Annotated in this window: 53 protein-coding genes and 1 riboswitch (1 of these 54 only partly in view); of the genes, 30 read left to right on the top strand and 23 right to left on the bottom strand. The window is 68.5% G+C overall.

Annotated features, from left to right (window positions below; genetic code table 11):
- On the bottom strand, positions 1 to 403 hold the 5' portion of the coding sequence (locus BME24068_RS30775) for a hypothetical protein (protein WP_174928312.1). Its footprint begins 110 nt before the window's first position; only the first 403 of its 513 coding nucleotides appear in the window; the start codon lies at positions 401 to 403; the stop codon falls past the left edge of the window.
- 210 nt (positions 404 to 613) lie between these two features.
- Between BME24068_RS30775 and BME24068_RS30770 the strand changes: the two genes are divergently transcribed.
- Entirely contained in the window at positions 614 to 769 is a 156-nt protein-coding gene (locus BME24068_RS30770) for a hypothetical protein (RefSeq protein WP_174928311.1), read from the top strand.
- Positions 770 to 861: 92 nt separating this feature from the next.
- Here BME24068_RS30770 and BME24068_RS30765 read toward each other — a convergent pair whose 3' ends face one another.
- Genes BME24068_RS30765 through BME24068_RS30755 form a run of 3 tightly spaced genes read right to left on the bottom strand, consistent with a single transcriptional unit; the run spans position 862 to position 5677 of the window.
- A complete protein-coding gene (locus BME24068_RS30765) occupies positions 862 to 2121 on the bottom strand; it encodes a cytochrome c (protein WP_174928310.1) in 1260 nt (419 codons plus the stop codon).
- Positions 2118 to 2804, bottom strand: a complete 687-nt coding sequence (locus BME24068_RS30760; protein WP_174928309.1) for a (2Fe-2S)-binding protein — start codon at positions 2802 to 2804, stop codon at positions 2118 to 2120. The genes BME24068_RS30765 and BME24068_RS30760 overlap by 4 nt, the downstream gene beginning before the upstream one ends.
- Positions 2801 to 5677 carry a xanthine dehydrogenase family protein molybdopterin-binding subunit gene (locus BME24068_RS30755; protein WP_174928308.1) on the bottom strand — a complete coding sequence of 959 codons (2877 nt, stop codon included), beginning with the start codon at positions 5675 to 5677 and terminating at the stop codon, positions 2801 to 2803. The genes BME24068_RS30760 and BME24068_RS30755 overlap by 4 nt, the downstream gene beginning before the upstream one ends.
- Before the next feature lie 513 nt (positions 5678 to 6190).
- On the opposite strand from BME24068_RS30755, the gene BME24068_RS30750 reads away from it, so the two are divergent.
- From BME24068_RS30750 to BME24068_RS30705, 10 genes are all read left to right on the top strand, one after another.
- A complete protein-coding gene (locus BME24068_RS30750) occupies positions 6191 to 7744 on the top strand; it encodes a sensor domain-containing diguanylate cyclase (RefSeq protein ID WP_174928307.1) in 1554 nt (517 codons plus the stop codon).
- Between the two features lie 251 nt (positions 7745 to 7995).
- Positions 7996 to 8283 carry a hypothetical protein gene (locus tag BME24068_RS30745; RefSeq protein ID WP_096499420.1) on the top strand — a complete coding sequence of 96 codons (288 nt, stop codon included), beginning with the start codon at positions 7996 to 7998 and terminating at the stop codon, positions 8281 to 8283.
- 230 nt (positions 8284 to 8513) lie between these two features.
- Positions 8514 to 9548: a succinylglutamate desuccinylase/aspartoacylase family protein gene (locus BME24068_RS30740; RefSeq protein WP_174928306.1), complete on the top strand. Its 1035-nt coding sequence runs from the start codon at positions 8514 to 8516 to the stop codon at positions 9546 to 9548.
- Positions 9549 to 9702: 154 nt separating this feature from the next.
- On the top strand, positions 9703 to 10623 hold the full coding sequence (locus tag BME24068_RS30735) for a recombination-associated protein RdgC (protein ID WP_096499424.1): 921 nt from the start codon (positions 9703 to 9705) through the stop codon (positions 10621 to 10623).
- Between the two features lie 357 nt (positions 10624 to 10980).
- Positions 10981 to 11541, top strand: coding sequence for a GNAT family N-acetyltransferase (locus BME24068_RS30730; RefSeq protein ID WP_174928305.1), 561 nt, complete (start codon positions 10981 to 10983; stop codon positions 11539 to 11541).
- A gap of 51 nt (positions 11542 to 11592) precedes the next feature.
- The gene (locus BME24068_RS30725) at positions 11593 to 12534 is read left to right on the top strand and encodes an ABC transporter substrate-binding protein (protein ID WP_174928304.1); all 942 of its coding nucleotides are present in this window, start codon (positions 11593 to 11595) and stop codon (positions 12532 to 12534) included.
- Positions 12535 to 12573: 39 nt separating this feature from the next.
- Positions 12574 to 12744 (top strand): hypothetical protein, encoded by a 171-nt coding sequence (locus BME24068_RS35585; protein WP_239008077.1) that lies wholly within the window; start codon positions 12574 to 12576, stop codon positions 12742 to 12744.
- Positions 12745 to 12751: 7 nt separating this feature from the next.
- Positions 12752 to 14110 carry an LLM class flavin-dependent oxidoreductase gene (locus BME24068_RS30715; protein WP_174928303.1) on the top strand — a complete coding sequence of 453 codons (1359 nt, stop codon included), beginning with the start codon at positions 12752 to 12754 and terminating at the stop codon, positions 14108 to 14110.
- A 57-nt stretch (positions 14111 to 14167) separates the two neighbouring features.
- The gene (locus BME24068_RS35345; RefSeq protein ID WP_174928302.1) at positions 14168 to 15952 is read left to right on the top strand and encodes an amino acid ABC transporter permease/ATP-binding protein; all 1785 of its coding nucleotides are present in this window, start codon (positions 14168 to 14170) and stop codon (positions 15950 to 15952) included.
- 34 nt (positions 15953 to 15986) lie between these two features.
- A complete protein-coding gene (locus BME24068_RS30705) occupies positions 15987 to 16919 on the top strand; it encodes an ABC transporter substrate-binding protein (protein ID WP_174928301.1) in 933 nt (310 codons plus the stop codon).
- A 102-nt stretch (positions 16920 to 17021) separates the two neighbouring features.
- On the opposite strand, the gene BME24068_RS30700 is transcribed toward BME24068_RS30705, so the two are convergent.
- Both BME24068_RS30700 and BME24068_RS30695 read right to left on the bottom strand, forming a co-directional pair.
- Positions 17022 to 18116 (bottom strand): LLM class flavin-dependent oxidoreductase, encoded by a 1095-nt coding sequence (locus tag BME24068_RS30700; protein ID WP_174928300.1) that lies wholly within the window; start codon positions 18114 to 18116, stop codon positions 17022 to 17024.
- A 100-nt stretch (positions 18117 to 18216) separates the two neighbouring features.
- Positions 18217 to 19182: an ABC transporter substrate-binding protein gene (locus tag BME24068_RS30695; RefSeq protein ID WP_174928299.1), complete on the bottom strand. Its 966-nt coding sequence runs from the start codon at positions 19180 to 19182 to the stop codon at positions 18217 to 18219.
- A gap of 299 nt (positions 19183 to 19481) precedes the next feature.
- Here BME24068_RS30695 and BME24068_RS30690 point away from each other — a divergent pair, with 299 nt between their 5' ends.
- The 5 genes from BME24068_RS30690 to otsA all read left to right on the top strand — a co-directional run bounded on the left by BME24068_RS30690 (position 19482) and on the right by otsA (position 25674).
- Positions 19482 to 20399: an alpha/beta hydrolase family protein gene (locus tag BME24068_RS30690; RefSeq protein ID WP_174928298.1), complete on the top strand. Its 918-nt coding sequence runs from the start codon at positions 19482 to 19484 to the stop codon at positions 20397 to 20399.
- Complete coding sequence (locus BME24068_RS30685) at positions 20396 to 20827, top strand: MarR family winged helix-turn-helix transcriptional regulator (protein WP_174928297.1); 432 nt, start codon at positions 20396 to 20398, stop codon at positions 20825 to 20827. Before BME24068_RS30690 ends, BME24068_RS30685 begins: the two co-directional genes overlap by 4 nt.
- Positions 20828 to 21327: 500 nt before the next feature.
- On the top strand, positions 21328 to 23355 hold the full coding sequence (locus BME24068_RS30680; protein ID WP_174928296.1) for a TonB-dependent receptor: 2028 nt from the start codon (positions 21328 to 21330) through the stop codon (positions 23353 to 23355).
- Positions 23356 to 23723: 368 nt separating this feature from the next.
- Entirely contained in the window at positions 23724 to 24098 is a 375-nt protein-coding gene (locus BME24068_RS30675) for a hypothetical protein (RefSeq protein ID WP_174928295.1), read from the top strand.
- Between the two features lie 169 nt (positions 24099 to 24267).
- Complete coding sequence (gene otsA / locus BME24068_RS30670; protein ID WP_096499447.1) at positions 24268 to 25674, top strand: alpha,alpha-trehalose-phosphate synthase (UDP-forming); 1407 nt, start codon at positions 24268 to 24270, stop codon at positions 25672 to 25674.
- Positions 25675 to 25720: 46 nt separating this feature from the next.
- On the opposite strand, the gene BME24068_RS30665 is transcribed toward otsA, so the two are convergent.
- Together BME24068_RS30665 and ftsH are read right to left on the bottom strand one after the other, a co-directional pair.
- Entirely contained in the window at positions 25721 to 25906 is a 186-nt protein-coding gene (locus BME24068_RS30665; protein WP_239008075.1) for a hypothetical protein, read from the bottom strand.
- A 58-nt stretch (positions 25907 to 25964) separates the two neighbouring features.
- A complete protein-coding gene (gene ftsH, locus BME24068_RS30660) occupies positions 25965 to 27935 on the bottom strand; it encodes an ATP-dependent zinc metalloprotease FtsH (RefSeq protein WP_174928294.1) in 1971 nt (656 codons plus the stop codon).
- Positions 27936 to 28363: 428 nt separating this feature from the next.
- Between ftsH and BME24068_RS30655 the strand changes: the two genes are divergently transcribed.
- A complete protein-coding gene (locus tag BME24068_RS30655; protein WP_174928293.1) occupies positions 28364 to 30028 on the top strand; it encodes an acid phosphatase in 1665 nt (554 codons plus the stop codon).
- Positions 30029 to 30125: 97 nt separating this feature from the next.
- Here BME24068_RS30655 and BME24068_RS30650 read toward each other — a convergent pair whose 3' ends face one another.
- Positions 30126 to 31622 carry an FAD-dependent oxidoreductase gene (locus BME24068_RS30650; RefSeq protein ID WP_174928292.1) on the bottom strand — a complete coding sequence of 499 codons (1497 nt, stop codon included), beginning with the start codon at positions 31620 to 31622 and terminating at the stop codon, positions 30126 to 30128.
- 310 nt (positions 31623 to 31932) lie between these two features.
- The gene (locus BME24068_RS30645) at positions 31933 to 32142 is read right to left on the bottom strand and encodes a hypothetical protein (RefSeq protein WP_096499455.1); all 210 of its coding nucleotides are present in this window, start codon (positions 32140 to 32142) and stop codon (positions 31933 to 31935) included.
- A gap of 446 nt (positions 32143 to 32588) precedes the next feature.
- Between BME24068_RS30645 and BME24068_RS30640 the strand changes: the two genes are divergently transcribed.
- Genes BME24068_RS30640 through BME24068_RS30635 form a run of 3 tightly spaced genes read left to right on the top strand, consistent with a single transcriptional unit; the run spans position 32589 to position 34078 of the window.
- Positions 32589 to 33005: a nuclear transport factor 2 family protein gene (locus BME24068_RS30640; protein ID WP_174928291.1), complete on the top strand. Its 417-nt coding sequence runs from the start codon at positions 32589 to 32591 to the stop codon at positions 33003 to 33005.
- 3 nt (positions 33006 to 33008) lie between these two features.
- Positions 33009 to 33140, top strand: a complete 132-nt coding sequence (locus BME24068_RS35340) for a hypothetical protein (RefSeq protein ID WP_275405008.1) — start codon at positions 33009 to 33011, stop codon at positions 33138 to 33140.
- 32 nt (positions 33141 to 33172) lie between these two features.
- The gene (locus BME24068_RS30635; protein WP_174928290.1) at positions 33173 to 34078 is read left to right on the top strand and encodes an NAD-dependent epimerase/dehydratase family protein; all 906 of its coding nucleotides are present in this window, start codon (positions 33173 to 33175) and stop codon (positions 34076 to 34078) included.
- Between the two features lie 133 nt (positions 34079 to 34211).
- On the opposite strand, the gene BME24068_RS30630 is transcribed toward BME24068_RS30635, so the two are convergent.
- The 5 genes from BME24068_RS30630 to BME24068_RS30610 form a co-directional block, all read right to left on the bottom strand.
- A complete protein-coding gene (locus tag BME24068_RS30630; protein WP_096499461.1) occupies positions 34212 to 36077 on the bottom strand; it encodes a phosphoenolpyruvate carboxykinase (GTP) in 1866 nt (621 codons plus the stop codon).
- 524 nt (positions 36078 to 36601) lie between these two features.
- On the bottom strand, positions 36602 to 37378 hold the full coding sequence (locus tag BME24068_RS30625; RefSeq protein WP_174928289.1) for a glucose 1-dehydrogenase: 777 nt from the start codon (positions 37376 to 37378) through the stop codon (positions 36602 to 36604).
- 126 nt (positions 37379 to 37504) lie between these two features.
- Complete coding sequence (locus BME24068_RS30620) at positions 37505 to 38260, bottom strand: SDR family NAD(P)-dependent oxidoreductase (RefSeq protein WP_174928288.1); 756 nt, start codon at positions 38258 to 38260, stop codon at positions 37505 to 37507.
- A 10-nt stretch (positions 38261 to 38270) separates the two neighbouring features.
- Positions 38271 to 39137: an SDR family NAD(P)-dependent oxidoreductase gene (locus BME24068_RS30615; protein ID WP_174928287.1), complete on the bottom strand. Its 867-nt coding sequence runs from the start codon at positions 39135 to 39137 to the stop codon at positions 38271 to 38273.
- Positions 39138 to 39187: 50 nt separating this feature from the next.
- Entirely contained in the window at positions 39188 to 39688 is a 501-nt protein-coding gene (locus tag BME24068_RS30610) for a nuclear transport factor 2 family protein (protein WP_174928286.1), read from the bottom strand.
- A gap of 209 nt (positions 39689 to 39897) precedes the next feature.
- Here BME24068_RS30610 and BME24068_RS30605 point away from each other — a divergent pair, with 209 nt between their 5' ends.
- Entirely contained in the window at positions 39898 to 40410 is a 513-nt protein-coding gene (locus tag BME24068_RS30605; protein WP_096499471.1) for a nuclear transport factor 2 family protein, read from the top strand.
- Positions 40411 to 40460: 50 nt separating this feature from the next.
- Positions 40461 to 41177: an EthD domain-containing protein gene (locus BME24068_RS30600; RefSeq protein ID WP_096499473.1), complete on the top strand. Its 717-nt coding sequence runs from the start codon at positions 40461 to 40463 to the stop codon at positions 41175 to 41177.
- Positions 41178 to 41228: 51 nt separating this feature from the next.
- Here the strand turns inward: BME24068_RS30600 and BME24068_RS30595 are convergent, their stop codons facing one another.
- Complete coding sequence (locus BME24068_RS30595; RefSeq protein ID WP_174928285.1) at positions 41229 to 42812, bottom strand: isocitrate lyase; 1584 nt, start codon at positions 42810 to 42812, stop codon at positions 41229 to 41231.
- 413 nt (positions 42813 to 43225) lie between these two features.
- On the opposite strand from BME24068_RS30595, the gene BME24068_RS30590 reads away from it, so the two are divergent.
- The 4 genes from BME24068_RS30590 (at position 43226) to BME24068_RS30575 (ending at position 45791) form a co-directional block, all read left to right on the top strand.
- The gene (locus tag BME24068_RS30590) at positions 43226 to 43747 is read left to right on the top strand and encodes a YbaK/prolyl-tRNA synthetase associated domain-containing protein (RefSeq protein WP_174928284.1); all 522 of its coding nucleotides are present in this window, start codon (positions 43226 to 43228) and stop codon (positions 43745 to 43747) included.
- Positions 43744 to 44382, top strand: a complete 639-nt coding sequence (locus BME24068_RS30585) for a helix-turn-helix transcriptional regulator (RefSeq protein WP_174928283.1) — start codon at positions 43744 to 43746, stop codon at positions 44380 to 44382. Before BME24068_RS30590 ends, BME24068_RS30585 begins: the two co-directional genes overlap by 4 nt.
- Positions 44383 to 44439: 57 nt before the next feature.
- Positions 44440 to 45414, top strand: a complete 975-nt coding sequence (locus BME24068_RS30580; RefSeq protein ID WP_174928282.1) for a threo-3-hydroxy-L-aspartate ammonia-lyase — start codon at positions 44440 to 44442, stop codon at positions 45412 to 45414.
- 128 nt (positions 45415 to 45542) lie between these two features.
- Positions 45543 to 45791, top strand: coding sequence for a hypothetical protein (locus tag BME24068_RS30575; protein ID WP_174928281.1), 249 nt, complete (start codon positions 45543 to 45545; stop codon positions 45789 to 45791).
- Positions 45792 to 45857: 66 nt separating this feature from the next.
- Here BME24068_RS30575 and BME24068_RS30570 read toward each other — a convergent pair whose 3' ends face one another.
- The 5 genes from BME24068_RS30570 to BME24068_RS30550 are packed head-to-tail and all read right to left on the bottom strand — an operon-like array spanning position 45858 to position 49621.
- Positions 45858 to 46682, bottom strand: a complete 825-nt coding sequence (locus tag BME24068_RS30570) for an SDR family NAD(P)-dependent oxidoreductase (RefSeq protein ID WP_174928280.1) — start codon at positions 46680 to 46682, stop codon at positions 45858 to 45860.
- A gap of 1 nt (position 46683) precedes the next feature.
- Positions 46684 to 47559 (bottom strand): SDR family NAD(P)-dependent oxidoreductase, encoded by an 876-nt coding sequence (locus tag BME24068_RS30565; protein ID WP_096499488.1) that lies wholly within the window; start codon positions 47557 to 47559, stop codon positions 46684 to 46686.
- A gap of 43 nt (positions 47560 to 47602) precedes the next feature.
- Entirely contained in the window at positions 47603 to 48595 is a 993-nt protein-coding gene (locus BME24068_RS30560) for an NADP-dependent oxidoreductase (protein WP_174928279.1), read from the bottom strand.
- Positions 48596 to 48648: 53 nt separating this feature from the next.
- Entirely contained in the window at positions 48649 to 49287 is a 639-nt protein-coding gene (locus BME24068_RS30555; protein WP_174928278.1) for a Dabb family protein, read from the bottom strand.
- The gene (locus BME24068_RS30550; RefSeq protein WP_174928277.1) at positions 49277 to 49621 is read right to left on the bottom strand and encodes a hypothetical protein; all 345 of its coding nucleotides are present in this window, start codon (positions 49619 to 49621) and stop codon (positions 49277 to 49279) included. The genes BME24068_RS30555 and BME24068_RS30550 overlap by 11 nt, the downstream gene beginning before the upstream one ends.
- A gap of 171 nt (positions 49622 to 49792) precedes the next feature.
- On the opposite strand from BME24068_RS30550, the gene BME24068_RS30545 reads away from it, so the two are divergent.
- Together BME24068_RS30545 and BME24068_RS30540 are read left to right on the top strand one after the other, a co-directional pair.
- The gene (locus BME24068_RS30545) at positions 49793 to 50836 is read left to right on the top strand and encodes a helix-turn-helix domain-containing protein (RefSeq protein ID WP_096499496.1); all 1044 of its coding nucleotides are present in this window, start codon (positions 49793 to 49795) and stop codon (positions 50834 to 50836) included.
- A 110-nt stretch (positions 50837 to 50946) separates the two neighbouring features.
- Positions 50947 to 51140, top strand: a riboswitch (cobalamin riboswitch).
- A 303-nt stretch (positions 51141 to 51443) separates the two neighbouring features.
- Positions 51444 to 53372: a TonB-dependent receptor domain-containing protein gene (locus BME24068_RS30540; RefSeq protein WP_174928276.1), complete on the top strand. Its 1929-nt coding sequence runs from the start codon at positions 51444 to 51446 to the stop codon at positions 53370 to 53372.
- A gap of 97 nt (positions 53373 to 53469) precedes the next feature.
- Here the strand turns inward: BME24068_RS30540 and BME24068_RS30535 are convergent, their stop codons facing one another.
- A complete protein-coding gene (locus BME24068_RS30535; protein ID WP_096499500.1) occupies positions 53470 to 54111 on the bottom strand; it encodes a LysE family translocator in 642 nt (213 codons plus the stop codon).
- 116 nt (positions 54112 to 54227) lie between these two features.
- On the opposite strand from BME24068_RS30535, the gene BME24068_RS30530 reads away from it, so the two are divergent.
- Both BME24068_RS30530 and BME24068_RS30525 read left to right on the top strand, forming a co-directional pair.
- A complete protein-coding gene (locus tag BME24068_RS30530) occupies positions 54228 to 54689 on the top strand; it encodes an Lrp/AsnC family transcriptional regulator (RefSeq protein ID WP_096499502.1) in 462 nt (153 codons plus the stop codon).
- A 62-nt stretch (positions 54690 to 54751) separates the two neighbouring features.
- Positions 54752 to 55162 carry a VOC family protein gene (locus BME24068_RS30525; protein WP_096499504.1) on the top strand — a complete coding sequence of 137 codons (411 nt, stop codon included), beginning with the start codon at positions 54752 to 54754 and terminating at the stop codon, positions 55160 to 55162.
- Between the two features lie 95 nt (positions 55163 to 55257).
- Here the strand turns inward: BME24068_RS30525 and BME24068_RS30520 are convergent.
- On the bottom strand, positions 55258 to 56277 hold a 1020-nt coding region (locus BME24068_RS30520), incomplete at its 5' end, for a collagen-like triple helix repeat-containing protein (protein WP_174928275.1).

Raw genomic sequence — 56277 nt, 5'->3', positions numbered from 1 at the left:
TGGCGACGCCGTCGATGCCGCCGATCTCGTCCATGCCCAGCAGGAAGGCCTTCAGCAGCGCATAGCCGGTCATCGCGCTCGCGCCGACGATCACCCCGAGCAGCACGAACCCGCGTCGCCGGATGCGCGTGCCGATCGCACCCATGATGCCGCCCGCAACGATCGCCGGCAGGACATAGCCGAACAGGAACGACGCGACGAAGATCAGCGGCACCATGCCCGCGCAGAGCGTCAGCGTGTCCCATTGCGGGCCGTCGATCACGGACCACGCAACCAGCATCACGAGCGGCCATACGAGCGCGGCCACCAGCGGCGCACCGACGGCGAACGACACGCAGCCGAACACGACAGGCGCGGATGAACGTGACGATTTGCGCGGCGGGCGCTCGAACGTGGCACTCATGGTTTGTGTCGTCGGAATCGGAATGGCGGCGTGCCGGAGTGTACCAAGCCGGCACGGCGCGCATCCGATCCGGCCCCCGCGCGAGCCACGCGCGACGATAGGCAAAAAGCATGGAATAAACCGCCCGCCCGGAACGTCTCGTCATCGCGCGGTCGCACGACTCGAACGAACCCGCTCGTCTTGCGGCGTGCGCACTGCAAGGAGATTGAAATGAAATCGGCGAGATTGGCCGCGGTGGTGATTGCGGCGCTGGCGCTGCTGCTGTCGGCGGGATGTACGTCGCCGGGCGGCGGCGCTTCGCAAGGGCCCGGCATGAGCCGGTATGGCGGCGGCAGTTCGAGCGGCGGAGGTGGCGGCGGCTACTGAAGCGCCGCCGGACAAGCGCGGACGGAGCGTCCCGCGCAAGCACGGCCGGCAACCGGCCGCATCGCGCGCGACGCCCCGCCCTTCGCGACGGCTTAACGCATGGCCTTCACGTCGGCCGGCGTGACGCTGGCGGGCTGGCCGCCCCACGTCGCGCGCAGGTAGTTCGCGAGCTGCGCGAGTTCGTCGTCGCTCAGCGTGTGCGCGAAACCCGGCATCGGCTGCAGGTTTTCGAGGCCGGCGAACTTCTGTTCGTCGATGCCGTCGAGCATCGCGACCAGCAGGTTGCGCGAGTCGGCCTGACGCAGCGTCGAATTGCCGTTCATCGGCACCGCGACGTGCGGCTTGCCTTCGCCGTTGAAGCCGTGACAGCCCGCGCACACCGCGAGATACACCGAGCGGCCGGCCGCGAGCTGCTGCGCGTCGGCCGACACCGGCTTCACCGGCTGCGGTGCCGGCGGCGTATCGCCGAGCAGGTACACGGACAGCGCGCGCAGGTCGCCCTGCGTCATGTATTGCGTGCTCAGGTGCACGACCGGATACATTTCGCCGAACGCCGAGCCTTGCGGCGCGATGCCGACGCCGAAGAACGTCTGCAGGTCGGCGCCCGTCCAGCCGCGCGCGGCGAGGCCGGCCGGCGTGATGTCGGGCGCGGCCACGCGGCCGAGCGCGGCGCCCGCGAACGGCTTCGCGCCGTCGAGCTGGCCCGTGAACGCGCGCGGCGTGTGGCATTCGGCGCAGTGGCCGAGCGCGCCCGCGAGATAGCGGCCGCGCTGCCAGTCGGCGGATTGCCCGCTCGACGCGTCGGGCAGGCTGTCTTTCAGGAACACCATGTCCCAGAACACCATGCCGAAGCGCAGGTTGTACGGGAACTTCAGATCGTGCTTGCGGTTTTCCTGCGCGACCGGCTTCACCGTCTGCAGGTATGCGTACATCGCGTCGGTATCGGCGCGCGTGAGCTGCCGGTACGACGTGTACGGCATCGACGGATACAGCCGCTTGCCCGGCGCCTTGCCGTCGTGCAGCGCGGCGTAGAACTCGTCCGCGCTCCAGTTGCCGATCCCGTGCGCCTTGTCGGGCGTGATGTTCGAGCCGTAGAACGTGCCGAACGGCGATTCGAGCGGTGCGCCGCCGGCGAACGGCGCGCCGTCCTTCGCGGTGTGGCACGCCGCGCAGTCGGCGGCTTTCACGAGATAGCGGCCACGCGCGACCGGGTCGGCACCGGGCGCGCCGGACGCCGCGCTCGATACCGGCGCGTCATGGCCGCCGCAGGCGGCGAGCAGCAGCGCGCAGGCGGCCGCGATCGCGGGCAAGCCCGCGGCCCGCGCGACACGATGGGCGAATGTGCGTTTCATGCGGCGTCCTTCACGAGTCCCGGCGTCGTCAAAATCACGTCCTTCACGGCTTCGTAATAGCGGACGTAGCCCGTGCAGCGGCAGAGGTGCGCGTTCAGCGCGTCGGTGATCGTGGGCTCGACGTCGGCCTTCGCGATCGGCTCGCGCTTCAGACGCTCGATCAGCACCGTCGCCGCGTTGACGAAGCCCGGCGTGCAATAGCCGCACTGGAAGCTGAAATGCTCGAGGAACTTCTGCTGGATCGGCGACAGCTCGACCACTTCACCGGCCTCGTTGCGCTTCGCGTGGCCTTCGATCGTGCGGATCGAGCGGCCGTGGAAGAAGTGCGCGCCCGTGATGCAGGTGCGCATTTCCTCGCTGGTGCCGTCCGGCTTGTCGACGATCACGACGCACGCGTGACAGATGCCCTGCCCGCAGCCGAGCCGCGAACCGGTGAGGCCCGCGTATTCGTGCAGGAACTCGATCATCATCAGCCCCTCGGGCACCTGCATCGGGCCGACGGACTTGCCGTTGATGTTCACCGACAGCGGCTTCTGCTGGAACCGGACGAGCGGACGCTCGACGGGTGCCGGCGCGGCAGCGGGTGCGGATGCCGGAGCGGCCGAAGCCGCGTTCGGCGCGGCAGCGCCGGTCGCAGCCGCGCTGGCGCTCGCGGCCGACGCGGCGGTTTGGGCGGTCGTCATGCGAGCACCTCCTGAATCTTTTGCGGGGTCACCGGCAAATCGGTGAAACGATGGCCGATCGCGTGCGCGATGCCGTTCACGATCGCGCCGACGACGGGAATCATCACCACTTCGGCGACGCCCTTCGGCGGATCGGTCTCGGACAGCGGCGGCAGGATGTCGCCCGTCTGCGACCACACGGCGACGTCGGTCGCGCGCGGCAGCGGGTAGCGGTTGAAGTTCCACGTGCCGTTGCCGGGGCCGTCTTCGTAAAGCGGCAGGTACTCGTGCAGCGCGTGGCCGATGCCCATCGCGAGGCCGCCCTGCAACTGGCCCGACACGAGCTGCGGCGAAATCTGGTTGCCGCACTCCATGATCGAGTGATGCGTGAGCAGTTCGACCTTGCCGGTCGCTTCGTGCACGGCCAGCTCGACGAGCGTGCCGACCGCCGTGTAATACGTGACGGCCGCGTTGTTGCGGCTCGTCGGCGGAATGAACACGCGCTTGCGGTCCAGCACGCGATAGCCGTTCGCGGTCGACGCGAGCGTGCCGTGCATCGCGGTCGCGCCGGCCGGCGCGGCGGTGCCCGGGATCGGGCCGGCGTCGCCCGTCTTCGGCGCACCGATGCGCAGCGACAGCGCGTCGATCGGCAGCCGATCGACCGCGCCGCCCACGTCGAACTCGGCGTCGGTCCATTGCCAGCGGTTGAACACGTGCACGACGGCGCCCGTCGGCAGGCCGAGCGCATGCGCCTGCTTCGCGAGCTGCTCGAACGTCAGCGGCTCCAGGCCGTCGGCGGTCAGCTTGCCGTCGACCCAGCGCGCGTCCTCGAAGCGGATCGTGTACGGCGCCGCCTGACCGCCACCGAGGCCGCGCGTCCAGATCGACATCGCGGCCGGCCACAGGCCGTAGCGGAACACGGCGCGCGCGGCTTCACGCGTGCTGTGCGTGAAGTAGTACGCGGAGTTCGTCGCGCTCGACGGCGACGCGTAGCCCGGCGACCAGCGCGGATTCGCGCTCAGGCGATCCTGGTCGGCCTGCGACATCAGGTACGGATCGCCGCTCGTCTCGACCGGCAGGTCCGGCCATTCGGTCACGGCGACGCGCACGTCCGTCGCCGGACGGCCGAGCCACTTCGCGACCGCGACGGCCTGCGACGTCGACATCCCGGTGCCGATCTCGGCAGCCGTGTGATGCAGCGACACCTTGCCGTTCTCGTCGAATTCGACCTTCGCGAACGACGCCTCCGCCCCCGTGCCGAAGTCCTTCTGCACGCACGCGAAACCGACGCCGTAGCGCTTGCCCGGGTTCGAGGCCTCGAACTCGGTCTTGCGCGCGACACGGTGCGTCCACAACGGATGCTGTTTCGCGCGCTCCAGTACTTCCGCGACGCGCAGCGCGCCGGCGGGAATCGCACCCTGGGTGTTCTTCATCCCCGAGCGCAGCGCGTTGCGCAGCCGGAAATCGATCGGGTCGAGATTCAGTTGCGCGGCGATTTCGTCGACCGCCATTTCGGTCGCGGCCATGCTCTGCAGCGTGCCGTAGCCGCGTGCCGAGCCGGCGTCGATCGCGCGCGACGCGATCGCGACCGATGCGAGGTCGCTCTTCGGGAAGTAGTAGATCGATTGCGCGGCCGTGGCGCCGACCATCGCCACCGACGGCGAGAAGTTCGAACGCCCGCCGCCGTTCGCCTCGAAGTCGCCCTTGAACGACTGCAGCAGGCCCGTGGTGCGATCGACCGCGATCCGGTAATGCATCTTGAACGCGTGACGCTTCAGCGACGTCTGGAACTGCTCGTAGCGGTCGTTCGCGAAACGCACCGGGCGGCCGTCCGCGTACAGCGCGCAGACGAGGCCGTAGAACGGCACGTTGCAGTGATCCTTCGAGCCGTAGCCGACCGTGTAGCACGGATGCACGAACAGCTTCTTCACCGGGAAGCGGCATGTCGCGACCATCGCGGCCGCGTTCTCCGCCACTTCGAGCGGCGACTGGGTCGGCACGACGAGGTGCATCGACTGCGTCGCGGCGTCGTACCAGCAGTTCGCGTTGTCGGGTTCGAGCGCGGCCGTATCGACCGACTGCGTGTTGTACTCGCGGTCGAACACGAGCCAGTCGGCCGACGGATGATCGAGTTCGGCGGCGATCCGGCCGGCCAGGAACATGCCCTGCTCGTCGAGCTTGCCGTGCTCCTTGCCGTCCGGCCAGACCGGCAGGTGCTTGCGCATCATGCTCGGGAAGATCGGCGCGTCCTTCAGGCTCGAATAGACATCGTCGTCGTAGGCCGTCTTGCCGCCGACCCGCACGTAGCGGAACGTGCCCCACGGATCGCGCTCGAGCGGGCCCGTGACCGCGCCGTAGCGGATCACGTCGTCGCGGAACTTGAGTGCGTTCTTCGCGAAACGGAAGCGCGCGAAGTCGTGGTAGATGAGGATCGCGACCGCATGGCCGAGATACGCGGGCGTCTTGCCGGCGGGCAACAGCATGTCGTCGCCGTAGAACGTCGGGAACGCGACGCCGTCGCGCGCGAGATCGTCGGCCGTGACCACGCGGTCGGGCTTGAGCGCGTCGCCGAGCAGCGACAGGTCGAAGCCTTCGTACGTGCGGTCCGCCTGCGCGACGCGCAGGATCAGCGCGTGCGACTGCTGCTGCGGCCAGTGCGGCATGTCGGCGGCGCGCACGTCGCGGGCGAACACTTTCGAGCCCGTAACCTTCGCGATGCCGTCGATGCGGAATTGGGGGACGCCGGTGACGCTATCCCATTTGACGGGGGTGAGGAGTTTTTCTTCGAAGAGCGCCGCGAATGCGCGGCTGCCGATGGGCGCGACGTAGACCGCGACGCCCGCCAGCACGCTGGCTTTCAGAAAACCCCGCCGTGACAGGCCGTGGTTTTTCATTGGGGGAACCTCCTGATGCGGCTCGGACGACGATCGGGTGTCGCGACGTTCGGAGCGGCGCGCATTCTGGCATTGTTTTAGATATATCGCCTATAGTATTTCTCGCATGAAATACTTATTGAATTTCTTATAACGGGATTCGGACGGGGCTGAGGCGCCCGGTCGCGGGGCGAAATTCGTGCGCGATTGCGTCGCGCCGGACGGGCCGCATCGATCGCGGCGGGTCATCGCGGACCATCGGCGCTCACGCGCGGCACACGGGCAGGCGGTCAGCGGCCGGCTACCCGATATCGTCCCGTTGGCAACGATCCTGCCCCCGCGCCGGCGAATGCGCAAGCCTTCCGCGGGCGTGGTTTACGACTACTCGTCCAGGCTTGTGCAGGCACGCGCGGCTACGCCGCGCACCCCGTGTTTCATGATAATGTCGTGCGCATCCGGGGGGCCGGTCATCCCGCCACATACACGTGCGGGGCTGCCGGCCATGAATCGACATCGCGTCGAGGTCAAAATGCCATGGCAGTCAGGACACGCATCCTGAACTCCGTTCTCGCCACGCCTCCCTGCGGCAACCACCGCGTGACGGCCGCGCTGCGTCCGTCGATGCTCGTGACGCTGTTCGAAGACGTCCGTCCGATGGCGCTGTCCGGCCTCGCGAGCGCATTCGTCGCGGCCATCGCACTGATCCGTCTGCATCAACTCTGGTGTTTCGTGTGGTTCGTCGTCGACGTCGGCCTGCTCGCCGCGCGGCTCGCGATCGCGCGTGCGTACGCGGCGCACCGCGACGCCGGCGACGATCGCGCCGAATACTGGGCGCGACGCTATGCGCCCGTGTCGCTCGCCGCCTGTTTCGTGCTCGGTCTCGGCGTGATGGGATGCGTGTCGGCGTCCGACCTGGAACTCGGCACGCTGTCGGTGATGGTCGCCGGCGGCGTGTTCGGCGGAATCGCGTCGCGCAATTCGGCACTGCCGCGGCTCGCGATGACGCAGGTGACGCTCGGCGTGGTGCCGATCGGCATCGGCGCGCTGCTGGTCACCCGGCCCGGCGGGTGGCTGCTGCTGCCGCCGCTCGTGATCTATCTCGCGGCGATGCGCACGGTCGTCCAGCGCCATTACCGCGTGCTCGTTGCGCTGATCGCCGCGCGCCAGCGCAACGCGGAGCTCGTCGCCCGCTTCGACGCCGCGCTCACCTACATGCCGCACGGCCTGTGCATGATCGACGGAGAGCGCCGCGTGATCGTCGCCAACCGGCGTACCGCGCAGCTGTTCGGCTCGCCGCGCGAGATCATGCTCGACATGCCGCTGCCCGACGTCGTCGTGGCGCTCGGCACCAACGCCGTGACCGATCCGCGCGATGCCGGCCTCGCCGCGCGGTGCGCGATCTGGCTGGAGCGCGACGAACCCGCGCCGTTCGACATCGCGCTGGCCGACGGCCGCCAGCTCGAACTGACCCGCCACCGCGTGCCGGACGGCAATACGGTGATCATCGTCGAGGACGTCACCACGCGCCGCGAAACCGAGCAGCACATCCGGCACCTCGCGCGGCACGATGCGTTGACGGGGCTGCCGAACCGCCACGAACTGCACGCCGAACTCAAACGGATGCTTGCACATCGGCCGCGCGGGCCGGGGCCCGTGCTCGCCGTCATGTATCTCGACCTCGACGGGTTCAAGGCGATCAACGACCGCTTCGGCCACCATGCCGGCGACGAGGTGCTCACGCAGGTCGCCGAGCGGCTCGGCAAGACGCTGCCGCCGGGCGACATCGCGGCGCGCGTCGGCGGCGACGAATTCATCGTCGCGCTCGACGACACGACGACGCACGCGTGTTCGCTTCTCGCCGCGCGCATCATCCGGCAGATCTCGGCGCCGTACGCGCTGTCGATCGGAGAGACGGTGAGCCTCGGGATCAGCATCGGCATCGCGCTCGACGACGACGGGCACGGATCTCCCGACGAACTGATCCGGCAAGCCGACAGCGCGCTGTACGACGCGAAGTCGGCCGGCAAGGGAATCTACCGTTTCTATTCGGCCGGCAGCCGGCGCGTCGCGCCCGTGGCGACGCGCTGAGCGCGTTCGTCCGCGGCGCTGCATCGCCGGTCCGCGCGTCAATTCAATTTCGAAACGCTTTGCGTGGTGCGACGCGTGCGCGCATGTTTCGCCGCAGCCTCGCGTGTCACGTGACGTGTTCCGTAACATCGCCGCGCGCCGCGCATCGCGTTCGCCGCAGAAGCAGGCACGATCGACGCGGCGGACGGAGTTTCATGGCTGGCACTTTTATTGCTCCTTCTCCTGGAAACAGGATGTCAGGGAGCCCGCACATGAATACCGTCGAAGTCCTCAGCCGCACCGAGCGTATCGATCAACTGGACGTGATCGACGGTGCATCGCTGATCCGGCGGCTCGTTTCGTCGCGCCGCCCGGCCGCTGCCCGCGAAACCGTTCGCGAAGCCGCGTGCGTCGACAACCCGCCGCTGACGCTATACGGTGCGTTTCGGCAGGGCGTTGCCGATTACGCGGCGCATCGCGCGAATCCGTATCGCGGCGGCAGTCGTTTCTGGGTGCTGTGGGAGGAAGGCCGTCTCGAAGCTGAAACGTCGGGCCGCTGACACGGCAACACGCGCCGGCCGCATGCCGGCAACGGGTTGCGCGAACCGGCGCGCGCCCTGGTCGCGATGCGCGCCGGCAGGCGTTTCAACGCTGCAACATCGCGTGCGACTGCCCGTGCCGCGTGCCGCGCGCTCACGCGCGGGCCGGCCGGCATCCGGTGCGCGCCAAGCGCCGCGCGGCGCTCTTTTCCCGATAAGATGGCAGCTTCCGTTCTTCGAACGACGCCGCCATGACCGCTTCCTCGCCACACCGAAATCCCATCCGCTGCGAAATCGACCTCGATGCACCGGGCAAGCATGCAGGCTACCTGCGGCTGCCGCACTCCGTGCATCGCTCCGCCTACGGCTGGCTGCCGATTCCGATCGCATCGATCCGCAACGGCGACGGCCCCGTCGCGCTCGTGATGGCCGGCAATCACGGCGACGAATACGAAGGCCAGATCATCGTGTCGCAACTGATGCGCGAGATCGACCCGGAGATGATCAGCGGGCAACTGATCCTGCTGCCGATGGCCAACTTCCCCGCGGCCGACGCGGGCCTGCGCGTGTCGCCGCTCGACGAGGGCAACCTGAACCGCAGCTTCCCCGGCGACCCGGCCGGCACGCCGACGCAGATGATCGCGCACTACATCGAGCATGCGCTGCTGTCGCGCGCGCAGTATCTGGTCGACCTGCATTCCGGCGGCAGCTCGCTGCTGTACCAGGGCGGCAACATGCTCGCGATCGACCCGCTCGACGACGACGAGGCGGCGAAGCTCAACGGGCTGCTCGTCGCCTTCGGGCTGCCGAACGCGCTGCTGCATGCGCCGAATCCCGTGCATTCGGCGTCGGCGGCGCGCCGGCAAGGCGCGATCTCGATCGTGACCGAACTGGGCGGCGCAGGCATGGCCGATCCGTCGCTGATCCGGCTCGGCCGCCACGGGCTGCTGCACTACCTCGGTTATATCGGCCTGCTGCACGGCGCGCTCGTGCCCGACGCGCCGCCGACCGTCACGCGCTTCCTGCGCGTCGACGGCGATCGTCACTTCGTCTACGCGTACGAACGCGGGCTGTATGAACCGCTCGTCGAACTCGGCGACCAGGTGAAGGCCGGACAGCCGGCCGCGTGGGTGCACTTCCCCGACACGCCGCTGCGTGAACCGGTGCTGCATCGCTTCAAGGGCGACGGCGAAGTGGTGTGCAAGCGCGTGCCCGCGCAGGTGCGGCGTGGGGATTGCCTGTTTCAGCTGGCGGAGGCGTCGACGCCGGCAAGGGTCATCCTGTAATGCATCCTGCAAGCGCCGTGCGCCGACGCCAGTGCGTATCGCAAGGACGCTGGCCGTCAGTCGGACAACCCCGGCGCCCGGATGCCGCCGACTGACCGCTCCTGGCCGCGAAGCGTCGCCGTCATATAGAATGGTGCGCTTTGCCCGTACTCCCATGTGGTTCAAGAATCTTCAGCTTCATCGTCTTCCCGCACCTTGGGCCGTCACCCCTGACCAGATGGAAAAATGGCTGGCGCCTCACGCGTTTCAGCCGGGCACCAGCATCGAAATGCAGCGCGCCGGATGGGCCTCGCCGCGTGACGACGGTGCGCTCGTGTATTCGATCAACCGGCAGATGCTGCTGCTGTTTCGTGCCGAAAAGAAGCTGCTGCCGGCGTCGGTCGTCAATCAGGTAACCAAAGCGCGTGCGCTTGAAGTCGAGGAGCAGCAAGGCTTCAAGGTCGGCCGAAAGCAACTGCGCGAACTCAAGGAGCAGGTCACCGACGAACTGCTGCCGCGCGCGTTCAGCATTCGCCGCGATACCCGCGTATGGATCGATACGGCGAACGGCTGGCTCGTCATCGATGCGGCTGCACAGGCGCTTGCCGACGACGTTCGCAGCCTCCTCGTCAAATCGATCGACGCGTTGCCGCTCGCCGGCGTTCACGTGGCCCGTTCGCCGGTGGCCGCGATGACGGACTGGCTGCTGTCCGGCGAGGCGCCGGGCGGCTTCACCGTGGACCAGGACGCCGAATTGCGCTCCACCGGCGAAGGCGGTGCCACGGTGCGATATGTCGGCCACGCGCTGGAAACGAACGACATGCGCCGGCACATCGAAGCCGGCAAACAATGCATGCGCCTCGCGATGACCTGGGATGACAGAATCTCGTTCGTGCTGACACCGTCGCTGACGATCAAGCGTGTCACGCCGCTCGACGTGATCAAGGAGGCCGCGGATCCCACCGCGCAAAACGACGATGAACGCTTCGATTCGGACGTCACGCTGATGACGGGGGAATTGGGGCGGATGCTGACCGATCTTGTCGATATCCTGGGTGGCGATCAGCACGACTCGACTCGTCAGGCAGCAGCCTGAACGCCGTCGTCGAGGATCATCGCCCCGCAACGGCGGGGCTTGACACCGACGCGACCATTCCCGAGGGTCCGTCGCCGCCCCGGCGGCGGATCGCGGGCCACGCCCGTTCGCCGCACCCCACTCCCTCTGCAAGCCTTCTGACTCCCTTCGCGAAATCCTTATCGAAATTGCTTCGTTCGCCTTTGCCGGCCGCGCCGCTAACGTGTTCGAAACGGCGGCGGCCAGCCGAATGCATCGCGGGATGCGCAGCGGCCGCCGTCATCACGACAACCGCGTCGCGATAACGGAACAGACTGCCCGGGCCGTGTGCCCCGCGCCCGACAGGAACGTCCGCATCGCGCGCCCTTCGCGATGCCCATGGCCACGAACGACCGCATCATCGACACGACGCCGCTCGATGTCCGCGCCCAGCCGCTGATCGACGCGCTGATCGACGAATACGCGACACGCTACGACGCCTACCGCCCCGACAGCCGCGCGTCCGCGCGCGACGAGCTGGCCCGCTATCCGGCCGAGCTGTTCGCGCCGCCCGAAGGCGCGTTCGTGCTGTTGCTGCGCGACGGCGAGACGATCGGCGGCGGCGCCTTCAAGCGCTACGACGCGCAGACCGCCGAACTCAAGCGCATCTGGACCCGCACGGACCTGCGCCGCCAGGGGCTCGCACGCGCGATCGTCGACGCGCTCGAGCTGCGCGCCGCGCAGCAGGGCTATCGGCGCGTGTACCTGACCACCGGCTTTCGCCAGCCCGAAGCGTGGGCGCTCTACGACCGCACCGGCTATACGCGGCTGTTCGATGCGTCGATCGACCCGGAAGCGTATTTCCACCTGCGCTTCGGCAAGGATCTCGCCGATCCGTCCCGTACGTCGACGCTCGCCGACCTCTGGGCGCCGCTGCCCGAAGCGGCGCTGCCGCGCTGAGCGCATCGCGTCATCCCGCTCCGTACGACACGACAACACCAGGACACCTTCATGCCACGAGCCGTACCTTTCATGCCGCGTGCGGTCCGCATGCTGGCCACTGCGCTGATCGGCCTGACCGCCATCGCCGCGGCCGCCGCCACGTTCGACCTGAGCCCCGAGCAACGCACCCGCCCGCGCGGCAAGGCCGATGCGGCCGTCGAGCGCGCGGTGCCGGCATCGTTCAGGTTCGCCGAAGCCGGCACGCTGACGATCGGCATCGCGCCGAGCCTGCCGTCGATCAGCACGTATGCGACCGACGCGCGCACCGTGGTCGGCTTCGACGCGGACGTCGGCCAGCTCGTATCCGACAGCCTCGGCCGCAAGCTGAAGATCGTGCCGCTCGCATGGGCCGACTGGCCGCTCGCGCTCGAGTCGGGGAAAGTCGACGCGGTGATCTCGAACGTCACCGTCACAGAGGAGCGCAAGCAGAAGTTCGATTTCTCGACCTACCGCAAGGATCAGGTCGGCTTCTACGTGCGCAACGACAGCAAGATCCAGTCGATCCGCGAGCCGAAGGACGTCGCGGGGCTGCGCATCGTGACCGACGCCGGCACCAACCAGGAAAAAATCCTGCTCGCGTGGGACCGCGAGAACGTCGCGCGCGGCCTGAAGCCCGTGCAGATCCAGTACTACGACGATCAGGCGATGCGCATCGTCGCCGTGCAGTCGGGCCGCGCGGACGCGGTGTTCAGCGTGAATTCGGTGCTTGCGTACCAGAGCGCGCAGCAAGGCAAGACGCGGCTCGTCGGCGCGATCAGCGGCGGCTGGCCGCGCACGGCCGACATCGCGATCGCGACGCGCCGCGGCAGCGGGCTCGCCGATCCGCTGACCGTCGCGCTGAACGCGCAGATCAGGAGCGGCCGCTACCGGCAGGTGCTCGACCGCTGGAGCCTCGCGTCCGAAGCGATCGACCCGTCGCGCACGAACCCGCCGGGCTTGCCGAAGAGCTGAGCGCTTTCCCTTCCCGCTTGCTCAGGACCGTCGAACACCATGTCTGATTCGCTTTCATTGCTGGACAAGAGCCCGATCGCCGACGGCGCGCAGACCGCCGACGCGGCGCGGCTCGCGTCGGCCGAAGGGCTCGCCGGCGCGCCGCCGACCACGCCCGTGCAAACGGCCCTCGCGGCCAACCGTTCCCTTTCCCCCGACCATAACGCGTAACGCTCCCATGACAACCCGACGACCGATTCCCTTCGGCCTGATGCTGCAAGGCGCAGGCAGCCACATGAACGCGTGGCGGCACCCGAGCAACCCGCCGGACGCGAGCATCAATCTCGACTTCGCGATCGGCGTCGCGCGCAAGGCGGAAGCCGCCGGCATCGCGTTCGCGTTCGTCGCGGACGGCCTCTACATCAACGAGAAGTCGATCCCGCACTTCCTGAACCGCTTCGAGCCGCTGACCGTGCTGTCGGCGCTCGCGGTCGCGACGACGAAGATCGGCCTCGCCGGCACGATCTCGACGTCGTACAGCGAGCCGTTCACGGTCGCGCGCCAGCTCGCGTCGCTCGACACGATCAGCGACGGGCGCGCGGGCTGGAACGTCGTGACGACGCCGCTCGAAGGCACCGCGAAGAATTTCGGCAAGGCGCATCCCGATCACGCGTTGCGCTACGAGATCGCCGACGAATACCTCGACGTCGTGCAGGGGCTGTGGGACAGCTGGGACGACGACGCATTCGTGCGCGATCGCGCGACCGGCCGCTTCTTCGATCGCGACAAGCTCCATACGCTCGACCACCACGGCCGCTTCTTCAACGTCGCCGGCCCGCTGAACATCCAGCGCTCGCCGCAGGGGCAGCCGGTGATCTTCCAGGCCGGCTCGTCCGACACCGGCATCGGGCTCGCGGGCAAATACGCGGACGCGGTGTTCACGCATTCGCCGTCGCTCGACGAAACGGCCGCGTTCACGCGGCGCGTGAAGCAAAGCGCGGTCGAGCACGGGCGGCAGCCCGGCGACGTGAAGATCTTCCCCGGCATCGGGCCGATCGTCGGCCGCACGGCGGCCGAAGCGGAGGACAAATACCAGGCGATCCGCAACCTGCTGACGATCGACGAGGCGCTCGCGTATCTGGGCCGCTATTTCGATCACCACGATTTCACGCAATACGCGCTCGATGCGCCGTTCCCGGCGCTCGGCGACATCGGCCGCAACAGCTTCCGCTCGACCACCGACCGGATCAAGGCCGACGCGAAGCGCCAGAACCTGACGCTGCGCGAGACGGCGCTCGCCGTCGCGACGCCGCGCCCGAACTTCATCGGCACGGCCGAGCACGTCGCCGACGCGCTGATCCGCTGGCACGATGCGGGCGCCGGCGACGGCTTCATCCTCGGCTTCGCGGTGCAGGCCCAGGGCGTCGACGATTTCATCGAACAGGTGATCCCGGTGCTCGAAGCGCGCGGCCGCTACAGCCGCGACTTGCCGGGCAGCACGCTGCGCGATCACCTCGGCCTGCCGCGCAAGGCGAGCCGTCATGCGGTGCGCAACGCGGCGCAAAAACAGGACGACGCGGCCGAAACGCACGCCTGATGCCGCCGCGCCGCCTTGCGCGGCGCGCTCCCGACCGACTCGAGGACATTCACCGACATGAGCGACACGACCCACCTCGGCGGCGCAATGCCGCCGCTCTCCTCCCCCGGCGCGCGCGACGCCGGCACGCGCCTGCGCATCGTGCCGGCCCGCCACCGGTCCCGCACGGCCGGCACGGCGCTCGCGCTCGTGCTGATCGCGCTTGCGCTGTACTCGATCCTCGGCAATCCGCAATGGGGCTGGCCGGTGTTCGCCGAATGGTTCCTGTCGCCGCCGGTGCTGTCCGGGCTCGCGCGCACGCTGGTGCTGACGCTGCTCGGCGCGGTGTTCGGCTTCGCGCTCGGCGCGTTCGTCGCGCTGGCCCGGCTGTCGCGCTCGCGCCTGCTCGCCGCGAGCGCGTGGACCTTCGTCTGGCTGTTCCGGTCGATTCCGCTGATCGTGCTGCTGCTGATCCTGAACAACCTCGGCTACCTGTACGAACACGTGCGGCTCGGCGTGCCGTTCACCGACATCGTGTGGTTCGACACGCCGACCACCGACCTGATCAGCCCGTTTTTCGCGGCCGTGCTCGGCCTCACGCTGAACCACGCGGCGTTTTCCGCGGAAGTGATCCGCGGCGGCATTCTCGCGGTCGACCAGGGGCAGCTCGAAGCCGCGGCCGCACTCGGCCTGCCGCGCGGCCGCCAGACCTCGCGGATCGTGCTGCCGCAGGCGATGCGCGCGATCCTGCCGACCGCGTTCAACGACCTGATCACGCTCGCGAAAGGCACCTCGATGGTCTACGTGCTCGCGATGCCGGAGCTGTTCTACACGGTGCAGGTGATCTATCGCCGCAATCTCGACGTGATTCCGCTGCTGATGGTCGCGACCGTCTGGTATCTGATCATCCTGACCGTGCTGTCGGCGATCCAGGTGCAAGTCGAGCGCCACTATGCGCGCGGCGCGCTGCGCAACCCGCCGCCGTCGGCGCTGACGTTCGTGCTGGCGCGCGTCAGCGCGCTGTGGCGGCGTGCGGCGGCGGCGGCCGTGCCGGCTCACGGCGATGCCGCCAATGCATCGGTCGCGCCGCCGTCGGCGCGCACTGGCGGCGAAGTCGCCGTGCACAACGTGTCGAAGCAGTTCGGCATGCAGCGCGTGCTCGACAACGTGTCGTTCGTCGCGCCGCGCGGCAGCGTCACGGTGATCGTCGGGCCGTCCGGCTCGGGCAAGTCGACGCTGCTGCGCACGATCAACCACCTCGAACGCGTCGACGACGGCTTCATCGACATCGACGGCGAGCTGATCGGCTATCGCCGCGACGGCGACGTGCTGCACGAGCTGAAGGAGCGCGACGTGCTGAAGCGGCGCACGGCGGTCGGCATGGTGTTCCAGAACTTCAACCTGTTCCCGCACCTGACGGTGCTCGAGAACCTGATCGAGGCGCCAATCGCGGTCGCCGGCGCGACGCGCGATGCCGCCGAGCGCACCGCGCGCACGCTGCTCGCGCGCGTCGGGCTCGCGGACAAGGCCGATGCGTACCCGCGCCAGTTGTCCGGCGGCCAGCAACAGCGCGTCGCGATCGCGCGGGCGCTCGCGTTGCGGCCGAAGGTGCTGCTGTTCGACGAGCCGACGTCGGCGCTCGATCCGGAACTCGTGAACGAAGTGCTCGACGTGATCAAGGAACTCGCCCGCTCGGGCACCACGCTCGTGATCGTCACGCACGAGATCGGCTTCGCGCGCGAAGTCGCGGACAACGTGCTGTTCATGGAGCGCGGCCGCATCGTCGAGTCGGGGCCGCCCGCCATCGTGCTCGACGCCCCCGTCCATGCGCGCACGCGCGCATTCCTGTCGCGGGTGCTGTGATGCACGCCGCTCACGACTTCAGAGACCCCGCACGATGATCGACCGACGCCACTTCATGACCGCCGCGCTGGCCGCGGCTGCCGGCCTGCGCTGGCATACGGCGAATGCCGCCGCCGCGACGGCGGACCTCGATCCGCGCCAGGCCGGCCGGATCCGCGCGTCCCGCGACGATGCGGCGATTCGCGCGGCCGGCGGCTACCGCTGGGTGCGCGACGGCGCGTTCACGGTCGCGATCGCACCGCATGCGCCGCCCGTATCGACTTATGCGACCGACGCGCGCACCGTGGTCGGCGCCGATCCCGACTATGCGCAACTGGTCGCCGATACCCTCGGCCGCACGCTCGTGCTGCTGCCGATCGCATGGGCCGACTGGCCGCTGGGCCTCACGTCAGGCAAGTACGACGCGGTGATCTCGAACGTCGGCGTGACCGAGAAGCGCAAGGAGAAATACGACTTCACGACCTACCGGCTCGGGCTGCACGGCTTCTACGTCCGAACGGCCAGCCCGATCGCGAAGATCGACGGGCCGAAGGACATCGCCGGCTTGCGCATCATCACGGGCGCCGGCACGAGCCAGGAGCACATCCTGCTCGAATGGAGCCGGCGCAACGTCGCGCAAGGGCTGAAGGCGACCGAACTGCTCTATTTCGACGACGATGCGGCGTCGCGCGTCGCGCTGCTGTCGGGCCGCGCCGATGCCGAGCTGAACCCGAACGCGTCGCTGGCGTACGAGGCCGCGCGCGACGGCAAGATCCGGCGGGTCGGCGTCGTCAACGCGGGCTGGCCGGCAACCGCGGATGTCGCGATCGCGACGCGCCGCGGCAGCGGGCTCGCGCCGGCGCTCACGCTCGCGACGAACGCGCTGATCGGCAACGGCCGCTACGGGCAGGCGCTCGCGCGCTGGGGGTTGCAGAGCGAGGCGATCGCGCGCGCGGAAACGAACCCGCCCGGGTTGCCGTCGTTCTGATGCGACGGGCCGAGTCACTGCCGTGACGACGCCCGAAACGACATCGCCCCGGCCCTCCGTCACGGAAATGCCGGGGCGAATCGCGGTAGCGGCTGCGTTCGTCTACGCGGTCACCGCCGCATCGTACCGGTCGAGCTCGGCAACGTGCGCGTGGATCGCCGGAATCAGCCTGCGCCCGTAATCGAGCGCATCGTCGAGCGGATCGAAGCCGCGAATCAGGAACGTCGACACGCCGAGCCGGTAGTACGCGCCGAGCGCCCGCGCGACCTGTTCGGGCGTGCCGACGAGCGCGGTCGAATTCCAGCGCGCGCCCGTCAGGTTCGCGACGCCCATCCATAACCGTTCGTCGAGCACGTCGCCCTGCGCGGCGGCGGCCATCAATCGCTGCGAACCCGCATTCTGCGGCGCATGCCCGTCGATCGGCTGGCCGTTCGCGAGCCGGGCCGCCCGCACGCGCTCGCGGATCGCCTCGGCCTTCTCCCATGCAGCGGCTTCGGTGTCCGCGACGATCGGGCGAAACGACACGCTGATGCGCGGCGCGCGTCCGAACGGTGCGGCGGCGGCACGCACGCGCGCGATCTGCTCGCGTACCGATGCGAGCGGTTCGCCCCACGTCATGTAGACGTCCGCGTGCTGCCCCGCGACGGCCAGCGCGGCCGGCGACGACCCGCCGAAGTAGATCGGCACGTGCGGACGCTGCGCGCCTTTCACGAGCGGCGACGCGCCGCGAATCCGGTAGAACTCGCCGTCGTGGTCGACCGGCGCGTCGGCCAGCCAGATGCGTTTCAGCACGTCGAGATATTCGCCGGTACGGCGGTAGCGCGCGTCGTGCGGCACGAAGTCGCCGTCGCGCTGCAGATCGGCGTCGTCGCCGCCCGATACGACGTTCAGCGCGAGCCGCCCGCCGCTGAATACGTCGAGCGTCGCGATCTGCCGCGCGGCGGCCGACGGCACGATCACGCCCGGCCGGTGCGCCAGCAGGATGCGGATGCGTTCGGTCGCGGCGGCCGCGAACGATGCGACGACGAAACCGTCCGCCGCGTTGCTGAAATGGCCGACCAGGATCTGGTCGAAGCCGGCCGTTTCGTGTGCGTGCGCGAAGCGCCGCACGTAGTCGGGCTGGACGGCGGCGCCGCCCGGTACGTCGACCTCCGCGCCGGGTGTCGCGGTGATCATGCCGATGATGTCGACGGGCATGTCGGAGTGTCCTTCTGGTTGTCGACCGGAAATGGCCGAAACGATGATCGGGATCGCGAACCCGCCGTGCGCCGCCTGCCGGCGCGGCACGGCGGCACGGTCACTGCGCGGCGGCCGTCTTTTGCGCCGGCGCCGCGAACGCGCCCGCATACGAGCGGTCGAGCAGCTTCGACGTGTCGTAAGCCGCCGGAATCACGCCGGCCTTGTGCAGGAAATCGGCCGTGTTCTGCGCATCCTTCGCGGCCGTCTCGTCGACCGGGCCCACGCGCTGGTGCGCGTTGTCGAGCCAGCGATACGCGACGTCGGGTTCGAGCTTCGCGCGCTTCGCCCACAGGTCCGCGTACTCGCGCGGATGGCTGTCGACCCACTGGCGCGCGGCAACCACGCGCTTCAGGAAATCCGTGATTTCCGCGCGCTTGCCCGTAGCCGCCTGCTCGTTCGCCGCGACGAAGCTCAGCGCGGGCATCAGCCCTTGCGCGGTCGTCACGGGCCGCGCGCCCTGCCGCAGGGCGAGCGTGCTGACGAACGGCTCCCACAGCGACACGGCATCGACCGAGCCGTTCGCGAGCGCATTGGTCGCGTCGATCGGCATCAGGTACGCGTACTTGACGGAATCCGCGCGCAGGCCCGCGTGTTCGAGCGCGCGCAGCACGAGCTGCTGGCTCCACGCGCCGCGCCAGACCGCGATGGTCTTGCCCTGCAGGTCGGCGACGGTGCGCACCGGCGAATGCTTCGGCACGAGGATCGCGACACCGTCGAGGCTCTGCCGCGACACCGCGACGACCTTCACCGGCGCGCCGCGCGCGGCCAGCGTGAGCAGCGCGGAATCGCCGAGAAAGCCGAGGTCGATCGCGTTGCCGTTCAGGCTCTCGGCGACGGGCGCGGCGGCCTGGAAGTGTTTCCACTCGATCGTGTAAGGCAGGTCCTTCAGCACGCCGGACGCCTCCATCGACGCCTGGATGTTGAAGTAATTCTGTTCACCGACGCGCAGCGTGACGGTGTCTTTCGCGAGGCCCGGCTGCGCGGCAAGCGCGAGCAGGAGCGCCGTGACGATTCGGCTCAGCAACGTGATCTCCCCGGAGGTTGGCAGGCTGCCGCGCGACGGCGGCGCCCGGTTGTCCGCCGTGCACGATGGCCGGCGGACGGGATGGAACCGGTGAAGATACGTCGATCTTCATCATGAGACAAACGCAATATTCTGATATGCAAAGATGCAAATATTTTATGAAGTGCAGATCGCGGCAGAGGCTGTGAACAGCGCTTCGCGACGCGCCGTTCGAATGATTCCTCGATAGATATTTCGTGCACGAAATAAATCCCGGACTATATTTCGCATACGAAATAACTGGCCGACCGAGGACCGTCATGACATCCGAACCCATCGAATTTGCCGCCGCCGACGGCTATCCGCTGCGCGGCACGCTGTGGTCGCCGGACGCCGCGCCGCGCGCGCTCGTGCTGATCCATCCGGCCACGGCCGTGCCGGAACGGTTGTACGCGGGCTTCGCGCGCTTCCTGACCGAGCGCGGGTTCGCGGCGCTGACCTACAACTATCGCGGCATCGGCGCATCGCGCCCCGCGCGCCTGAGCGCATTGCAGGCCCGGATGCGCGACTGGGTCGAGCTCGATGTCGGCGCCGCGATCGCGTGGGCGCGGCAAACGTACGACGGGCTGCCGCTCTTGGCCGTCGGTCATAGCGTCGGCGGGCATGCGATCGGGCTGTCGGCCGGCACCGCGCATCTGTGCGCGGCCGTGCTCGTCGCCGCGCACGCGGGCAGTACGCGGCTGATTTCGCGCGCGGCGGAGCGCCTGAAGGTGCGGCTGATCCTGCGCGTGCTCGGCCCGCTCGCGTCCGCGCTGCTCGGCTACGTGCCCGGCAAGCGGCTCGGGCTCGGCGAGGACTTGCCGGCCGGCGTGTTCCGCGAATGGAGCCGCTGGACCACGCTGCCGCGCTACTTCTTCGACGATCCGACGCTGGGCGCTGCGGAGCGTTTCGGGAAACAGCAGTTGCCGATCCTCGCGCTCGGCTTCGACGACGACCCGTGGGCGAACCCGCGCGCGATCGACCTGCTGGTAAGCTACCTGACCCGGGCGGCCGTCGAACGCCGCCAGATCGATCCGCACGCGGCAGGCAGCGGACCGGTCGGACACATGGGTTTCTTCCGCAGCCGGCCCGGCACGGTGCTATGGCCCGGTGTCGCCGACTGGCTCGCGCAGGCGCTCGATGCGTCACGCGCCGCGGATCGCCCGCCCCTTTCCATTGCGACCGGGAACCGAGCTTGAGCGAAGACCGACGACTGTTTTTCCTGTTGAACATCGGCCAGCGGCGCGTGCAGCGCTGGGTCGACCGCCTGGCCGAGACCGAGACGCGGGCGAGCGCCGCGCAGGCCGGCGTGCTGTTCTGTCTTGCGAAGCAGGACGGCGCGCTGATCGGCGAAGTCGGCGCGGCGCTGCAACTGGCGCCGTCCGCGATGACGGGGCTCGCGGACCGGATGGCGAAAGCCGGCTTGCTCGCGCGTCACGCGGATTCGGACGACGGGCGGGCAACGCGCCTGTTCCTGACCGACGCAGGCCACGCGGCGCTCAAGCGCGCACGCGTGCTGCTGCGCGAACTCAACGGCAAGCTGTGCGACGGGTTTTCCGACGAGGAACTCGACGTCGTCGCGCGCTGGCTGCATGCGTTGCAGGACCGGTTTCCGGCGGAGCGCTGACGGGCGATTCGTTGTGCGCGGTGCTGTCCGGCGGCGGTCGCAGCGCATTGCGCCCCCGTCTGCATCCCGTTGATTTCCCGGGAAACATGCAAAGCGCGGCGTCGCCCGATCCACGGCGTTCGCGTTACCCGGCAAGCCTCGCCGACACACGATCCAGCACGCTCGCCCGCCGCCGCCCCGTCGTTCCGCCGGCATTGTCCGCCCCGGCCTCCATTTCACCGATCCGACAGAAACCCTACAGCGAGCCGCCGTTCTGCTTGGAATTTGAAATGATATAACATATCATTTCGCGTACTCGTCCGCCTCGAATGCCGTTCCTACCGGGTGGCCGGGCCTCGTCGAGTCATGTTCCAGCGGGTCATTGCGCGTCGCATACGCAACAATATATCGTATCAAGCGATGCCCCGCATGCCTCGTTTTCCGATCCGATTCCAATCGATTCACCGACCATGCGCGACCTCCCTCGTCTACCGCTTCGCCCGCTCTCGCCCGTTTCGCTGATGCTCTTCGCCGCCGTCGCGCACGCGCAGACCGATACGACCACCCCGGCGAATCCGCCGGCGGCCACGACGCTCGCACCGATCTTCGTGACCGCGAACCCGCTCGGCGACACCGAACTGGTCGCGCCGACCACGCAACTGTCCGGCGACGCGCTCACGCGTCGCCAGGCCGATTCGCTCGGCGAAACGCTCAACGGCCTGCCCGGCGTATCGACGACCACCTACGGGCCGATGGTCGGCCGCCCGATCATCCGCGGGATGGACGGCGACCGGATCCGGCTGCTGCAGAACGGCGTCGCGGCCTACGATGCGTCGTCGCTGTCGTACGACCATGCGGTGCCGCAGGATCCGCTGTCGATCGAGCGCGTCGAGATCGTGCGCGGGCCGGCCGCGCTGCTGTACGGCGGCAACGCGGTCGGCGGCGTCGTCAACACCATCGACAACCGGATTCCGCGCGAAGCGATCGAAGGCGTGACGGGTGAGCTCGACGCGCGCTATGGCGGGGCGAATTCGGTTCGCGCAGGCGCCGCGCAGGTCGAGGGCGGCAGCGGCGGCTTCGCGTTCCACGTCGACGCGTTCGATCGCGAGGCGAGCAAGCTGCGGATTCCCGGCTATGCGCGCAGCAGTGGGCAGCGCGCGACCGACGGCCCCGACACGCCGCAGCCGTACGGCAACGTGCCGAACAGCGACGGCCGCGTGCACGGTGGCGCGGTCGGCGCGTCGTACACGTGGACGGACGGCTTCGCGGGCCTGTCGTACAGCGGCTACGAATCGAACTACGGTTCCGTCGCCGAGGACGACGTGCGGCTGCGGATGCGCCAGGAACGCCTCGCGTTCGCGTCCGAGGTGCGCAACCTGAGCGGGCCGTTCACGAAGCTGAAGTTCGACTTCGCGTACACCGACTACCGGCACAAGGAAGTCGACAACGGCGAGACGGCGACCACTTTCCGCAATCGCGGCTACGAGGCGCGCATCGAGGCGCAGCACCGCAAGATCGGCCCGTTCGAAGGCGCGATCGGCGTGCAGTTCGGCCAGAACACGTTCTCCGCGCTCGGCGACGAAATGCTCGTGCCGTCCACGCGCACCAGCAGCGTCGCGCTGTTCGGACTCGAGGAATGGCAGGTCAATTCGGCGCTGAAGCTGAGCTTCGGCGGACGCTTCGAGCACGTGACGGTCAACCCCGATCCGGCCGGCGTCGAGAAATTCGCGGGAGCGCAGCCGCGCGACTTCAATGCCGGCAGCGTATCGGCCGGCGCGCTGTTCTCGCTGACGCCGGTGTGGTCGGTCGCGGCGAACGTCGCGTACACGGAGCGCGCGCCAACCTTCTACGAGTTGTACTCGAACGGGCCGCACGACGCGACCGGCCAGTTCCTGATCGGCAACCCGAACGCATCGAAGGAAAAGGCCGTGTCGACCGACCTGTCGCTGCGCTATGCGAGCGGCCCGAACCGCGGCAGCGTCGGCGTGTTCTACAACCGCTTCTCGAACTACCTGACCGAGTACAACACGGGCCGCGTCGTCGACGACGACGGCGAACCGGTCGCGCCCGGCACCGACGACGCGCTCAACGAAGCGATCTATCGCGGCGTGCGCGCCGAGTTCTACGGCGTCGAGCTGGACGGCAAATGGCGCGCGTTCTCGCGGCGCGGCCACACGGTCGACCTGGAACTCACCGCCGACTACACGCATGCGCGCAACGTCGATACCGGCCAGCCGCTGCCGCGCATCGCCCCGCTGCGCGCGACGCTCGCGGCCGACTACGGATACGGCCCGTTCGGCGCGCGCGCGCAGCTCACGCATGCGTGGTCGCAGCACCGGGTGCCCGATAACGACTTCTCGACGGACGGCTACACGTCGCTCGGCGTGATGCTGACGTACAAGTTCCGCATGCGCGCGACGCACTGGCTCGCGTACCTGCGCGGCGACAACCTGACGAACCAGGACATCCGCTACGCGACTTCGGTCGTGCGCGGCTTCGCGCCGGAAGGCGGCCGCAGCGTGATGGCCGGCCTGCGCACGACGTTCTGATCCCCCAACCCTGCGGCGCCTGCCGCGGGCCTGTCCGGCGCCCGGGAAACCGGGCGCCGGTTTTCGTTTACCGGCATCGCCTGGCCCGCTGCCGCGCATCGACTCCGGCCCCGGCTTCTGCTCGAACGCGATTCGGCACCCGCAATACGAATCAGATAAATCGTCAATGCGGGTTATCGGAGTTCGGGAGTTCGCGCGAACTGGTCGGCGAAATCGTGCGTGCCGAAACCAGCGACGGGCCCCTCACGCCGAACATCGCCGGACTCGCGCAGGCCGGCAAGCATGACGATGCGATCGCATAAATTGATTAGTAATGCAGTTGGATTCCCGCACAACTTGTTTAATCTATCGATGCGTACGCAACTTATATGCACGAACGTGAAATCGCGATCGCACCGGCATTCGCCGATCGCTACACGGCCGCGCGCAAACTCTTGTCGGCGATCTGCCTGATCGTGATCGCGGTGGGTGGCGGCCCGTGTCTGACGCGCAAGATCACGGCACCGATCGGTACATCGCATTCGATCAAATCGACGCCATGCCGACGCGATTTCGCTCGACCTAACATCTGCACGAGCACGATCATTCACCCCGCCTGCAACGCCCCCGCCCCTTCGTCCGCGCCCTATGCACACGCTGCATTTGCAGCACTACGCAATTTCCGGTCCCGGCCGAAAAACGCGATGGGCAGCGACTGTCGCATCGCATTGGCCTGTCCGTTGATCCCGGTCATGCACTTTTAAATCAGCCGAATGACGAGTATGCTTAAAAAGCACCTCACGTTCGAACGGCGAATCGCATGCCCTGACTCCCGTCCGATCGTCTCGCGGCCCCGTCGCGCGTTTTGCGTCGATGGCGGCGTCCGCTTCGCGCCCTGGCCGCATGAATTCCCCAACCCTCGCAGGAGAACCGGTGAGCCGACTCGTCGTCGTATCCAATCGCATCGCAGATCCCCGTAAAGCCGCAGCCGGCGGGCTCGCCGTCGCCGTGAAGGACAGCCTGCAGGAATCGGGCGGCGTCTGGTTCGGATGGAGCGGCAGGCTACGTGGCGAAGGCGAGCATCCCGCGCACGGCGACGAGGTGCAGATCCAGAACGTCGGCGGCATTCACCTCGCGACGATCGATCTCGATCCGCAGGATTACGACGCGTATTACCTCGGCTACTCGAACAACGTGCTGTGGCCGGTGTTCCACTACCGGCTCGACCTCGCGCAGTTCGACCGGCGCTTCGCAGACGGCTACCGGCGCGTGAACCAGCTCTTCGCGCGCAAGCTGGGCACGCTGCTGCGCCCCGACGACACCATCTGGGTCCACGATTACCAGTTGATTCCGCTCGCGGCCGAACTGCGTGCGATGGGTTGCCGGAATCCGATCGGCTTCTTCCTGCACATTCCGATGCCGCCGCCGCCGATCATGGCCGCGATTCCGGAGCACGAATGGCTGATGCGTTCGCTGTTCGCGTACGACCTCGTCGGCTTCCAGACCGAATCCGACCTGCTGCACTTCGAGCACTACGTCGAAGCCGAAGCCGGCGCCGCACGATTGCCCGACGGCCGCCTGCGCGCGTTCGGCCGCACGCTGTCGGCCGGTGCGTTTCCGATCGGCATCAACGTCGACGAATTCGCGGCGCTCGCGGAGAATCGCGACGGCATCGACATGTTCGAGCGGATGCGCGACGAATACTCGCGACGCCAGTTGCTCGTCGGCGTGGACCGTCTCGACTACACGAAGGGGCTGCCGCAGCGCGTGCATGCGTTCCGCCAGTTGCTCGAGCAGTATCCGGAGAATCGCGATCGCGCAACGCTGATCCAGATCGCCGCGCCGAGCCGCGAGGATCTCGGCGCGTACGACGATCTGCGCCGCGAGATGGACAGCCTGTGCGGTGCGATCAACGGCGACTACGGCGAGCTCGAATGGATGCCGATGCGCTATATCCACCGCACGGTGGCGCGCAAGCGCCTGCCGGGTCTCTATCGCGCGAGCCGCGTCGCGCTCGTCACGCCGCTGCGCGACGGGATGAACCTGGTCGCGAAGGAATTTCTCGCCGCGCAGGACGAAACCGATCCGGGCGTGCTCGTGCTGTCGCGTTTCGCGGGCGCGGCCGAACAACTGAAGCCGGCGCTGCTCGTCAATCCGTACGACACGCAAGGCACCGCGCAGGCGATCCAGCGCGCGCTCACGATGCCGCTCGACGAGCGGCGCCAGCGTCATGACGCGCTGATGGCGATCGTGCGCAAGACCGACGTGCACTGGTGGCGCACCCGCTTTCTCGATGCACTCACGGAAGCGGCCGAAGTCGCCGCCGCGACCGAGTCCTGACGCGTCGCATCCTGCCGCACGGCTCACGCGCGGGTCGTCTCGCGGTCTAGGGCCCGTTCACGCTAATCTCGGGCCCCAGCACCGCACCGTTCACGTCCTGCACCGTCACCGCGATCGGGATGCCGTCGCGCATGCTCTCGGTCACCACGCAATACGCATCGAAGCGGTCGAGCACACGCGTTGCCGCCGCCAGATCGGCCCACGTCTTGCCGACCGACAACGTAACGGCCATCGCGCCGACGCGATGCGATCCTGACGGACCGCGCGTCGCGCCGGGCGCGATCCGCGCTTCAGCGTTCGGGTTCGCGCGGCGTCCCGTACGCGACGAAATCGCGCTCGACTGCCGTTGCCTGATCCGGCGCATTTGCGTCGGTGGCTGACGCGCAATCGGCGGAAGCCGCGGAAGGTGCGGAAGGTGCGATACGTCCATCGATCAACACCTGCAACGCGTCGCGTTCGAGCACTTCGCATTCGAGCAACCGTCGCGCGATCCGCTCCAGCGCATCGCGACGCGCGCCCAGCGTCGCCAGGACACGCGCATGCGCGTCGGTCAGCAGCGTATGCACTTCGTCGTCGATCATCCGTGCGGTGTGCTCGCTGCACCGGCCGTCACCCGCACGCCATCCGCCCGGCATGCCGGCGTGCCCGTCCCCGTCGTCGAACGTCGCGAGCCCGATCTTCTCGCTCATTCCGTACTGCATCACCATGTGACGCGCCATCGCGGTCGCGCGTTCGAGATCGTTCTGCGCGCCCGTCGACACGTCGCCGAACACGAGCTCTTCGGCCACACGCCCGCCGAGCAGCGCGTCGATGCGATCGAGCAGCTCGCTGCGGCGCAGGACGTAGCGATCCTCGGTCGGCACCTGCTGCGTGTAGCCGAGCGCCGCCACGCCGCGCGGAATGATCGACACCTTCTTCACCGGATCGCAATGCGCGCGGCTTTCCGCGACGAGCGCGTGACCGGCTTCGTGATACGCGATCGTCAGCTTCTCCTGCGCGTTCATCACGCGGCTCTTGCGCTCGAGCCCGGTGAGCGCGCGATCGATCGCCTCGTCGAAATCGTCCATCCCGATCGCCGGCTTGCCGAGTTCGGCCGCATGCAGCGCGGCCTCGTTGACGACGTTCGCGAGATCCGCGCCGACGAAACCCGGCGTACGCGACGCGAGCTCGCCGAGATCGACATCGGTCGCGAGCTTCACGCGCTTCACGTGCACGCCGAGAATCTGGCGGCGGCCGTTCACGTCGGGCCGGTCGATCGCGATGTGACGATCGAAGCGGCCCGGGCGCAGCAGCGCCGGATCGAGGATTTCCGGCCGGTTGGTCGCGGCCATGATGATCACGCCGGAGCCGGCCTGGAAGCCGTCCATCTCGACGAGCAACTGGTTGAGCGTCTGCTCGCGCTCGTCGTTGCCCGACATCGGCCCGACGCCGCGCACCTTGCCGAGCGCATCGAGCTCGTCGACGAACACGATGCACGGCGCCTTTTGCTGCGCCTGTTCGAACAAGTCGCGCACGCGAGCGGCGCCGACGCCGACGAACATCTCGACGAACGCGGAGCCGCTGATCGAGAAGAACGGTACGGCCGCCTCGCCGGCCACCGCGCGCGCGAGCAGCGTCTTGCCCGTGCCCGGCGCGCCGACGACGAGCACGCCCTTCGGGATCTTGCCGCCGAGCCGCTGGTAGCGATCGGGGTTGCGCAGGAACGCGACGAGCTGCTGCAACTCGGCCTTCGCTTCGTCGATGCCGGCGATGTCGTCGAACGTGATGCCGGTTTCCTGCTGCACGTACACGCGTGCGCGGCTCTTGCCCATCCCGGTGAAGTCCTGCAGCCCGCCGCGCTTGCGCAGCATCAGGTTCCAGATGAACACGAACGCGACCAGCGGCACCAGCCACGACGCGAGCGACGTGATCCAGCCGGTGTCGGACGCGCCGTGATAACGGATGCCGGCGGCGGTCAGCGCATCGATCAGTTGCGGGTCGGTCACGCGATTGGTCGAGAAGCGCCACGGCGTGCCGGCCGACTTCACGGCCTCGACCTCGGACGCCGGCAGCATCGGGCCGGCCTGCGGCATCTTCAACGTGCCCGAGATCGCGGTCGAGCCGATCTCGAGATCGTCGACGAGCCGTGCCGCGACGAGCCGGTGGAAATCGCTGTACGCGATCACCGTCGACGCCGGACGCAGCATCAGCAACTGCGCGGCGAACAGCACGAAGAAGCCTGCCGCGATCAGCAATCCTGCGTAGTCGAGTTTCCTGTCCATCGCATCGGGCCGGCTGCGTGCACCGTGCGGCGTGCTGGCGCGTGCTCGCGCGCCCGGCCGGCGCACGGCATCGGCAGCCCGGCGCGCACGGCATGCACCCGCGCCATCGTCGCCTCGTTTCGTCGCATGAATGACACCGCGGCGGCACCGTCGGCCGACGCCACCGGGCGACCTTCTCCAGGGCAACACCATGTGACGCGCCGCCCCTCATTCAAGTCTAGTTCGCGCACGCGCGTCGCGCAGCGTCCGACAAACACCTTTCATCGGCGCGGCCGGCCGCGTTATAGTCGCATTCGTGACATTTTTGTGACAACCGCATGGCGTGGCGCAATCGCCCATGCGGTTGTTGCGTCCCGTCTCGCGTCGCGGCAGGCTGTGCGACGCTGCCGCGCATCGAACGACAACCGCCCATTCGAGGAGCACACGACGTGAACGACACCCCCGATCGCCCCGACGACCTTCCCGTTGATCCCGAGCGCCGCCGCGTACTCGGCGGCCTCGCCGCGCTCGGCGCGGGCGTCGCGCTCGGCGGCTGCGAGACCGTGCCGGGCGGCGCGCCGCGCTCCGCCGCCGACCTGCGGCTCGACGAAGCGCTGCGCCGGCAGGTGCGCCACATCGTCGTGATCTATGCGGAGAACCGCAGTTTCGCGAACCTGTACGGCGATTTCCCGGGCGTGCGCTATCCGTTGAGCAACGTGCAGCCCGCGCATGCGCAGCAGCTCGATCGCGACGGCAAGACGCCGCTGCCGGTGCTGCCGAAGATCTGGGGCGGGCTCGTGCCGCAGGCGCAGGAAGTGGACGGCAAGCGCTACGCGATCGCCGAGCGCGACATCGACAAGCTGCCGAACGCGCCGTTCCGGCTCGCCGACACGCAAGGCCAGCCGCTGCCGAACGGCGTGATCACGCGCGACCTGTGGCACCGCTTCTACCAGAACCAGATGCAGATCGCGGGCGGGCGCAACGACCAGTTCGCCGCATGGGCCGATTCGGGCGGCCTCGTGATGGGCCACTACCGCAATTCGGCCGACACGCTGCGGCTGTGGAATCTCGCGCGGCAATACACGCTGTGCGACAACTTCTTCATGGCGGCCTTCGGCGGTTCGTGGCTCAACCACATGTTCCTGATTTCCGCGCAACCGCCGATCTATCCGGATGCGCACAAGCAACCGCATGCCGGGAAGCTGCTGTCGAAGGTCGACGGCGACGATCCGGCCGGCACGCGCCTGACGCTCGCCGCCGATTCGCCGGCGTCCGCGCTCGACGGTCCGCCGAAGTTCGCGGGCGACGGCCCGCTGACGCCCGACGGCTACGGCGTCAACACGATGGCGCCGCCGTACCAGCCGAGCTACGTGCCGCCGCCCGACCCGGGCAACGCCGCGTATGCGGACCCGTCGGATCACCGCGTGATCCCGCCGCAGGCCCATGCGACGATCGGCGATCGCCTGTCGGAAAAGAACGTCGACTGGGCGTGGTACAGCGGTGCGTGGCAGTACGCGCTCGACCACCGCGATACCGGCACCGTGCCTGATTTCCAGTACCACCATCAACCGTTCAACTACTTCGCGAACTACGCGCCGGGCACCGACGCGCGCCGCCGGTACCTGCGCGACGCGGGCCTCGGCGACGAACCGTCGACCAACCACTTCATCGCCGACATCGACGCGGGCCGCCTGCCGGCCGTCACGTTCTACAAGCCGCAGGGCAACCTGAACATGCACGCGGGCTACGCGGACGTCGAATCGGGCGATCGTCACATCGCGAACGTGATCGAGCACATCCGGCGCGGCCCGCAATGGGCGAACACGGTGATCGTGATGACGCACGACGAGAACGGCGGCTGGTGGGATCACGTCGCGCCGCCGGTCGGCGATCGCTGGGGCCCGGGCTCGCGGATTCCGGCGCTGGTGATCTCGCCGTTCGCGAAGAAGGGCCACGTCGATCACACGCTGTACGACACGAACTCGATCCTGCGCTTCATCAGCCGCGTGCACGGGCTCGCACCGCTCGACGGCGTCGCCGCGCGCGACAAGGCGTTCGCGGCGCGCAACGCAACGCCGCCGGGCGACCTGACCAACGCGCTCGATCTCGCATGACGGCGCGATGACAGGCGGACGTCCGCGTGACGTCCGCATCGAACGACGACGCCCCGGCGCAACGCAGTTGCCCGGGGCGTCGTTTTTTTCGGATGAACTACGCCGCGCTGCGCAACGCGTCGGTCAGCGCATGCGCCGCGTGGCGGCCGGCCTGCCGGCCGAAGAACGTCGCATCGGCCAGCGACAGCCCCGAGCTGTATCCGGCGCCCCAGCGCGGCAGCCCGCAGCTCGTGCGGCCGGCCGCATAGAGGCCCGCCACCGGCGTGCGCGTCGCGTCGAGCACCTGCCCGGTCGGCAGCGTATCGAGCCCGCCCAGCGTGAAATGCGGGTAGAACGCGTAGTCGATCCGGCAATCGAGCGCGACGAACGGCGGCTCGATCAGCGGCTTCAGCCATTTCTTCGCCTTGTGGAACAGCGGATCGACGCCTTCGGCCGCATGACGGTTGTACACGTCGATGGTCGCCGTCAGCGTGCCGGCCGGCATCCGCAGATCGCGCTCGACTTCCTCCCAGGTCTCGCCCGCCGCCGCGATGCCGATCCGCGCGATGTCGGGCGGTGCCTGGTAGGTCGCCTGATCGACTAGCAGGTAGATCCGGTCGTCGGCCTGATGGAACGCGTGATGGCCCGTGCGGCCGTGATAGCCGTCCTCGTTGATGAAACGCTGGCCGCGCGCGTTCACGAAGATCCCGTGGATCAGCGATTCGGGCGCGTAGAACGGCAGGCTGACGAAGCCCTGGTCCATGTGGATCGCCGCGCCCCCCGCGCTCTGGCCGAGCAGGATGCCCGAACCGTCGTCGCCGGGGCTGCCGATCGGTTCGTTCGAGCGCAGCAGTTGCGGCGCGTGCCGGCGCACCATGTCGCGGTTCATCGCAAAGCCGCCGGCGCACAGGATCACCGCGCGGCGCGCGCACACGAACGCCGTCTCGCCGTATGCGCGCAGTACGACGCCGCGCACCGCGCCGGCATCGTCGACGATCAGCGCGAGCGCCCGGGTGTCGTAGCGCGTCGCGACGCCGAGCGCCTGCACGCGCCCGGCCAGCACGCGCATCAGCATCTGGCCGCCGCCCCAGCCCGGCCATTGCGGCGTGTGGCCGCGCGGGCACGGCTTCGCGGCGTCGCAGAACGGCCACGCTTCCTCGCTGCCGGACCAGATCAGGCAGTCGTCGCTTTCCGGCTCGACGATCCGCTCGGGAATGAACGTGTTCTTGTACGTGAGGCCCTGTGCGACCAGCCAGTCGTGGTGCGCGAGGCTTTCATTCGCATAGACGCGCACCTTCGCTTCGTCGGCGTCGCGGCCGCCCGCGAGCATCAGGTAGCGGTACAGGTCGTCGGTTTCGTCGACGAAGCCGGCCTGACGCTGCGCCGGCGTGCCGCCGCTGCCGCCGAGGTAGATCTCGCCGCCGGACAGCGCGCTCGTGCCGCCGTAGCTCGATGCGCGTTCGACGATCAGCGTGTCGGCGCCGGCACTCGCGGCTTCGATCGCCGCGCATGCGCCGGCCGCGCCGAAGCCGACGATCACGACGTCGTGTTCGGCGTCCCAGCGATGCACGTCGCGGGCGTTCAGGGGGCGGGTCAGGGAGTATTCGGATGACATGGGCGTGGATAGGCGTGAACGGAATGCGTGAAAGGCGATGGTCGGGGTGGCGGCTGGCCTGGCTGCGTCGCGGCCGGATGCGAACGTCACCGCGTCGTGGATGCCGATACGGGCGGTGCGGCGTCGTGAATGCGGGGCGGCGGCGCGACATCGCGCGGCGGCCGGGAATCGAATGACGAGAGACCGGATCGGCAATGCGATCCGGCCGATGCGCAACCCATGCCGCGATGGCCTTCGCGCAAGCCGTCCGCACGCCGCTGCACCGTGTCACAGCGGCGTCCTTCCGACACGGCGCGCGGCCGCGCCGGCGTCACATGCCGCGCAATGCGGCGAAACCGAAGTGCGACGGCTCGATCGGCACGCAACCGGTCGGCAGGCCGTTCTGGTCGACCGAGCGGCATTGCAGGATGCCGGCCGCATACGGCGGCGACGGGACGCGATCGGCGCCGTATCGCGCCATCGCCATCGCAGCGAACGTGCCCATCGCCAATACGCACAGCTTGCGAGTCGTGAGTCTCATGATCGTCGTCCCCTTCGGTTGACCGCTCCCGCGGTTCGAATCCGGCTCGGTGGCAAACCACACCGGATGACTGCACGGTAGCCAGCGCCGGGCCCGCAGCCATCGTCCGTTTCGACTAGGGGCAAACGCGAGGCAGGCGCCGGACGCGTTTTTGCGGCGCAACATCGCGTGAGGTGGCTCGCCGAGTCGATTGGAAAAAGCATGAGCGACTGCCTTGCGTGACCGGCCGCGTCATCCTCCGGCGAATGCCGCATCACGCACGCCGCGCCGCAGCATCGGACGATGCGCGATCGCCGCTCCCGGTGTTTTCCCCGAGCCGCGTCCTGCTCCGTATGGACGATGAGAATCGATCGGTCCGATGCGAACCTGCGCATCGACGTCGCAATGCCGCCACGTCCGCATGCGCGGCGTGGCCGACTCTTTCCGTACATCCACGGGAGCACTGCATGACCGATTCGAATCCCCGCCACGCGCTGTACGAGCTGGCGTGCCGTTACGCGCAAGCCGTCGACCGGCGCGACTGGCCGCGCCTTGCCGCCCTCTTCACCGCCGACGCGCGGCTCGACGGCCCCGGTTTCCGCTTCGACGACCGCGATGCGATCGTCGCCGGCATGCACGTGATCGAGCGTTACGAGACGACCCAGCATCACGTGCACAACCAGCTCGTCACGCTCGACGGCGGCGAGGCCGACGTCGAGACGTACGGCGTCGCGTGCCACGTCTATGTGCGCGACGGCGTGAAGCGCAAGCTCGACTGGGGGCTGCGCTATCGCGACCGCTGCGTGTTCGACGGCGCGGCGTGGCGCTTCGCCGCGCGCACGCTGCACGTCGACTGGTCGCAGGACCTGCCGCTGGAGGGCTGAACGATGCGCTCGTCACGCCCCCTCGCCGGCCGCACCGCGCTCGTCACGGGCGGCGCGGGCGGCATCGGCGCGGCCCGCGCGCAGGACGTGCGCCAGGCGCTCGAAGCAATGTCTGAGCGGCATCCGTTCATTTGATACGGCGCGCCTGCGCCGTCACCGGAGACACCATGAAAATCCTGATCATCGGCGGCACCGGCCTCATCGGCGGCCACGCGGCGCTGCACCTGCACGCGCAGGGCAACCACGTGACGCTCGCCGCGCGCAAACCGCCCGCACCGGGCAGCGCGCTCACGCAATTCGACGTGCTGCAACGCGACTACGTGGCCGGCAACTTCACGCGCGACGATCTCGCGCCGTTCGATGCGATCGTGTTCGCGGCCGGCAACGACATTCGTCATCTGCCGCCGGGCACCGACGAAGCCGCGCACTGGGAACGCGCGAACGTCGAAGCTGTGCCGCGCTTCTTCGCGCTCGCGCGCGAGGCCGGCGTGAAGCGCGCGGTGCTGGTCGGCAGCTTCTATCCGCAGGTCGCGCCGGAGTTGGTCGACAGCGTGCCGTACGTGCGCTCGCGCCATCTCGCCGACGAACGCGTGCGCGCGCTCGGGTCGCCGTCGTTCGCGGTGTGCAGCGTCAATGCGCCGTTCGTGGTCGGGTCGGTGCCGGGGCTGCGCAACGAGATGTTCGCCGCATATACCCGCTACGCACAGGGCAAGATCGCCGGATTGCCGGTATACGGGCCAGCCGGCGGCAGCAACTTCATCTCGACGCAATCGCTGTCGGAAGCGATCCGGGGCGCGCTGCAACGCGGCGAAACCGGCAAGGCCTATCTCGTCGGCGACGAGAACCTGAGCTTCGCCGACTACTTCGCGGCGTTCTTCCGCGCGGCCGGCAATCCGCAGACGGTACCGTCGCTCGACCACGCGCATCCGCTGCTGCCGGACCTCGCGATCTATACGGGGCGCGGCAACGTCGTGTCGTACGAGCCCGATCCTGCCGATACCGCGCTGCTGCGCTACCGGCGCGGCGACGTGCAGCGCGCGGTGAACGAAGTGGTCGCGCATTGCGGCGCGTAGGCGCACGGCGCGACACACGCGAAACGAAACAAGACGCGAAGCGTAAACGACGACGTCCCGCCGCCGGCGATGCATGCCGGCGGCGGGACGTTCGGGCGTTGACTGCGCGACCTCGTAGCGTCGATGCGGATCGTCAGCCGCCGATGCGCTGTTCGATCTTGTTCATCGTGTCGGTCAGCTCGGCGGGCAGACGCAGCTTCAGCGTGTCGAACAGCTTCGCGTGCAGCTTCAGCTCCTCGCGCCATTCGTCCGCGTTCATCGACGTCACCCAATCGAACTGCTCACGCGTGAAGTCGAGCCCGTCCCAATGCAGGTCGTCATAGGCCGGCGACACGCCGAACGCATGTTCGCCGCCGCCGCCGTTGCCTTCGAGGCGATCGAGCATCCACTTCAGCACGCGCATGTTCTCGCCGAAGCCCGGCCACACGAACTTGCCGTTCGCGTCCTTGCGGAACCAGTTCACGCAGTAGATCTTCGGCAGCTTCGCGCCCGCGCCTTCGAGCTGCTTGCCGAGCTTCAGCCAGTGCGCGAAATAGTCGCTCACGTTGTAGCCGCAGAACGGCAGCATCGCGAACGGGTCGCGGCGCACGATGCCTTGCTGGCCGACGGCCGCGGCGGTCGTCTCCGAGCCCATCGTCGCGGCCATGTACACGCCTTCGACCCAGTCGCGCGCTTCGGTCACGAGCGGCACGGTCGTCGAGCGGCGGCCGCCGAAGATGAATGCATCGATCGGCACGCCGGCCGGGTTCTCCCATTCGCCGTCGATCGACGGGCATTGCGACGCCGGCGCGGTGAAGCGCGAGTTCGGATGCGCGGCCTTGCGGCCCGTCTCCTTGCCGATTTCAGGCGTCCACGGGTTGCCCTGCCAGTCGGTCAGCTTCGCGGGCGGCGTGTCGGTCAGCCCTTCCCACCACACGTCGCCGTCTTCCGTCAGCGCGACGTTCGTGAAGATCACGTTTTCCTTGAGCGTCGCGATCGCGTTCGGATTGGTCTTCACGCCGGTGCCCGGCGCGACGCCGAAGAAGCCGGCTTCCGGGTTGATCGCGTACAGGCGGCCGTCGCGGCCCGGCTTCAGCCACGCGATGTCGTCGCCGATCGTCGTGACCTTCCAGCCGTCGAAGCCCTGCGGCGGAATCAGCATCGCGAAGTTGGTCTTGCCGCACGCGGACGGGAATGCCGCCGCGACGTGATACTTCTTGCCGGCCGGCGACGTCACGCCGAGGATCAGCATGTGTTCGGCGAGCCAGCCCTGGTCGCGGCCCATCGTCGATGCGATGCGCAGCGCGAAGCACTTCTTGCCGAGCAGCGCGTTGCCGCCGTAGCCCGAGCCGAAGCTCCAGATCTCGCGCGTCTCGGGGAAATGCACGATGTACTTCACCGGGTTGCACGGCCACGGCACGTCCTTCTGCCCCGCTTCGAGCGGGTGGCCGACGCTGTGTACGCACGGCACGAACTCGCCGTCCTCGCCGAGCACGTCGTACACCTCGCGGCCCATGCGCGTCATGATCCGCATGTTCACCGCCACGTACGGACTGTCGGACAGCTCGACGCCGACGTGCGCGATCGGCGAGCCGAGCGGGCCCATCGAGAACGGCACGACGTACAGCGTGCGGCCGCGCATCGAGCCGCGGAACAGCCCGTTCAGCGTCTCGCGCATCTCGTCCGGCGCGATCCAGTTGTTGGTCGGGCCGACGTCGTCGGCCGACGGCGTGCAGATGAAGGTGCGGTCCTCGACACGCGCGACGTCCGACGGATCGGATTGCGCGAGATACGAGTTCGGGCGCTTCGCCGGGTTCAGGCGCGTGAGCGTGCCCTGATCGACCATCGCCTGGCAGAGTGCGTCGTTTTCTTCCTGCGAGCCGTCGCACCACACGACGCGTTCGGGCTCCGTGAGCTCGGCGATGCGCGACACCCAGTCGATCAGCTTGCGATGTTTGACGAATGCCGGCGGAGCGATCAGCGGGCCGTGCGTTGCTTCGGCCGTAGTGTTTTGCGACATGGGAATGTCTCCAGATTATTGGGCGGGGATGGGGGGTGCGGGGCGAGCCCGCGAGATGAGGAATGCGATCGGAGCGCAGGATGCAGCGACGCGCAAAGCGGGACGCGCGAGCGGAGCGCGTGTCGATGCCGCGATGCGGGCGAGAGAATGTGATGTCTCGTATGAGCGTGCGAACGCGAGTTTCGCCATGCAAGCAACCTGCCGTACAACTCCATGCCGGCCAGCATACCATCGCCGTTATCGGGCGGGCGTTGCGTTGCAACAAGAAACAACTGTGACGCCCTGCCGGCATGACGCTTGCCGGCAGGTTCTTTTTACTGCGCGCACGCAGTCGCTTTGGGGACGAATCCGCTGGAACGTCCGCCCGGCAAGGGTTTCGCGAAGACGGAAAAAACCGCGCGACGCATTCGCGCACGCACACGCGAACCCGCTCGGCCCGAATTAGCGTTTTCGCTATTCAGGCAAACCCCGAATTAGGTTGCGTACACAAACATCCGGCATGAATGCGTTGTGTACGCTACCGCTCAAAACGGCGCGCCCGGCAATCCGGGGTAATACGCGCCCGCCGCCATCCCGCCGTCGACGGACAGTTCTGCGCCGTTGCAGTACGACGCCTCGTCGCTTGCGAGAAACAGCGTCGCGCGCGCGATTTCGTCAGGCAGGCCGACGCGCTGCAGCGGCACGTGCGTGTAGTGCTTGTTGACCTCGTCGAGCGGCGCGCCGGCCGGATTCGACATCGCGGTGTTCACGCCGCCCGGATGGATCGAATTCACGCGCACGCCCTGGTGCCCGAGTTCGAGCGCCGCAACCTTGGTGAGTCCGCGCACGCCCCACTTGCTCGATACGTACGCGGCCAGCGCGTTCACGCCGCGCAGCCCGTCCACCGACGAGATGTTGACGATCGACCCGCTCTTCTGCGCGATCATTCGCGGCGCGATCGTGCGGATGCCGACGAACGTGCCGACGAGATTGATCGACACCGCGCGCTCGAAATCGCGCTTCGACAACGCGGTGATCGCGCCGAACATCAGCACCGCCGCGTTGTTGACGAGCACGTCGATGCGGCCGAACTGCTCGACGGTCGCGTCGGCCACGCGTTGCCAGCCCGCTTCGTCGGCCACGTCGAGCCGCATGAAGCGCGCCGCGTCGCCGAGTTCGCGCGCGAGCGCTTCGCCTTGCGCGTCGAGCACGTCGCCGATCACGACGCGCGCGCCTTCCTCGACGAACAGCCGGCACGTCGCCGCCCCCATGCCGCGTGCGCCGCCCGTGACGATCGCCACCTTCCCTTCCAGTCGCCCCATGTCGTCCTCTTCCCGATTGTTCCGATTGTTCCGATGCTTTCCGGTTCCGGCTTGCCGGCCGCGATGCGCGACGGCGCGCACGCGTGGCGGCCCGTGCCTGGCGATGCGCGCATCCCGCGCGCGCCGTCAGCCCCAGTACGCCTGTCCGCCGTCGAGCGGCAACGTCGCGCCCGTCAGATACGCGGCGTCGCGGCTCGCGAGCAACACGATCGCGCGCCCGATGTCCTGCTCGCAGTCGCCGACGCGGCCGAGCGGGATCGTGCGGAAGAACGCGGCGGCTTCGTCCGGGTTCGCATCGACCCAGCCCTTCAGCCCCGGAGACAGCGCATGCGGTGCGACCGCGTTCACGCGGATGCCGTCGGCGCCCCACTCGCAGGCGGCCGCCCGCGTGAGCGCGCGGATCGCTTCCTTGGTCGCCGCGTATGCGCCGTAACCGGACGTATCCCAGCGCACCGCGGCCGACGACGCGAAATTGACGATCACGCCATCGCCTTTCAGATGCGAATGACATGCGCGCATCATCCGCAGCGTCGCGATCGGCCCCGATTCGAGGCCCGCGAGAAAATCCGCGTCCGTCACGTCGAGCAGGCGGCCGAGCGGCACGACCTGCGCGTTGTTGATCAGGATCTGCACGCCGCGAAACCGCTCGACGACCGCATCGACGCACTGCGCGATCTGTTCGGCGTCCATCACGTCGCAGACGAACGGCTCCGCAACGCCGCCGCGTGCGCGAATCGCCTCGCACGTCGCGACCAGCTTGTCGCGCGTGCGGCCGACCACGGCCACCGCCGCGCCTTCGGCCGCGAGCGCATGCGCGACGCCTTGTCCGACGCCTTGCCCCGCGCCCGTCACGAGCGCGACCTTGCCATCGAGATTGCCCATGGCGCGCGCCTTACGCCACGATCGCCGGATGCGCCTGCACGGGGCCGCCGAGCATGTCGCGATACGACGGCGGCTGCTTGCCGTCGAGATCCGCGATGCCGTACCGCAGCGCGGCTTCCGCGCCGACCAGCACCTGCCCCGACAGCGCCATGCGTTGCGGATCGGCGTGGATCGCCTGAATCACGCGGCCGGTGAATTCCGGGCTTTCGGCGACGAGCGAGAATTCCTTGTACAGATCGGGATGCTCGCGCCACACGCGCGTCGTGCGCTCGGTGCGCAGCGGGCCCATCCAGATCGACACGGCGGCCACGTCGAACGGTTTCAGGTCGACCGCCATGTCCTTCGCGAACTTGTCGACGCCGGACTTCTGCGCGCCGTAAGCCGCGCCGTGCATGTAGCAGCTCGCGCCGAACGACGACGTGAACGCGATCAGACCTCTGCGGCGCTTCGCCATCAGCGGCGCCGCGTGCCAGCTCGCCACGTAGGCCGAGCGCAGCCCGACGTCGAGGATGTTCACGAGGTCGAGCGACTTCTCCCAGAACGGGCCGGGCAGGATCAGCTGATCGTGCAGATAGGTCGCGTTGTTGACGAGGATGTCGAGCTGCCCGCTTTCGCGTTCGACACGCTCGAACAGCGCCTTCACCTGCGCGTCGTCCGCGTGGTCGCACGCGACCGCGATCCCGCGGCCGCCGAGCGCGTCGATCTCGCGCGCCGTCTCGTGGATCGTGCCGGGCAGCGGCGCATCGCCTTCGTGCTGCGAGCGGCCCGTCACGTAGACGGTCATGCCGGCCGCGCCGAGCGCGAGCGCGATGCCCTTGCCCGCGCCGCGCGACGCGCCCGTCACGACGGCGACCGGCGCCTCGTGGTTCTGTGTCATGTTCGATGTCTCCTGGGGAATGGTCTCGACCGGCGTCGAGGTGCGTGGCGTCACGCGGCCGGCGGCTGCGCGCCGGCGAACAGCACGCCCGGCACATCGCCTTCGTAGCGGGCGGACAGCGTCGACGTGACGACGCAGCGCGTGGCCGCGATCTTCCATTCGCCGTCGACCTTCCGGTATTCGTCGTCGTAGGTCGCGCCGAGCTGCGTGAGCGTGTGCGCGTGCGTATCGAGCATCTGGTAATGGAGCCCCCACGTGCCGCGTGCATGCGTGTCGTCGAGCACGGTGATGTCGGGGTTCACGCCGTGGTGCATCTCGACGATGTGCGGATGGCAGCCGAGCCGCTCGAACACGTCGACGAGCGCGTCGCGATGGTCGAACGTGCCGATCCGCCCGTAGTCGATGTGCACGGCGCCGGGCGCGAAACAGTCGCGCATGCCCCGCGGGTCCTTCCGGTCGCAGCACGTGAAGTAGCGGGCCTTCAGGCGGCGGATCGCATCGGCGTCCTCGAGCCTGCGCACGCGCGCTTCCATTCGTTCGATCGGGGTCATGCCGTCTCCTTGGTCTCGTGTGCGCGGCTCGAAGCCGCGTCGACGCCACGTTACAGGCGCACGAGAGCGCGGCCATCACCTGTTTGGATGAATCCGGTGGTCTGTATCGGCATGCGCCGACGATGCCGTCGCCGCGTTCGTCCGAACAGACGATGTGACGCGGGCGGCTTCGTTCCTACCATCGAACGACACCACCACGAGATACGGCGATGGACGAGACAACCCGCACGCTCTTCGAATACGAGCAGATCCGGCAGTTGAAGTACCGGTATTTCCGCGCGATCGACACGCACGACTGGTCGCTGCTCGAACAATGCGTGACCGACGACTGCGAAGTGCGGCTGCAAGGCGGCCGCTATGCATACGACGGCCGCGACGCGTTCGTGTCGAGCCTGCGTGCGCTGATCGGCAAGCCGACCGTCCTGACGATGCATCACGGCCATCATCCCGAACTCACGCTGATATCGGCCGATCACGCATGCGGCGTGTGGTTTCTCGAGGATCACGCGATCAATCTAGAGGATAACTACCTGGTGCACGGCACCGCGTTCTACGACGACCAGTACGTGAAGCGCGACGGCATGTGGCGCATTCACGCGACGCGCCACGAGCGGCTGTTCGAAACCGTCACGTCGCCGATTCCGCCGTCGTTCACGTTGACCGAGAACCGCTTCGCACCGGGTGCGCGCGACGCGGCCGATTCCACTGTCAACGCGTCCTGAAACCCGGCGGCAGCGCCGCCGATCCCGTCATTCCCTCTGGAGCCGGAGCAATGGAGAAAGTCATTTACGTGTTGTGGCGCGATGCGCAGGTCGCGCCCGATCAGTGGAGCCGCAGCGTGCGCGCGCAACTCGCGGACACGCTGCTGTCGCTCGGCGCGCACGGCGTGCAGGCGAACGTCGCCGATGCCGACGTCGCGCCGGCTGCGGCGCTCAAGCAGACCAATACGCACCCGGGCATCGACGGCATCGTCGCGGTGTGGCTCGACAGCGCGAACCCGATGTTCCGCCAGCCGTTCGACGACGCGGTGCGCGCGGTCGTCCCGCACATGGCCGCGTATCTCGTCACCGAATCGCAGCCGATTCCGAACACGCGCTTTCCCGCGCGGCCCGGCGAACGCACGAGCGGCTTCTCGCAGCTTGCGTTCCTGAAGCGCCCGCCGCGACTCACGCACGAAGCGTGGCTCGACGTGTGGCACGGTCATCACACGCGCGTCGCGATCGATACGCAGGACAATTTCCAGTACGTGCAGAACGTGGTCGTGCGGGCGCTCACGCACGCGGCGCCCGGCTACGACGCGATCGTCGAGGAATGCTTCCCGGCCGCGGCGATGACCGATCCGCACGCGTTCTTCGATGCGGTCGGCGACGAGGAGAAATTCCAGCGCAACGTGGCGGAGATGATGGACAGCTGCGGACGCTTCATCGATTTCGACAAGATCGACGTGGTGCCGACGAGCCAGTATGTCGTGAAGGCGGTGCGCGGATAAAAAAAGCCAACCCTCAACGGGTTGGCTTTTCTGCTTCGGGTCCGACGGATATCAGAACTGGTTCATCGTGTTGTCCTTGCCCGCCGCCTTCAGCGCTGCTTCGCCGCTGAAGTATTCCTTGTGGTCGTCGCCGATATCCGAGCCGGACATGTTCTGGTGCTTGACGCACGCGATGCCCTGACGGATTTCCTTGCGCTGCACGCCGGCCACGTAGCCGAGCATGCCCTGGTCGCCGAAGTATTCCTTGGCCAGGTTGTCGGTCGACAGCGCGGCCGTGTGGTACGTCGGCAGCGTGATCAGGTGGTGGAAGATGCCGGCTTCACGCGATGCGTCGGCCTGGAACGTGCGGATCTTCTCGTCGGCGATCTTCGCCAGCTCGGTTTCGTCGTACTCCACGCTCATCAGGCGTGCGCGGTCGTACGCCGACACGTCCTTGCCTTCGGCCTTCAGCGCATCGTAAGCCTGCTGACGGAAGTTCAGCGTCCAGTTGAACGACGGGCTGTTGTTGTACACCAGCTTCGCGTTCGGGATCACCTTGCGGATCTCGTTGACCATGCCGCCGATCTGCGCGATGTGCGGCTTTTCGGTTTCGATCCACAGCAGGTCGGCGCCGTTCTGCAGCGACGTGATGCAATCCAGCACGCAACGCGCTTCACCCGTGCCCGAGCGGAACTGGAACAGGTTGCTCGGCAGGCGCTTCGGACGCAGCAGCTTGCCGTCGCGCTTGATGACGACGTCACCGTTGCCGAGCTGGTCGGGCGACAGTTCTTCGCAGTCGAGGAACGCGTTGTACTGGTCGCCCAGGTCGCCCGGCGTGCTGGTCACGGCGATCTGCTTGGTCAGGCCGGCGCCGAGCGAATCGGTACGGGCGACGATGATGCCGTCGTCCACGCCCAGTTCGAGGAACGCGTAACGGATCGCGCGGATCTTCGCGAGGAAGTCCTCGTGCGGCACCGTGACCTTGCCGTCCTGGTGGCCGCACTGCTTCTCGTCGGACACCTGGTTCTCGATCTGGATGCAGCATGCGCCTGCTTCAATGAACTGCTTGGCCAGCAGGTAGGTTGCTTCCGCGTTGCCGAAGCCGGCGTCGATGTCGGCGATGATCGGCACGACGTGCGTCACGTGGTTGTCGATCTTTTCCTGGATCGCGGCCCTGGCAGCGGCATCCTTGGCGGCGTCCAGCTCGCGGAACAGGCCGCCAAGCTCACGGGCGTCGGCCTGGCGCAGGAACGTGTACAGCTCGCGGATCAGCGCGCTGACCGAGGTCTTTTCGTGCATCGACTGGTCCGGCAGCGGACCGAACTCCGAGCGCAGCGCGGCGACCATCCAGCCCGACAGGTACAGGTAGCGGCGTTCGGTGCTGTTGAAGTGCTTCTTGATGGAGATCATCTTCTGCTGGCCGATGAAGCCGTGCCAGCAACCCAGCGACTGCGTGTACTTGGCCGGATCGGCATCGTACGCGGCCATGTCGGCGCGCATGATCTTCGCGGTGTACCTGGCGATGTCCAGGCCCGTCTTGAACTTGTTCTGGGCGCGCATGCGGGCAGCGGATTCCGGATTGATGGCATTCCACGCGCTGCCTTGCTTCTCCTTCAAACCAGCCACTGCCTTGATGTCGTCTTGATATTGGGACATGTCTATCTCCTGGGAACGAAGCGCATTTGAGTAAAGGGTTCAGCCTGCCCGCCCCGTATGACGAAGCGAACTGCATGGACTTAATAGTAACGCCGTGCGGCGCGCCGGCGACCAACTCTTATATAAGACATAAGATATAAATTTTTCTTGTTTTTCAATGAGATAAGCGCGTCATTTTGCGATGCAAAACAGGTTTTCAAGCGGCGGAAAGGCCGCGCGACAGGAATCCGCCGTGCATTCCGCGATATGAAACGGCCTTTCGGCAGTTGGTGGGAGGACAAACATCGCGATCCGTGCTTCCGGCTTTTGCCATCGACATGACAAAACGTCTATACTTGGACAATCCATCGACAGCGCATTGCGATGCGCCGTCCCCCGCGTACCGCAATGCGCGCCCGCCTGCCCGCAACGACATGAGCGACTACCCTGTTTTCGACGCGCTGTGCGCCCTGCTGAATACGTCCGGCGCGCGGTTCCGCGTGCTGGAACATCCGGCCGAAGGCAAATCCGACGTGATCGCCGCGATTCGCGGCACACGCCCCGAACAGGGCGCGAAGGCGATGCTCTGCACGTTCAAGGACGGCGGCGACGCCGCCGCGCTCGCGGTGATCCCCGGTCATCTGAAGATCGATTTCCGGAAAGTCGCCGGCGCGCTCGGCCGCCGCAAGGCGACGCTCGCGCCGCCCGAACTGGCGGCCGCCGTCACGCGCTGCGTGATGGGCGCGGTGCCACCGTTCGTGTTCGACGCGAACGTGACGCTCGTCGTCGATCCCGCGCTGATCGAACGCAACGACGAGATCGCATTCAACGCAGGCCGCCTCGACCGCTCCGTCGTGCTCGACGCGTCCGACTACGTGCGCATCGCCCGCCCGCTGCTGGCCGACATCACGCGGCCCGACGCCACCGACGCGCCCACGCTCCAGGCCAGCGCATGACCACGCCCCGCACCACACCGCAGTCGGAACAGGCGTCGCTGATCGAACAGGTGCAGCGCATCGCCGAAGGGCTCGGCGCGATGTTCGCGCCGTTCACCGAGGTCGTCGTGCACGACCTGCGCACGCCCGAGCACGCGATTCTCGCGATCCACAACAACCTGTCCGGCCGCGCGGTCGGCGATCCGGCGACCGAGCTCGGCCTGGCGCGCATCGCCGACGACGACTTCCCGCAGGTGCTCCCGAACTACGCAAACCGTTTCGCCGACGGCCGCACCGCGAAGAGCACGTCGATCGGGATCAAGGATTCGAACGGCCGCTACGTGGCCGCGCTGTGCCTGAACGCCGACGTCACGCTGTTCCGCGGCTTCCAGGGGATGCTGAACCAGTTCTGCAGCACGGAAGGCGAACCGGTCGCCGAAACGCTCGACCCGGCCGGCGCGGACGCGATCCGGCAGCGCATCGATGCGTTCGCGACGCGCCTCGCGACCACGCCGCGCGAACTGAAGACCGACCAGCGCCGCGAGCTGATGCAGATGCTGAAGACCGACGGCTTCCTCGAGGTGCGCCGCGCGATGGAAATCGTGTCGCAGCATCTCGGCGTCTCGCGCGCCACCGTCTACAACGATGCGAAATGATGCGAGGCGCATGCGCGCCCCGCTTACCTGTTGACCGACCTTTCCGACGAGCGACTCATGACCACTCCGACCCTCCCCACCTACGACGACGTCGCGGCCGCCGCGGCGCGGCTCAACGGCCACGCGCACCGCACGCCGGTGATGACATCCCGCACGATCGACGAAGCGCTCGGCGCCAAGGTGTTCTTCAAGTGCGAGAACCTGCAGCGCATGGGCGCGTTCAAGTTCCGCGGCGCGTTCAACGCGCTGTCGCGCTTCGACGCGACGCAGCGCCGCAACGGCGTCGTCGCGTTCTCGTCGGGCAACCATGCGCAGGCGATTGCGCTGTCGGCGCGCATGCTCGGCATTCCGGCAACGATCGTGATGCCGCAGGACGCGCCGGCCGCGAAGATGGCCGCCACGCGCGGCTACGGCGGCAACGTGGTGACCTACGATCGCTATACCGAGGACCGCGAGCAGATCGGCCGCGCGCTCGCGGAGAAGCACGGGCTCACGCTGGTCCCGCCCTACGACCACGCGGACGTGATCGCGGGCCAGGGCACGGCGGCCAAGGAACTGTTCGACGAGGTCGGGCCGCTCGACGCGGTGTTCACGCCGCTCGGCGGCGGCGGCCTGCTGTCGGGCACGGCGCTCGCGACGCGCGCGCTGTCGCCGCATGCGAAGCTGTACGGCGTCGAGCCGGAAGCCGGCAACGACGGCCAGCAGTCGTTCCGCTCGGGGTCGATCGTGCATATCGACACGCCGCGCACGATCGCCGACGGCGCGCAGACGCAGCATCTCGGCAATTTGACGTTCCCGATCCTGCGGCGCGACGTCGACGACATCCTGACCGCGACCGATGCGGAACTGGTCGACTGCATGCGCTTTTTCGCGACCCGTATGAAGATTGTCGTGGAGCCGACCGGCTGCCTGTCGTTCGCGGCCGCACGCCGGATGAAGGACGAACTGCAAGGCAAGCGCGTGGGCATCGTGATCAGCGGCGGCAACGTCGATCTCGAGACATTCTGCGCGCTGGTATCCGCCGCCGCATGACCGCCGCGGCGCGCGGATGACGTCATGCAACGTCCGCCATCCGTGCGACGGCGCCTTCACGTCGCGTTAAGTTTCGCGACCTAGACTCATTGCGTGGTCCCGCAGTCAGTCGTGAAGAAGGAGTCGCCATGAACACGCACGCGATCGTCGCTGCCGCCCTCGCGGCCGCATCCCTCTCGGCGTTCGCTCAACCGGGCGTGACGTCATCCGGGTTTCCCGCTGTCTCGCCGCGCGACGACGTCGCGCGGCCCGCTCACCATTCGCCCGCCGCGCTGCCGCACGCCGGCTTCGTGCTCGCGAAGATCGATCAGAACAATACGCCGCCCGATCGCGGCGGCGATCCGTCCGGCCGCACGCGCGGCAGCACGCATATGTAACGCCGCGTGGACCGGCCGCGTCGGCCGGCCTGCATCGCGACATCGCGACATCGCGGCATCGCCGCATCACAACGACGGCAGCGACGGATCGCGCGCGGCGAGGATGTCGGCGGTACGCCGCTGCAGCGCGCCGTCGATCGTCTCCGGCTGCGGAATCAGCCAGTAGCGTCCGTCGCGAATGCCGTCGAACACCCGCGCGGCGAACGCGTCGGGCGTGAGCCCGTGCGCGTTCAGCATCGCGCGCATCGTGTCGACGAAGCCCTCCACTTCCGGCCGGTCGTGCGCGGCGCCGAACGGGTCGTTGAAGATGCCCGTCTGCACCGGCCCCGGTGCGAGCAGCGACACGCCGACCGGCGCGCCGAGCATCTTCAGCTCGCCGTACAGCGATTCGGTCAGCGCGACCACCGCGAACTTCGTCGCCGAATACGGCGACATCAGCGGGCTCGGCAGGAAGCCGCCCACCGACGCGGTATTCACGATGCGCGCCGGCACGTTGCGTTCCAGCATGCGCGGCACGAAGCTGCGGATTCCGTTCATCACGCCGTGCACGTTGATCGCGAAGCTGCGCTCGAACCGTTCCGGCGTGATTTCCCAACTGAAGCCGGTCGCCATCACGCCCGCGTTGTTGAACAGCAGGTCGACGCCGCCGAAGCGCCGCCACGCGGCGTCGGCCAGCGCGTCGACGGCTTGCGGCCGGCTGACGTCGGTCGGCACGCACAGCACGTCGGTATCGAGCGTCGCGGCAAAGGCAGCGAGCTTCTCCGGGTCGAGGTCGGCCAGCACGACGCGCATGCCGAGCGCGGCCGCGTGGCGCGCAAGCCCGCTGCCGATGCCGCTGGCCGCGCCGGTGATCACGGCGGTGCCGCCGTCGAAGCGAATCGGGTTCGTCATGTCAGCGTCCTGTCGGGTCGATGTGGGGATGGGCATACGCGGGAATCTCGGGCGGCGGCAACGGCGTGCGGCCGTCGAGCGAACGCACCGCGAGCCCCTGCGACAGCGGGAAATGCAGGCTGTGCGTGACGAGGCCCGTGCGCTCGCGCGCCGGCAGGCTGCACAGCGCCAGCGCGGTTTCCGCGAGATACGCGACGTCCTCGGTCGGATAGCCTTCGGGGATATAGCGCGCCGCGCCCGGCGTGCGGATCGCGGTGCTCGGCGCGACCAGGTTCACCGCGATGCCGTCCGCTTCGAGTTCGGCCGCGAGCCCCTGCGTGAAGCGCGACAACGCGGCCTTGACCGCCGCATAGACGGTCGCGCCGCCCGCGCGCGCGAACTCGTCGAACGGCCGCAGCGGCGCGAGCGCGGTGACCGACCCGACATTGACGATCCAGCCGGCGCCGCGTGCGCGCATCAGCGGAATCGCGGCCTGGGCCAGCGCGAACGGGATGCGCAGATAGTGTTCGATCGTCGTGTCGAACATCGCCATCGGCATCGCGTCGACGCACGCGTAGTCGGCCACGCCCGCGTTGTTCACGAGGATGTCGAGGCCGCCGGCCGCCTGGGCCGCGCGCGCGACGAGCGCGTCGCGCTCGGCGGCATTCGACAGATCGGCGGCCAGCGCGATCGCGCGGCCGCCCGCCTGCTCGATCAACGCGACCGTTTCGGTGAGCGTGCCGGCGGTCGTTGCCGATTGCGTGAGGCTGCGCGCCGTCACGACGACGGTCGCGCCTTCGGATGCGAGGCGCTGCGCGATGGCGCGGCCGATGCCGCGGCTCGCGCCCGTCACGAGCGCGCATTTGCCTGCGAGTCGTCCGGTTCTGGGGTCGGTCATGGTGTCTCCGGTGAAGGGGGGATTCGGTGCGAAGCGTTCGGTTTCAGTCCGCGATATCCGCAACATGCAGCACGAGCTTGGTTTTCGCGTCGCCCGTTTGAACGAGATCGAGCGCCCGCGCGGCCTGTTCGAGCGGAAAACGGTCGAAACGCGGCACGTGCAACGCGCGCCGGCCGAGCCGTTCGGCGATCAGGCCGAGCGTCGCGCCGCTCGGCATCCGGCTGTAGGTCATCGCGGTGCGCAGGCCGCGCTTGCCGGCCTCGGCCGCCGTCGCGGCGAGCCGCTCCGCATCGCCGGGCGCGAGCGTCATGATGTTGACGAGCGTGCCGTCCGGCGCGAGCAGGTCGAGCGCGGCGGGCAACGTGTCGCCGCCGACCGCGTCGAGCACGAGGTCGACGCCGCCCGGCGCCCATGCCCGCACGGCCGCGGCGATGTCCTGTTCGCGATAGTCGATGCCCTGCGCCGCGCCGAGCGATTCGACCGTCTCGCGATTGCGCGCCGAGCACGTCGCCGCGACGCGTGCGCCGGCCTGGGCAGCAAGCTGGATCGCAAACGTGCCGACCGCGCCCGCGCCGCCGTGAATGAGCACCGTCTGCCCGGCGCGCAGCCCGCCGTCGTCGAACAGGCCGGCCCATGCGGCCAGCGCGGGCGTCGGCGTGGCGGCCGCCTCCGCGAAGCCGACCGCGTCGGGCAGGCGCACGACCGAATCGTGGCGCACCGCGACGTATTCCGCATAGGCCCCCCAGCGCCCGGCGCCGACGTCGGTCTGCGCGAACACGCGCATCCCCGGCGCGAAGCCTTCGACACCGTCGCCGACCGCTTCGACCACGCCGGCTGCATCGAAGCCGATCACGAACGGGAACACGATCCGCATGAACGCGCCGAGATAGCCTTCCCGGCATTTCCAGTCGGCGGGATTGACGCCCGCGTACGCGACGCGGATCAGCACGTCGCCGGGGCCCGGCGTCGGTGCGGGAACGTCGGCCAGTCGCAGCGCGTCGGAATGGCCGACGCGGTCGATCAGCAAGGCTCGCATGGTGGTGTCTCCTGTATTGATAGGTCGCATGGATCGGGATCGGTCGCCGTGCGTCACGCCGCCGTCTCGGCCAGCAGGCTCGACGCGAGCGGACAGAACGCGTGCGAGATCGCATCGACGGTCCAGTCGGGGCTTTCGGCGTCGAACCGGCGATCGACCCAGCCCCAGTGATAGGGATGCAGCAGGTATTCGCCGAGCAGATCGCCGACGCGCGCGAATTCCTGTTGCCAGACATGCGTCCACGCGCCCGGCGTCACGATCCGGCTCAACCGCCAGTTGCGGATGCCGGGCATGAACGCGGGCATGCGCAGCAGTTCGCGTTCGAGTGCGGCAACCTGCGTGCCGTCGGCCTGTGGCCGCACGCGCAGCATCAGCGTGCGCCAGACGCCGTCGCGCAGCGCCGGTTCGCGCAGGCCGCCGCCGATCGCCCGGCACGCGGCGCCGTCGATCCGCACGACGCCCGGCAGCCCGGCCAGCGCGGTGAAATCCGTCGCGCAATCGGTTGCCCGTTCGTCGCGCAATACGTCGAGCGTGTAGTCGCCCGCGCCCCAGCATCCGTCGAGATTGCGCTCGAGCGTCACGCGGGTGGCGCCGGGCAGCGCGCGCGCCGCATCGCGCAGCGCACGTTCGGTTGCGCCGGCATCGGCAGCGGCAGTGGCCGAAACGAATACCTGCGCCGTGTCATGCCGCATGGTCGACCTCCGTCAAGGCCGGCAGCGGCGTGTCGGCGTCCGTCATCACATGGCGGCGGCGGGCGTCGCACAGCGCATCGACGGCCATCCAGAATGCGACCACGTCGGCATCGGTCAGCGCGCGCATCCGGTAGTACGCGGGCGCATCGGCAACCTGCCAGGTCAGCCACAGCGTGCTCGGCCGCCCCGGCACCGCGACGGGCGGCGACACCCAGCGCCCGGCCGCCGTCAGCCCGCGCGCCGCGTGGCCCGGCAAATAGCGGTCGCGCAGCAGTGCAAGCACGTCGGGAATGCGCTCGGGCGCGAGCGTGATTTCGTCTACGATCTGGATCATTCGCGGGTCGTCTCGGGTGGTTCGTGGCGCGGGATGCGATGCCGGCCGCCTACGCCGTTCCGGCGAGGCCGGAAGCGGCCGGCGTGGATAGCATTCTTGCGTGGCAACGTTGGATGAACCCCTACCGGGCCGATCACCGGCCCCTATCGTCGCGATCAGAACGGGAGACACATGAAACAGCGCGCATTGCCGGCACGCGGCCGCGTGCTGCCGGGCCTCGGCGCACGCCTGCTCGACGAACTGACGCGCAGCGGCGCGCCGTCGGCGCAACCGCACGCGATGCCCGCCGTCGGGGTTAGCGCGACGACGCCCGGCGGCTTCGTCGCGCTGTACCGCGACGCGATCGAACGGCTCGAGGCGCAGGTCGCGCGCGGCAACGGTCATCCGCCGATGCGCAAGCAGGAAGTCGACCTGATGTGCCGTTGCCTGCTCAGCTGTGCGACGCTCGCCGATGCGATCCGCTGCGCGGCCGAGTTCTGCGAGATGCTGACGCCGCGTGCCGGCATGCTGTCGCTCGCGGTGCGCGACGGCCGCGCGACGTTCCGGATGGATTCGCTGCGCCGCACCCGCAGCCCGGCCGCGTGTCTCGTCGACCTGACCGGCCTGTTCTGCTATCTGCAACTGTTCGGCTGGCTCATCGGGCAGCCGCTGCGGCCGGACGAAGTGTGGCTCGGCCATCCGCGCCGCGACGATGCGATGCCGCTGCTCGGGCTGTTCAATGCGCCGGTCGACGTCGGCCGCCAAACCTACGGCTTCGCGTTCGACGCGGCGCGGCTCGATGCGCGCGTGATCCGGCAGCCGGGCGAGCTCGACGCCTTTCTCGTCGACTTTCCGTTTCGTCTGATCGATGCGGCACCGGCCGTCGTGTCATGGGCGCAGCAGGTGCGCGGCTTTCTCGACGCGGCGCTCGCGCGCGAGCAGGCGGTGCCGGCGCTCGCGGAGCTGGCGACGTGGCTCGGCGTCAGCGACGCCACGCTACGACGGCGGCTGGCGGCCGAAGGCAGCGGCTATCACGTGTTGCGCGAGCAATGCCTGGCCGACGTCGCGCGACGCTGCCTGCGCGAGTCGGACTGGCCGGTCGCGCGGATTGCCGCGCATCTCGGCTTCGGCGGCGAGGAAGCGTTCCGGCGGGCGTTCGTGCGCTGGACGGGTATGGCGCCGAGCCGGTTCCGGCGCACTTGCGCGGCTGCCGGCATGCCGTTTCATCAGACGTGAAGCCCGGTTCGAGTGCCTCAACAGAAAGGATTTCGAAAGAATTCGGCGAAGAGTGACGTTTTTTCGCATCCCCCTTCGCACCGGCAATTGACGCGCCGGAGCGCTCGCCATTACGCTTGCGCGCTGATGGTTCCCGGGAACGGGATCAAAAGGGAACGCAGGAGAGGCAACGCCTCGAATCTGCGGCTGCCCCCGCAACTGTAAGCGGCGAATCCGCGCCACCGCATGCCACTGGGAAAACCGGGAAGGCCGGCGCGAATGACGACCCGCGAGCCAGGAGACCTGCCATCGACCCGAGGTCCAAGCAGCCGCACCGGGCGGGGTGTCCCGATGCGCCACGCGCCGCCTTTGGCGGTCGCTCGTTGCATGGACGGCCCGACCTCAGGACCCATCCGATGTCCCATCTTTCCGAATCCGCTTCCACGCCGGAAGCGTCGCGCCGACATGCCGCCGGCATACGCGGCGTGTCCGCGCACGTCTGCCGCGCCGCCCTGCGCGACGCCCGGCCACGCTGTCCGGTCCCGCGATAAACCAACGAGAACGAACGCGGTACTCGCCGCGCCCCGCTTACGCCCGCTGTACGCAACACCATCACGCTCGCTGCCTTATGAACCTCCGCCACCTCCTTGCCACGTCCGCCGCCACGGCGCTGCTCTCCCCGATCGCCCACGCCGCCGGCGACACGGCGATCACGCAGCCGCCGCAGACCACGGACGGCGCCGACCTGCCGACGATCAGCGTGACCGACACGCGCCATCTGCCCGAGTCGTTCGACCAGCGCTATGCCTCGACGCAGGTGCTCACGCGCACCGACCTCGACCGGCTGTCGCCGAGCGATCCGGGCATCACGCAGGCGCTCGCGACGCTGCCGGGCGTCACCGTCTCGCAGAACGGCGGCCCGGGCTCGTCCGCGTCGGTCAGCATCCGCGGCTCGTCGGCCAGCCAGGTCGCGGTGTTCATCGACGGCATCCGGATCGGCTCGCCGACCACCGGCATCGCGCCGTGGGCGGACCTGCCGACCGAGGCGTTCGAGCGCGTCGAAGTGATTTCGGGGCCGGCCGCCGCGTCGTTCGGCGCGAACGCGATGGGTGGCGTCGTGCAGCTGTTCACGCGCCGCGCGGCCAACCAGCCGAACCAGACCACCGTGTCGTTCGGCGGCGGCTCGAACAAGACGTTCGACACCCAGCTGCGCACGTCGGGCACCGTGCCGTCGACCGGCCCGCTCGCGGCGCTCGGCGGCCTCACGTATTCGCTCGGGCTGCACGACTACAACACGGCCGGCATCGACGCGACGCGGCCCGTGTTGCCGTACCACGAGGACGGCCGCAATCCGTATCACGCGCAGGACCTCGATGCGCGCCTCGGCTACGCGCGCGACAACTGGTCGATCTCGACGTTCGCGCTGTATCACCGCTCCGACCTGTCCTATGACAACGCCGGCTATGCGGATCGCCAGCTCGATCACCAGCTGACGACCGGCATCGCGTTCCATCTCGACCTCGCGCCCGACACGCAGTTCGACCAGTCGTTCGGTTATGCGAACGATCGCCAGTTCCTGTATGCGAGCGACCCGGCCATCCCGACCGACCAGATCAATTCGCAGCGCATCACCTCGTCGACGTCGCTGACCCATCAGGCGCGCGGCTTCCATCTGTTCGGCCTGCCGCTGTCGGGCGAGACGAAGCTCGCGTACGACTTCACGCGCGAACAGGCATTCCTGCCGATCGACATTCCGGACGGCGTACCGACGCGCAACGACTCCGCGTTCTCGCTGCATCAGTCGGCCACGCTCGGCAGCGTGACGATGTTCGTCGCGGGCCGCCATGAAATCATCGCCGGCCAGTCGGTGAACACCGGCAACGCGGCCCTGTCGTGGGCGATCACGCCGGTGTACACGGCGCGGGTGTCGTACGGCAACGCGTTCCGCCTGCCGGCCTTCAACGACCTGTACTACCCCGGCTACGGCAATCCGGACCTGAACCCGGAGCGCAGCGATTCGATCGAGGCCGCGCTCGACGCGAACACGTCGTACGGCACGTTCACCGCCGCGCTCTACGACACGCGGGTGCACAACCTGATCGCGTACAACCCCGCGACGTTCTCGCCGATGAACATCGGCCGCTCGCATATCCGCGGCATCGACCTGTCGTACAAGGGGACGATTGGCCGCTACACGCCGGTCAGCATCGCGATCGGCCTGCTGGACCCGCAGGACGAGACCAACGACAGCTGGCTCAACCGCCGGCCGCGCCAGACGGTCAGCGTGAGCGTCGACCACACGTGGGACGAACTGCACCTGCACGCGCTGAGCACGGGCGCGTCGCTGAACTACGGCGGCACGACGTTCGACGACCCGGTGAACACGACCTACCTGCCGTCGTACCTGACGGTGAACCTGCGCGCGTCGTACAGGATCAACGCGCACCTGACGGTATCGGCGACGCTGTCGAACCTGTTCGACCGCCAGTACATGACCGCGTACGGCTACAACACGCTCGGCCGCACCGCGTTCGGCAAGGTCAGCTACACGTTCTGACGCCCGGCTGCCCACGCATCGGCGCCCGCGATCGCGGACGCCGATGCGGAGCCGTTCAGATGGACCGAATGCGTTCGCAGCGAACCGCAGTCGACCTTCACGCCCCCACGACGCCGCGCACGCCCGCAATCAACTGGATCGCGCCGAACCCCGCGATCACGACGGCCGACACACGCGACAGCCCAAGCATGAACGCGCCGGACATCTTCGTGCGCAACGCGGCGGTCGCACCGCTCAGGCACAGCCACCACGCCGCGGACCCCGCGAACACGCCGGCGACCATCGGCGCGACGGTCATCCGCATCGCGCCTTCCCGCGCCGCCGACAGCGGCCCCAGCGCCGCGAAAATCCCGATGAACGACACGATCGTCATCGGGTTCGACAGCGTCAGGCCGAACGTCGTCAGGAAATCCCGCGGCACGGTGGCCGTGCGCGGCCCGTCGCGCTGCACGGCCGCCGCGGCCGGCGCCTGACGCGCGATCGACCACGCCAGCCACACGAGGAACGCGCCGCCGCCGATCTTCAGCGCGACGGTCAGCATCGGGAACGCCGTGGCGATGCCCGCGACACCGAGCGCGCCGAGCAGCCCGTAGATCGCATCCGCGCAGGCGGCCCCGATGCCGGTGGCGAATCCCGCGCGAAAACCGCGGGTCAGGCTGCGCTGGATGCACAGCATGCCGATCGGGCCGACCGGCACCGCGATCGACAAGCCGATCACGACGGACTTGATGAACAGCATGGCCGGCTCCTCGCGTCAGGCAATGGGATGTACCGGCATCGTAGGGAAAGTCCGATCGCCGCTGAAGACGGTTTTTAAGGAAAAATGGCTGTTCCACCTTAAAAACTCCCGCCATCATGGACGATCTGGACTGGAAGGTACTCGCGCTGCTGCAGGCCGACGGTCGCATCAGCTACACGGCGCTGGCACGCCAGGTTCACCTGTCGGTGCCGGCGGTGACGGAACGCGTGAAGCGCCTCGAATCGGCCGGCGTGATCGACGGCTACACGGCGCGGGTCGATCCGGCCGCGGCCGGCTACCCGGTGAGCGCGCTGATCGGCATCACGGTGCAGCAGCCCGCGAAGGCGAAATTCCTGAAGCTGCTGGAGACGATTCCCGAAGTGGTCGAGTGCCATCACGTGACCGGCGCGGATTCCTACGTGATGCGGTTCGTGGCCACGAGCATGGCGCACCTCGAACAGCTGATCGAACGCATCAACCTGTATGGCGAAACCCGCACGTCGATCGTGATGTCGACGCCGCTGCCGGCCCGCGGGCTCGCGCGCCCGGCGGCGGCGATCAAAGGCAGTCGGGGATGACAGGACACCCCGCGCTGCGCGATGCTGTGCAATGCCCCCTTGCACGAACCGGACAACCTGCCATGTCAGTCATCGGACTCGATCATTACAACCTGCGCGCCGATCGGGCGACGCTCGATACGCTGCGCGATTTCTACGTGAACGTCGTGGGCCTCGAACCCGGCTATCGGCCGCCGTTCCAGAGCAACGGCTACTGGCTCTACGCGGGGGCGCAAGCGATTCTCCACCTGTCGGAAGCGCGGCCGGGCGAAGTGCGGCCCGCGCACGTCGTCAATACGTTCGACCATATGGCGTTTTCCTGCGCGAACGCCGCCGACATGGAGCGGCGTCTCGGCGACGCGCAGGTCCGGTACGCGCGCCGGTACGTGCCGCTCACGCGCCAGCTTCAGATCTTTTTCAGCGATCCGGCCGGTAACGGCGTCGAATTGAATTTCGCCGAACCCGGCTGCGATGCCGGTGATGGACCGGATTAGCACGCATCGTTCGGGCCGGCGATTCGTTCGCGCCGCAAGGGTATCGACGGCACGCCGCGCGCCGGCCGGGCGCGCTGACGATCAGTGCGGGGCCGTCACTTGCCGACCGCGCCGAGCAAGCCGCCGACGAGCGACGTGACCGGCGCGAGCGGATTGCTCGTGCCGCCCGACGTCGCCCCGCCGCCCGTACCGGCGCCGGGACCGTTGTGCACGGTTGCCGGTATCCCGCCAACCACGCTCGTCACCAGGCCCGAAATCGGCACGGCGCCGTTTGCGCCGTTCGGACTCACGAGACCGCCCACGTTGGTTACGGTATTGCCGACCGCCTGAACCAGTTGCCCGACATCGCCGACCACCGGCTGCGACGACGCGGCCGATACCTTCGTCCCGGCCGACGTAATCGCCCCGCCGACCTGCCCAAGCAGACCGGCGACCGGCTGGCCAAGGCCGCTCGCCGTGCCGACCTGTTGGGTCAGGCTGCCGGCCGTCGTCACGAGCGGCGTGATCGCCGACCCGGCCAACTGGGTCACCTGCCGCACCGGCCCCGACGACACGGCCGAGCTGACCGTCGCGCCCGCCGACTCCAGCCCGTGGGCTACCGTGTCGAGCAGGCCGCCAACCGGCGTCGTGATGGGCGCGAGCGGCGACAGCGGGCCCGCGCCGAGCGCTTTCACCGTCTCGCCAAGGCCCAGGACGGGATTGCCCGTCGCGCTGATGACGGTGCCGAGCCCGGTGACCGTCCTGCCAACCGGGTCCGGCGTGATGCCGATCTGGCTGATCCCCGAGCTCACCGCGTTCGCCGTGTCGCCGATGACCGATCCCACGCCGGTGATCGTGGTGCCCGCCCCCCCGGTGACACTCTTGCCGACACCCGGCAGGCTCACCCCGCCGAGCGAGGTGCCGACGTCCATCACGGCCTGGCCGACCGTGCTGACGATGCCGTTCGTGCCGGGCGCGCCGCTTGTTCCGCTTGTTCCGCTTGTTCCGCTTGTTCCGCTTGTTCCGCTTGTTCCGCTTGTTCCGCTTGTTCCGCTCGTGCCGCTCGTGCCGCTCGTGCCGCTCGTGCCGCTCGTGCCGCTCGTGCCGCTCGTGCCGCTCGTGCCGCTCGTGCCGCT

Origin of the sequence: Burkholderia anthina (assembly GCF_902498995.1) — a bacterium.
In the GTDB taxonomy this organism is placed as follows: domain Bacteria; phylum Pseudomonadota; class Gammaproteobacteria; order Burkholderiales; family Burkholderiaceae; genus Burkholderia; species Burkholderia anthina.
Note: the sequence above shows the minus strand (reverse complement) of the source record. Positions and strands in the feature narration are given on the sequence as shown.

What these genes read in the sequence shown, in the direction of transcription:
- BME24068_RS30705 (WP_174928301.1), top strand. Translation starts at nt 15,987, where the DNA reads ATGATCGACCGACGCCACTTCATGACCGCCGCGCTGGCCGCGGCTGCC.
- BME24068_RS30590 (WP_174928284.1), top strand. Translation starts at nt 43,226, where the DNA reads ATGAGCGACTACCCTGTTTTCGACGCGCTGTGCGCCCTGCTGAATACG.
- BME24068_RS30585 (WP_174928283.1), top strand. Translation starts at nt 43,744, where the DNA reads ATGACCACGCCCCGCACCACACCGCAGTCGGAACAGGCGTCGCTGATC.
- BME24068_RS30725 (WP_174928304.1), top strand. Translation starts at nt 11,593, where the DNA reads ATGCCACGAGCCGTACCTTTCATGCCGCGTGCGGTCCGCATGCTGGCC.
- BME24068_RS30715 (WP_174928303.1), top strand. Translation starts at nt 12,752, where the DNA reads ATGACAACCCGACGACCGATTCCCTTCGGCCTGATGCTGCAAGGCGCA.
- BME24068_RS30575 (WP_174928281.1), top strand. Translation starts at nt 45,543, where the DNA reads ATGAACACGCACGCGATCGTCGCTGCCGCCCTCGCGGCCGCATCCCTC.
- BME24068_RS30765 (WP_174928310.1), bottom strand. Translation starts at nt 2,121, where the DNA reads ATGAAACGCACATTCGCCCATCGTGTCGCGCGGGCCGCGGGCTTGCCC.
- BME24068_RS35340 (WP_275405008.1), top strand. Translation starts at nt 33,009, where the DNA reads ATGCGCTCGTCACGCCCCCTCGCCGGCCGCACCGCGCTCGTCACGGGC.
- BME24068_RS35345 (WP_174928302.1), top strand. Translation starts at nt 14,168, where the DNA reads ATGAGCGACACGACCCACCTCGGCGGCGCAATGCCGCCGCTCTCCTCC.
- BME24068_RS30605 (WP_096499471.1), top strand. Translation starts at nt 39,898, where the DNA reads ATGGACGAGACAACCCGCACGCTCTTCGAATACGAGCAGATCCGGCAG.
- BME24068_RS30635 (WP_174928290.1), top strand. Translation starts at nt 33,173, where the DNA reads ATGAAAATCCTGATCATCGGCGGCACCGGCCTCATCGGCGGCCACGCG.
- BME24068_RS30535 (WP_096499500.1), bottom strand. Translation starts at nt 54,111, where the DNA reads ATGCTGTTCATCAAGTCCGTCGTGATCGGCTTGTCGATCGCGGTGCCG.
- BME24068_RS30570 (WP_174928280.1), bottom strand. Translation starts at nt 46,682, where the DNA reads ATGACGAACCCGATTCGCTTCGACGGCGGCACCGCCGTGATCACCGGC.
- BME24068_RS30565 (WP_096499488.1), bottom strand. Translation starts at nt 47,559, where the DNA reads ATGACCGACCCCAGAACCGGACGACTCGCAGGCAAATGCGCGCTCGTG.
- BME24068_RS30595 (WP_174928285.1), bottom strand. Translation starts at nt 42,812, where the DNA reads ATGTCCCAATATCAAGACGACATCAAGGCAGTGGCTGGTTTGAAGGAG.
- BME24068_RS30750 (WP_174928307.1), top strand. Translation starts at nt 6,191, where the DNA reads ATGGCAGTCAGGACACGCATCCTGAACTCCGTTCTCGCCACGCCTCCC.
- BME24068_RS30615 (WP_174928287.1), bottom strand. Translation starts at nt 39,137, where the DNA reads ATGACACAGAACCACGAGGCGCCGGTCGCCGTCGTGACGGGCGCGTCG.
- BME24068_RS30580 (WP_174928282.1), top strand. Translation starts at nt 44,440, where the DNA reads ATGACCACTCCGACCCTCCCCACCTACGACGACGTCGCGGCCGCCGCG.
- BME24068_RS30680 (WP_174928296.1), top strand. Translation starts at nt 21,328, where the DNA reads ATGCTCTTCGCCGCCGTCGCGCACGCGCAGACCGATACGACCACCCCG.
- BME24068_RS30650 (WP_174928292.1), bottom strand. Translation starts at nt 31,622, where the DNA reads ATGTCATCCGAATACTCCCTGACCCGCCCCCTGAACGCCCGCGACGTG.
- BME24068_RS30755 (WP_174928308.1), bottom strand. Translation starts at nt 5,677, where the DNA reads ATGAAAAACCACGGCCTGTCACGGCGGGGTTTTCTGAAAGCCAGCGTG.
- BME24068_RS30550 (WP_174928277.1), bottom strand. Translation starts at nt 49,621, where the DNA reads ATGATCCAGATCGTAGACGAAATCACGCTCGCGCCCGAGCGCATTCCC.
- BME24068_RS30610 (WP_174928286.1), bottom strand. Translation starts at nt 39,688, where the DNA reads ATGACCCCGATCGAACGAATGGAAGCGCGCGTGCGCAGGCTCGAGGAC.
- BME24068_RS30625 (WP_174928289.1), bottom strand. Translation starts at nt 37,378, where the DNA reads ATGGGGCGACTGGAAGGGAAGGTGGCGATCGTCACGGGCGGCGCACGC.
- BME24068_RS30675 (WP_174928295.1), top strand. Translation starts at nt 23,724, where the DNA reads ATGCACGAACGTGAAATCGCGATCGCACCGGCATTCGCCGATCGCTAC.
- BME24068_RS30640 (WP_174928291.1), top strand. Translation starts at nt 32,589, where the DNA reads ATGACCGATTCGAATCCCCGCCACGCGCTGTACGAGCTGGCGTGCCGT.
- BME24068_RS30740 (WP_174928306.1), top strand. Translation starts at nt 8,514, where the DNA reads ATGACCGCTTCCTCGCCACACCGAAATCCCATCCGCTGCGAAATCGAC.
- BME24068_RS30555 (WP_174928278.1), bottom strand. Translation starts at nt 49,287, where the DNA reads ATGCGGCATGACACGGCGCAGGTATTCGTTTCGGCCACTGCCGCTGCC.
- BME24068_RS30730 (WP_174928305.1), top strand. Translation starts at nt 10,981, where the DNA reads ATGGCCACGAACGACCGCATCATCGACACGACGCCGCTCGATGTCCGC.
- BME24068_RS30665 (WP_239008075.1), bottom strand. Translation starts at nt 25,906, where the DNA reads ATGGCCGTTACGTTGTCGGTCGGCAAGACGTGGGCCGATCTGGCGGCG.
- BME24068_RS35585 (WP_239008077.1), top strand. Translation starts at nt 12,574, where the DNA reads ATGTCTGATTCGCTTTCATTGCTGGACAAGAGCCCGATCGCCGACGGC.
- BME24068_RS30630 (WP_096499461.1), bottom strand. Translation starts at nt 36,077, where the DNA reads ATGTCGCAAAACACTACGGCCGAAGCAACGCACGGCCCGCTGATCGCT.
- BME24068_RS30735 (WP_096499424.1), top strand. Translation starts at nt 9,703, where the DNA reads ATGTGGTTCAAGAATCTTCAGCTTCATCGTCTTCCCGCACCTTGGGCC.
- BME24068_RS30745 (WP_096499420.1), top strand. Translation starts at nt 7,996, where the DNA reads ATGAATACCGTCGAAGTCCTCAGCCGCACCGAGCGTATCGATCAACTG.
- BME24068_RS30700 (WP_174928300.1), bottom strand. Translation starts at nt 18,116, where the DNA reads ATGCCCGTCGACATCATCGGCATGATCACCGCGACACCCGGCGCGGAG.
- BME24068_RS30545 (WP_096499496.1), top strand. Translation starts at nt 49,793, where the DNA reads ATGAAACAGCGCGCATTGCCGGCACGCGGCCGCGTGCTGCCGGGCCTC.
- BME24068_RS30600 (WP_096499473.1), top strand. Translation starts at nt 40,461, where the DNA reads ATGGAGAAAGTCATTTACGTGTTGTGGCGCGATGCGCAGGTCGCGCCC.
- BME24068_RS30690 (WP_174928298.1), top strand. Translation starts at nt 19,482, where the DNA reads ATGACATCCGAACCCATCGAATTTGCCGCCGCCGACGGCTATCCGCTG.
- BME24068_RS30560 (WP_174928279.1), bottom strand. Translation starts at nt 48,595, where the DNA reads ATGCGAGCCTTGCTGATCGACCGCGTCGGCCATTCCGACGCGCTGCGA.
- ftsH (WP_174928294.1), bottom strand. Translation starts at nt 27,935, where the DNA reads ATGGACAGGAAACTCGACTACGCAGGATTGCTGATCGCGGCAGGCTTC.
- BME24068_RS30525 (WP_096499504.1), top strand. Translation starts at nt 54,752, where the DNA reads ATGTCAGTCATCGGACTCGATCATTACAACCTGCGCGCCGATCGGGCG.
- BME24068_RS30620 (WP_174928288.1), bottom strand. Translation starts at nt 38,260, where the DNA reads ATGGGCAATCTCGATGGCAAGGTCGCGCTCGTGACGGGCGCGGGGCAA.
- BME24068_RS30760 (WP_174928309.1), bottom strand. Translation starts at nt 2,804, where the DNA reads ATGACGACCGCCCAAACCGCCGCGTCGGCCGCGAGCGCCAGCGCGGCT.
- BME24068_RS30530 (WP_096499502.1), top strand. Translation starts at nt 54,228, where the DNA reads ATGGACGATCTGGACTGGAAGGTACTCGCGCTGCTGCAGGCCGACGGT.
- BME24068_RS30770 (WP_174928311.1), top strand. Translation starts at nt 614, where the DNA reads ATGAAATCGGCGAGATTGGCCGCGGTGGTGATTGCGGCGCTGGCGCTG.
- BME24068_RS30645 (WP_096499455.1), bottom strand. Translation starts at nt 32,142, where the DNA reads ATGAGACTCACGACTCGCAAGCTGTGCGTATTGGCGATGGGCACGTTC.
- BME24068_RS30540 (WP_174928276.1), top strand. Translation starts at nt 51,444, where the DNA reads ATGAACCTCCGCCACCTCCTTGCCACGTCCGCCGCCACGGCGCTGCTC.